Annotated in this window: 54 protein-coding genes, 4 tRNA genes and 1 rRNA gene; 7 read left to right on the top strand and 52 right to left on the bottom strand. The window is 50.4% G+C overall.

The window, feature by feature from the left end; genetic code table 11:
• Nucleotides 1–645: 645 nt before the first annotated feature.
• Genes nrfF through HC757_RS18385 form a run of 3 tightly spaced genes read right to left on the bottom strand, consistent with a single transcriptional unit; the run spans nt 646 to nt 3682 of the window.
• Nucleotides 646–1140 (bottom strand): heme lyase NrfEFG subunit NrfF, encoded by a 495-nt coding sequence (gene nrfF / locus HC757_RS18395; RefSeq protein WP_425313985.1) that lies wholly within the window; start codon nt 1138–1140, stop codon nt 646–648.
• Nucleotides 1137–1691 (bottom strand): DsbE family thiol:disulfide interchange protein, encoded by a 555-nt coding sequence (locus HC757_RS18390; protein ID WP_169565899.1) that lies wholly within the window; start codon nt 1689–1691, stop codon nt 1137–1139. Before HC757_RS18390 ends, nrfF begins: the two co-directional genes overlap by 4 nt.
• 14 nt (nt 1692–1705) lie before the next feature.
• Complete coding sequence (locus HC757_RS18385) at nt 1706–3682, bottom strand: heme lyase CcmF/NrfE family subunit (RefSeq protein ID WP_169565898.1); 1977 nt, start codon at nt 3680–3682, stop codon at nt 1706–1708.
• A 376-nt stretch (nt 3683–4058) separates the two neighbouring features.
• Here HC757_RS18385 and ccmI point away from each other — a divergent pair, with 376 nt between their 5' ends.
• Nucleotides 4059–5294 carry a c-type cytochrome biogenesis protein CcmI gene (gene ccmI / locus HC757_RS18380; protein WP_169565897.1) on the top strand — a complete coding sequence of 412 codons (1236 nt, stop codon included), beginning with the start codon at nt 4059–4061 and terminating at the stop codon, nt 5292–5294.
• 69 nt (nt 5295–5363) lie between these two features.
• Here the strand turns inward: ccmI and HC757_RS18375 are convergent, their stop codons facing one another.
• The gene (locus HC757_RS18375; RefSeq protein WP_169565896.1) at nt 5364–5657 is read right to left on the bottom strand and encodes a c-type cytochrome; all 294 of its coding nucleotides are present in this window, start codon (nt 5655–5657) and stop codon (nt 5364–5366) included.
• A gap of 299 nt (nt 5658–5956) precedes the next feature.
• Between HC757_RS18375 and ccmA the strand changes: the two genes are divergently transcribed.
• The 5 genes from ccmA to ccmE are packed head-to-tail and all read left to right on the top strand — an operon-like array spanning nt 5957 to nt 8736.
• Nucleotides 5957–6607 (top strand): cytochrome c biogenesis heme-transporting ATPase CcmA, encoded by a 651-nt coding sequence (ccmA, locus tag HC757_RS18370; protein WP_342343080.1) that lies wholly within the window; start codon nt 5957–5959, stop codon nt 6605–6607.
• Between the two features lie 9 nt (nt 6608–6616).
• The gene (ccmB, locus tag HC757_RS18365) at nt 6617–7303 is read left to right on the top strand and encodes a heme exporter protein CcmB (RefSeq protein WP_169565894.1); all 687 of its coding nucleotides are present in this window, start codon (nt 6617–6619) and stop codon (nt 7301–7303) included.
• A gap of 1 nt (nt 7304) precedes the next feature.
• Nucleotides 7305–8051, top strand: a complete 747-nt coding sequence (locus tag HC757_RS18360) for a heme ABC transporter permease (RefSeq protein ID WP_169565893.1) — start codon at nt 7305–7307, stop codon at nt 8049–8051.
• Nucleotides 8051–8251, top strand: coding sequence for a heme exporter protein CcmD (gene ccmD / locus HC757_RS18355; RefSeq protein WP_169565892.1), 201 nt, complete (start codon nt 8051–8053; stop codon nt 8249–8251). Before HC757_RS18360 ends, ccmD begins: the two co-directional genes overlap by 1 nt.
• Nucleotides 8248–8736 carry a cytochrome c maturation protein CcmE gene (gene ccmE / locus HC757_RS18350; RefSeq protein ID WP_169565891.1) on the top strand — a complete coding sequence of 163 codons (489 nt, stop codon included), beginning with the start codon at nt 8248–8250 and terminating at the stop codon, nt 8734–8736. The genes ccmD and ccmE overlap by 4 nt, the downstream gene beginning before the upstream one ends.
• A gap of 510 nt (nt 8737–9246) precedes the next feature.
• Here the strand turns inward: ccmE and rplQ are convergent.
• The 45 genes from rplQ to HC757_RS18125 form a co-directional block, all read right to left on the bottom strand.
• Nucleotides 9247–9642 (bottom strand): 50S ribosomal protein L17, encoded by a 396-nt coding sequence (gene rplQ, locus HC757_RS18345; RefSeq protein WP_169565890.1) that lies wholly within the window; start codon nt 9640–9642, stop codon nt 9247–9249.
• Between the two features lie 40 nt (nt 9643–9682).
• Nucleotides 9683–10672 carry a DNA-directed RNA polymerase subunit alpha gene (locus tag HC757_RS18340; RefSeq protein ID WP_169565889.1) on the bottom strand — a complete coding sequence of 330 codons (990 nt, stop codon included), beginning with the start codon at nt 10670–10672 and terminating at the stop codon, nt 9683–9685.
• A 24-nt stretch (nt 10673–10696) separates the two neighbouring features.
• On the bottom strand, nt 10697–11317 hold the full coding sequence (rpsD, locus tag HC757_RS18335; RefSeq protein ID WP_169565888.1) for a 30S ribosomal protein S4: 621 nt from the start codon (nt 11315–11317) through the stop codon (nt 10697–10699).
• Between the two features lie 31 nt (nt 11318–11348).
• Nucleotides 11349–11741 (bottom strand): 30S ribosomal protein S11, encoded by a 393-nt coding sequence (rpsK, locus tag HC757_RS18330; protein ID WP_140930214.1) that lies wholly within the window; start codon nt 11739–11741, stop codon nt 11349–11351.
• 15 nt (nt 11742–11756) lie between these two features.
• Entirely contained in the window at nt 11757–12113 is a 357-nt protein-coding gene (rpsM, locus tag HC757_RS18325) for a 30S ribosomal protein S13 (protein ID WP_169565887.1), read from the bottom strand.
• 117 nt (nt 12114–12230) lie between these two features.
• Entirely contained in the window at nt 12231–12344 is a 114-nt protein-coding gene (gene rpmJ, locus HC757_RS18320) for a 50S ribosomal protein L36 (protein ID WP_006083579.1), read from the bottom strand.
• 23 nt (nt 12345–12367) lie between these two features.
• Nucleotides 12368–13708, bottom strand: a complete 1341-nt coding sequence (secY, locus tag HC757_RS18315; protein ID WP_169565886.1) for a preprotein translocase subunit SecY — start codon at nt 13706–13708, stop codon at nt 12368–12370.
• Nucleotides 13709–13715: 7 nt separating this feature from the next.
• Nucleotides 13716–14150, bottom strand: coding sequence for a 50S ribosomal protein L15 (gene rplO, locus HC757_RS18310; RefSeq protein WP_169565885.1), 435 nt, complete (start codon nt 14148–14150; stop codon nt 13716–13718).
• Between the two features lie 3 nt (nt 14151–14153).
• A complete protein-coding gene (gene rpmD, locus HC757_RS18305; RefSeq protein ID WP_007644440.1) occupies nt 14154–14336 on the bottom strand; it encodes a 50S ribosomal protein L30 in 183 nt (60 codons plus the stop codon).
• A 6-nt stretch (nt 14337–14342) separates the two neighbouring features.
• Nucleotides 14343–14846: a 30S ribosomal protein S5 gene (gene rpsE / locus HC757_RS18300; RefSeq protein ID WP_169565884.1), complete on the bottom strand. Its 504-nt coding sequence runs from the start codon at nt 14844–14846 to the stop codon at nt 14343–14345.
• An 11-nt stretch (nt 14847–14857) separates the two neighbouring features.
• Nucleotides 14858–15208: a 50S ribosomal protein L18 gene (rplR, locus tag HC757_RS18295; protein ID WP_169565883.1), complete on the bottom strand. Its 351-nt coding sequence runs from the start codon at nt 15206–15208 to the stop codon at nt 14858–14860.
• Between the two features lie 10 nt (nt 15209–15218).
• Nucleotides 15219–15752: a 50S ribosomal protein L6 gene (gene rplF / locus HC757_RS18290; RefSeq protein ID WP_169565882.1), complete on the bottom strand. Its 534-nt coding sequence runs from the start codon at nt 15750–15752 to the stop codon at nt 15219–15221.
• A gap of 10 nt (nt 15753–15762) precedes the next feature.
• Nucleotides 15763–16155, bottom strand: coding sequence for a 30S ribosomal protein S8 (gene rpsH / locus HC757_RS18285; RefSeq protein ID WP_169565881.1), 393 nt, complete (start codon nt 16153–16155; stop codon nt 15763–15765).
• 24 nt (nt 16156–16179) lie between these two features.
• On the bottom strand, nt 16180–16485 hold the full coding sequence (gene rpsN, locus HC757_RS18280; RefSeq protein WP_169565880.1) for a 30S ribosomal protein S14: 306 nt from the start codon (nt 16483–16485) through the stop codon (nt 16180–16182).
• 10 nt (nt 16486–16495) lie between these two features.
• A complete protein-coding gene (gene rplE, locus HC757_RS18275; protein WP_169565879.1) occupies nt 16496–17035 on the bottom strand; it encodes a 50S ribosomal protein L5 in 540 nt (179 codons plus the stop codon).
• Between the two features lie 12 nt (nt 17036–17047).
• Nucleotides 17048–17362, bottom strand: a complete 315-nt coding sequence (rplX, locus tag HC757_RS18270; RefSeq protein WP_169565878.1) for a 50S ribosomal protein L24 — start codon at nt 17360–17362, stop codon at nt 17048–17050.
• 11 nt (nt 17363–17373) lie between these two features.
• Nucleotides 17374–17742 (bottom strand): 50S ribosomal protein L14, encoded by a 369-nt coding sequence (rplN, locus tag HC757_RS18265; protein WP_140930201.1) that lies wholly within the window; start codon nt 17740–17742, stop codon nt 17374–17376.
• 179 nt (nt 17743–17921) lie between these two features.
• Nucleotides 17922–18170 carry a 30S ribosomal protein S17 gene (gene rpsQ / locus HC757_RS18260; protein WP_169565877.1) on the bottom strand — a complete coding sequence of 83 codons (249 nt, stop codon included), beginning with the start codon at nt 18168–18170 and terminating at the stop codon, nt 17922–17924.
• Nucleotides 18170–18361, bottom strand: a complete 192-nt coding sequence (rpmC, locus tag HC757_RS18255; protein WP_025823470.1) for a 50S ribosomal protein L29 — start codon at nt 18359–18361, stop codon at nt 18170–18172. The genes rpsQ and rpmC overlap by 1 nt, the downstream gene beginning before the upstream one ends.
• On the bottom strand, nt 18361–18771 hold the full coding sequence (rplP, locus tag HC757_RS18250; RefSeq protein ID WP_169565876.1) for a 50S ribosomal protein L16: 411 nt from the start codon (nt 18769–18771) through the stop codon (nt 18361–18363). The genes rpmC and rplP overlap by 1 nt, the downstream gene beginning before the upstream one ends.
• A gap of 11 nt (nt 18772–18782) precedes the next feature.
• On the bottom strand, nt 18783–19475 hold the full coding sequence (gene rpsC, locus HC757_RS18245) for a 30S ribosomal protein S3 (protein ID WP_169565875.1): 693 nt from the start codon (nt 19473–19475) through the stop codon (nt 18783–18785).
• Nucleotides 19476–19484: 9 nt separating this feature from the next.
• Nucleotides 19485–19817: a 50S ribosomal protein L22 gene (rplV, locus tag HC757_RS18240; RefSeq protein ID WP_169565874.1), complete on the bottom strand. Its 333-nt coding sequence runs from the start codon at nt 19815–19817 to the stop codon at nt 19485–19487.
• Between the two features lie 15 nt (nt 19818–19832).
• Nucleotides 19833–20111: a 30S ribosomal protein S19 gene (gene rpsS, locus HC757_RS18235; RefSeq protein WP_006083596.1), complete on the bottom strand. Its 279-nt coding sequence runs from the start codon at nt 20109–20111 to the stop codon at nt 19833–19835.
• A 14-nt stretch (nt 20112–20125) separates the two neighbouring features.
• On the bottom strand, nt 20126–20950 hold the full coding sequence (rplB, locus tag HC757_RS18230) for a 50S ribosomal protein L2 (RefSeq protein ID WP_169565873.1): 825 nt from the start codon (nt 20948–20950) through the stop codon (nt 20126–20128).
• Nucleotides 20951–20966: 16 nt separating this feature from the next.
• Nucleotides 20967–21269, bottom strand: coding sequence for a 50S ribosomal protein L23 (gene rplW / locus HC757_RS18225; RefSeq protein ID WP_169565900.1), 303 nt, complete (start codon nt 21267–21269; stop codon nt 20967–20969).
• Nucleotides 21269–21874 carry a 50S ribosomal protein L4 gene (gene rplD / locus HC757_RS18220; protein ID WP_169565872.1) on the bottom strand — a complete coding sequence of 202 codons (606 nt, stop codon included), beginning with the start codon at nt 21872–21874 and terminating at the stop codon, nt 21269–21271. Before rplD ends, rplW begins: the two co-directional genes overlap by 1 nt.
• Before the next feature lie 17 nt (nt 21875–21891).
• Nucleotides 21892–22530, bottom strand: a complete 639-nt coding sequence (gene rplC, locus HC757_RS18215) for a 50S ribosomal protein L3 (protein ID WP_169565871.1) — start codon at nt 22528–22530, stop codon at nt 21892–21894.
• A gap of 27 nt (nt 22531–22557) precedes the next feature.
• Nucleotides 22558–22869 carry a 30S ribosomal protein S10 gene (gene rpsJ, locus HC757_RS18210; RefSeq protein WP_011635639.1) on the bottom strand — a complete coding sequence of 104 codons (312 nt, stop codon included), beginning with the start codon at nt 22867–22869 and terminating at the stop codon, nt 22558–22560.
• Between the two features lie 336 nt (nt 22870–23205).
• The gene (gene tuf, locus HC757_RS18205) at nt 23206–24390 is read right to left on the bottom strand and encodes an elongation factor Tu (RefSeq protein WP_169565870.1); all 1185 of its coding nucleotides are present in this window, start codon (nt 24388–24390) and stop codon (nt 23206–23208) included.
• Nucleotides 24391–24461: 71 nt separating this feature from the next.
• Nucleotides 24462–26558, bottom strand: coding sequence for an elongation factor G (fusA, locus tag HC757_RS18200; protein WP_169565869.1), 2097 nt, complete (start codon nt 26556–26558; stop codon nt 24462–24464).
• Between the two features lie 75 nt (nt 26559–26633).
• The gene (rpsG, locus tag HC757_RS18195) at nt 26634–27104 is read right to left on the bottom strand and encodes a 30S ribosomal protein S7 (RefSeq protein ID WP_076502219.1); all 471 of its coding nucleotides are present in this window, start codon (nt 27102–27104) and stop codon (nt 26634–26636) included.
• A gap of 81 nt (nt 27105–27185) precedes the next feature.
• Complete coding sequence (gene rpsL / locus HC757_RS18190; protein WP_169565868.1) at nt 27186–27560, bottom strand: 30S ribosomal protein S12; 375 nt, start codon at nt 27558–27560, stop codon at nt 27186–27188.
• Between the two features lie 179 nt (nt 27561–27739).
• Entirely contained in the window at nt 27740–31957 is a 4218-nt protein-coding gene (rpoC, locus tag HC757_RS18185) for a DNA-directed RNA polymerase subunit beta' (RefSeq protein ID WP_169565867.1), read from the bottom strand.
• An 84-nt stretch (nt 31958–32041) separates the two neighbouring features.
• Nucleotides 32042–36073 (bottom strand): DNA-directed RNA polymerase subunit beta, encoded by a 4032-nt coding sequence (gene rpoB / locus HC757_RS18180; RefSeq protein ID WP_169565866.1) that lies wholly within the window; start codon nt 36071–36073, stop codon nt 32042–32044.
• A gap of 237 nt (nt 36074–36310) precedes the next feature.
• A complete protein-coding gene (rplL, locus tag HC757_RS18175; RefSeq protein WP_169565865.1) occupies nt 36311–36679 on the bottom strand; it encodes a 50S ribosomal protein L7/L12 in 369 nt (122 codons plus the stop codon).
• Nucleotides 36680–36733: 54 nt separating this feature from the next.
• Entirely contained in the window at nt 36734–37234 is a 501-nt protein-coding gene (rplJ, locus tag HC757_RS18170) for a 50S ribosomal protein L10 (protein ID WP_169565864.1), read from the bottom strand.
• A gap of 267 nt (nt 37235–37501) precedes the next feature.
• Complete coding sequence (gene rplA / locus HC757_RS18165; RefSeq protein WP_169565863.1) at nt 37502–38203, bottom strand: 50S ribosomal protein L1; 702 nt, start codon at nt 38201–38203, stop codon at nt 37502–37504.
• A gap of 4 nt (nt 38204–38207) precedes the next feature.
• Nucleotides 38208–38636, bottom strand: coding sequence for a 50S ribosomal protein L11 (rplK, locus tag HC757_RS18160; RefSeq protein ID WP_169565862.1), 429 nt, complete (start codon nt 38634–38636; stop codon nt 38208–38210).
• Nucleotides 38637–38763: 127 nt separating this feature from the next.
• On the bottom strand, nt 38764–39315 hold the full coding sequence (gene nusG / locus HC757_RS18155) for a transcription termination/antitermination protein NusG (protein ID WP_169565861.1): 552 nt from the start codon (nt 39313–39315) through the stop codon (nt 38764–38766).
• Between the two features lie 9 nt (nt 39316–39324).
• The gene (gene secE / locus HC757_RS18150; RefSeq protein ID WP_169565860.1) at nt 39325–39696 is read right to left on the bottom strand and encodes a preprotein translocase subunit SecE; all 372 of its coding nucleotides are present in this window, start codon (nt 39694–39696) and stop codon (nt 39325–39327) included.
• Nucleotides 39697–39965: 269 nt separating this feature from the next.
• Nucleotides 39966–41150 (bottom strand): elongation factor Tu, encoded by a 1185-nt coding sequence (gene tuf, locus HC757_RS18145; protein WP_169565859.1) that lies wholly within the window; start codon nt 41148–41150, stop codon nt 39966–39968.
• Nucleotides 41151–41263: 113 nt separating this feature from the next.
• Nucleotides 41264–41339 (bottom strand) — tRNA-Thr (locus HC757_RS18140).
• A gap of 8 nt (nt 41340–41347) precedes the next feature.
• A tRNA-Gly gene (locus HC757_RS18135) sits at nt 41348–41421 on the bottom strand.
• A 37-nt stretch (nt 41422–41458) separates the two neighbouring features.
• Nucleotides 41459–41543 (bottom strand) — tRNA-Tyr (locus HC757_RS18130).
• 7 nt (nt 41544–41550) lie between these two features.
• Nucleotides 41551–41626, bottom strand: a tRNA-Thr gene (locus HC757_RS18125).
• A 234-nt stretch (nt 41627–41860) separates the two neighbouring features.
• On the opposite strand from HC757_RS18125, the gene coaA reads away from it, so the two are divergent.
• Nucleotides 41861–42808 (top strand): type I pantothenate kinase, encoded by a 948-nt coding sequence (gene coaA, locus HC757_RS18120; protein ID WP_169565858.1) that lies wholly within the window; start codon nt 41861–41863, stop codon nt 42806–42808.
• Between the two features lie 11 nt (nt 42809–42819).
• On the opposite strand, the gene birA is transcribed toward coaA, so the two are convergent.
• From birA to rrf, 3 genes are all read right to left on the bottom strand, one after another.
• The gene (gene birA / locus HC757_RS18115; RefSeq protein ID WP_169565857.1) at nt 42820–43779 is read right to left on the bottom strand and encodes a bifunctional biotin--[acetyl-CoA-carboxylase] ligase/biotin operon repressor BirA; all 960 of its coding nucleotides are present in this window, start codon (nt 43777–43779) and stop codon (nt 42820–42822) included.
• Nucleotides 43769–44806, bottom strand: a complete 1038-nt coding sequence (gene murB, locus HC757_RS18110) for a UDP-N-acetylmuramate dehydrogenase (RefSeq protein ID WP_169565856.1) — start codon at nt 44804–44806, stop codon at nt 43769–43771. The genes birA and murB overlap by 11 nt, the downstream gene beginning before the upstream one ends.
• A 222-nt stretch (nt 44807–45028) precedes the next feature.
• Nucleotides 45029–45115 (bottom strand): 5S ribosomal RNA (gene rrf, locus HC757_RS18105); the annotation flags it as partial.

The following is a 45115-nucleotide window of genomic DNA, read 5'->3' as shown; positions in this document are numbered from 1 at the left end:
CGTTGACCGCGTTGGGTCGGGGCTGATGCTTCATCAGCTCAGGGTCGTGCATTTTACGCATTTCCCGTTTGGCGTCAAGGAGTTTTTAAAACTTCTTTTCGCTGTCGATTTAAGTGCCATTCTCAACTGAGAGTAACAGTCTCAAATCAACCCGACTCGGTGGTTAGCTTTCGCTGTCTGCCGTGTCAGTGGATGCGCATTATAGGGAGTTTCAGCGGGGGCGCAAGGGCTTTATTACAACAAATAGATCGCTCGGCGATCTTTTGAGCAAAACGCACTGTTTAGTAGTATTTATGCTCATAAAGCCGGCATTTTTGTCTGTGAACCTGTTTTTTTGATCCCTGGCGGAGATCGAACGCAGGGAAAAGATCTATATTGTTTGGGCCTGAGTCGTATAAATGCCAGACTCAGATAGCTTGCTCTTACGCGTCTTACGCCTTTGGCCGGTTAAAACTCACCATATAGATAGTACTCATGATAGAGAGTACTAACCCCTTGCGAGACCGAGCTTAGCGGGCGACGCTCAACCGCCCGCCTGGGTGTCGCTCCCGCGTCATAGCCACTCCATGCGAAAGGCTTGATGAGATCCACCAGCAAAAAGCCCAGCTATATATAGCTGGGCTTTTATGAGTGATACCGACAAGGCTACTCGGCGTCGCGCTTTAACAATTCTGCCAATGCCTGCCTATCGGCTTCGCTCAGCTCCTGAGGTGCTGCTTGGTTGATGCGTTGCCTGCGCACGAAGAAGAAACCTATGCTCAGGGCAATCACCAGGAATCCCAGCGGCCCCAACCAGAGTATATAAGTCTTACGTTCGACTTTAGGCTTGTACAAGACAAACTCGCCATAGCGACTGGTCATGAAGTCTATGATGGCCGCATCGTCCCGGCCTGCATCAACCATCTTGTAGACTTCGAGGCGCAAATCTTTAGCGACGGGAGAATTGGAGTCGACCAGGTTCTGGTTCTGGCACTGGGGGCACCGCAGCTGATGTGCCAGGGCTAGCGCCCTTTGCTGGTTTGCGGCCGACTTGAATTCATAAGTATCTACCGGTGTCGCCGAAGCGCTGCTCATCATGACCAGCAACCAGAGTGTGGTGACTGCGGCAGCGAGGGCTTTGCATATGCCGGCACGCATCATGATGCCCCGTCCTTGGCCGCATCGGCCTGCAACTCACGGATAACGGGCAACAGGGTCTCATCCCAGACTCTTTGATCTATCGGCCCGGCGAAGCGAAAGCGGATGATGCCACGATGATCTACGATGAAACTCTCGGGGGCACCATAGACACCTAGGTCCAGCCCCAGGCGCCCTTCCTTATCGTAAATATTGATATTGTAGGGATCGCCCTTCTTACCCAGCTCGTCCACCGCCATGGCACGCTCATCACGATAGTTGATACCATAGATGGGCAGGATATTTTGTCTCGCCAGTTTCATCAGGAAGGGATGTTCGTATTTGCATGAAGGACACCAGGTCGCCCACACATTCAACATAGACACCTGACCCGTGAGATCCTGGTTGCTGATCAGCTCGTCCGGCGTCTCTACCCTTTCCAGGCTGAAGGCGGGGACGGGTTTGCCTTCCAGGGCAGAATCCAGCTTCTGTGGATTCAGGGATAATCCCTGGTATAGGAAGACCCCCATTCCGAGAAACAAGATCAAAGGCACGAACAATAACACTTTCTTCATATAATAAGCCTCGCTTATACCGCTACCGGTATGGGCTGGACCGCATCTGTCTTGATGCTGGCAGCTACCTTAACGCGATAACGTTTATCAGAAGCGGCAAAGATGCCACCTATCATCATGAATATTGCCCCAAACCAGAGCCAGCGCACGAAGGGTTTATAGTTCAAACGCACGGCAAATTCGGTCGCACTTATGGGATCCCCCATGGTGATGTACAGATCGCGGAATAGCCCCCAATCGATGCCGGCTTCCGTCATGTCCATGGTGCTGACATTGTACTGGCGACGATCCGGTTGCAGCAGAGCTATGACTTTACCTTCCTCTATGACTTCAATCTGCCCCTGTTGCGCCGTGTAGTTAGGCCCTATGATATTTTTAATCTCGATGAATTTGAAGGTATAGCCCGCCAGTTCCTGACTGATCCCCGGTCCCATACGAACGCTCTTCTCGATCGAGTAATTGGATACCATGGTGGCACCGACTATGGAGACGGCGATGCCCAGATGGGCAAGGATCATCCCTATCTGACTCCGTCCCAAACGCGACAGGCTAAATTCACCTTCCTTAGTACAGCTCATATGATAGGCGGCGCTGAGCGTGGCCAATACCACCCAAGTGGCCGCCATGATGCCGAGTGCGACCCAGAGATTAAATTCACCACCAGCGATGAAGGGAACAGCCAAACCTATGACGAGGGCAACTAAGGCCGGCCACTGGAGTTTGCGCTTCAGCTCGCCCGCCTTGGCTTTTTTCCAGCGAATAGTCGGGCCTATTCCCATGAAAGCAAATAACACCAACATCAGGGGAACGAATACCGCATTAAAGTACGGTGGCCCAACGGATATTTTACCCATGCCGAGAGCATCTATGAGCAGTGGATAGAGAGTGCCCAACAAGACGCTGCCTGCGGCGACTGTGAGTAACAAATTACAGAGCAAGAGCATAGTTTCTTTCGACTTGAACTCGAAACGCGCCGGGCTGCTCATCTCGCTGGCGCGGAACGCGAACAAGGTTAAAGAGCCACCTATGGCCACGGCCAACAGCAGCAAGATAAACAAACCACGGCTGGGATCCGTCGCAAAGGAATGGACCGAGGTTAATACCCCGGAACGCACTATGAAGGTACCAAGCAGGCTCAGGGAGAAAGCGAAGATGGACAGCAAGACGGTCCAGTTACGGAAGGCACCGCGCTTCTCGGTCACTATCAAGGAATGCACCAAGGCTGTACCCACCAACCAAGGCATGAAGGAAGCATTCTCGACCGGATCCCAGAACCACCAGCCGCCCCAGCCGAGTTCATAGTAGGCCCACCAGGAACCGAGTGCGATACCGCCGGTCAGGAAGGTCCAGGCAGCCAAGGTCCAGGGACGGCTCCAACGCGCCCAGGCCGAATCCAGGCTGCCACTCATCAGGGCGGCGATGGCGAAAGCGAAACTGACAGAGAAGCCCACATAGCCCAAATACAGCATGGGTGGGTGGAAGATAAGCCCCACATCCTGCAGCATGGGGTTCAGATCCCGTCCTTCCGCCGGCATGGGGAATAAGCGCTCGAACGGGCTGGAGGTCAACAACATGAAGAAGGTAAAACCTGCGATGATCATCGCCAATATCGCCAATACCCTGGCGGTGAACACTTCTTCCAGTTTCTTGCTGAAGATGGCTACCGCCAAGACCCAGATAGACAAGGCGAAGACCCAAAACAACAGCGAGCCTTCATGACCACCCCAGACGGCCGCTATCTTGAAAAACATGGGTAACTGCGAGTTGGAATGATGAGCCACATAGGCGACAGAGAAATCGTCGACGGCAAAACTGTAACCCAGACTCAGCATGGACAAGAAAATGAAGAGGACCATTCCGTAGGCCAGGGGCCAGGCATATCTCACCAAATATTGATCTTTGCGGGCAACACCGACGAGAGGGACGCTAGCCAATAAGAGGGCAAATGCCAGACCTACTATCAGCGAGAAGTGTCCAAGTTCTGGGATCATGGGTTTTCCTCAGTGTAAAACGAATAAACAGATCCGGAAATATTCCAAATCGGTGTGCAACAGGGATCTCCGATTGCACGAAATTGCGTCCATTTTAGTATCTGCTCCCCTTCCTGTCTGCCACTTTCGCACAAATCTGGGTCACGGGTCGCATTCCAGGGCTGCTCCCTTGGTCTCAACGCCTTCGATAGTCGCTAAATAGTGGCCGTCAGAGCCACTCCGGCTAACCCCAAGAATGTGTGAACCAGTGCCCAAGTCTCGGCATTCCACAGGTTCAGGGCCTGATACTGCTGTTCAACGATCATTCTTTCCGTATAATCTGAACCACAAATAGGTGGTATGCCACTTTTACCGAATTGAAGTGAACATAGAAACAATGACCCAATTTTGGACTTTTATTGCACTTGTCGTCTTGATCGGTCTGTTACTGATCTGGCTCCCACACTTTCGTCAACAGAAGATGTTACAGACGGAAGAGGCCGGAGTGCGCAAACAAACCAACCTTTCCTTGTTCAACGAACGCCTGGCGATCCTGGAACAGGAGCTGCAGCAAGACTTGTTGGATCAAACCGAATTTGATGCCCTCAAACGCGAGCTGGAGATCAGTCTATTACAGGATGTACAACAATCCGGAGACGAGTCGCTGGTCAATAAGCTCAAGCCCAAGGGAATCGCCTGGCCGGTGACCATGTCCATCCTATTATTGGTGATTTCCGGCTATCTTTACCAGCGCTTGGGCGCCTTCGAGGCGCTGGCCATAGTGCAGCAACCCAATCCCCGTGGGATGCTCGATGAGGCACAGTTAATGGCCCAGAGAGTACAAATGATGGAGGCACAGGTTCGAGCCGAGCCTGACAACAGCCAGGCTTGGTTTACCCTTGGCCATGCCTATATTTCGGTGAATCGTTTCGATGATGCGGTCAAGGCATTCGACACTGTCATGAAGCTGGTCGGCACCCATGCCGAACTCATAGGCCCCAAGGCGACGGCCCTCTATTATAAGGCAGGGCAACAGATGACCCCGGAGATCCAGGGGCTGATAGAGCAAGCGCTCGCACTGGATCCCCAAGATCCTTCCACCCTCTTGCTCGTCGGCATGAATGCCTTCTTCGATGCCGACTATGACCAAGCCGTCAACGCTTGGCAGGCGATACTCAACAGCGACCGCCAAGATGTGGACAGGGAAGCGCTGATCAACGCCATAGCAACGGCCAAGATGCGCCAGCAAGCAGGAGCAGGGGGTTCACCCACCCCGCCACAAGCGAATCAAACCAAGAAACTCACGATCCAGGTCTCGGTCGCGAGTGCCCTGGCGAGTCAAGTTTCGGCAACCGATACCCTGTTCGTCTTCGCCAGAACCTCGGATGGCAGTAAGATCCCCCTCGCGGCGACCAAGGTAAGTGCCGCGACCCTGCCCGTCACCGTCACTCTGGACGAGACTCAAGCTGTCGGTGGCGAAATGACTCTCGGCGAGGCCGACAACATAGAAGTCATAGCCGTGTTGTCCAAACACGACAGCGTCAGACCCCAAGCCGGGGATCTGCAGGGAAGACAATCTCAGGCACGGCTGAATGAGCGACTCGAGCTGCAGCTGGATACCCTAGTCGAGTGATCCAGGGCTGATGGATTTCAGCTACAAAAAAACCGGCTAGCAGCCGGTTTTTTTAACTCTGAAATCAGATTACTTGGCAGACATGAAGTCAATGGCGTTCTTGTAATCTTCGTCAGTACAATCGGTACACATGCCACCCGGTGGCATGGCATTCAAGCCAGACTTAACGCTGTTCAACAGGGTATCCATGCCTTTAGCCAGACGAGGCTCCCAATCGGCAGTGTGTGCCTTCGGCGCTCCGGCAACACCCATGGTGTGGCAGATCTGGCACGCTTTATCGAAAACATCTTTGCCTTCTTGAGCTAAAACACTTGTAGACAAGGTCAAGGCAGCGACTGCAGTCATTGCTAACAATTTTTTCATGTTCAATGTTCCTAATGCAAATACTTACAAGGCTCAACGCTGCCCTTTATTGATAGGCAGGCTTATTATAGCGCCGCAAGACTACTACAAAGCTGCGTAGAACTCATCTTTTTGTGAGCAGAATCCCCTGCCGGCACTGTTATACGCGACATAGCGCACAAATACGTTACTATATGCAGCGCAAGATGACGCACTAGTCTGCGCGGTTAACTGATGACAAAACACATAACCGGGAGCGACTCGCCCTGGGCTTGTGCGGCTATCCTATGGTTATAGACAAGCTTGAAATAGAGGATTCAGTGGTACAACAAACAACAGCGAACGCGCTGATCTCGGTCCATGACCTAACCTGTATTCGTGAGGAACGCATCCTCTTCGACGCCCTGGCATTTAGCGTTAATAGCGGTGATATCCTCCAAATCGAAGGACCCAATGGTGCGGGCAAGACAAGTTTGCTGCGGATACTGGCAGGATTGTCCCGTCCTTACGCCGGCCGAGTCTGTTATCTCGGCCAGGATATAGGCCGTTGTCGTGATGAATACAATCAAGATCTGCTCTATCTGGGTCACCTGCCCGGCGTGAAGAGCGAACTGACGGCCACCGAGAATCTGCATTTCAACTTGAGACTGAACGGCTATGTCGATTTCGATACCGCCGGGATATTGGGCCAGGTCAATTTAACCGGCTTCGAAGACGCACTGGCCGGTCACCTCTCGGCCGGGCAACACAGACGCACCGCCTTGGCGCGCCTCTGGCATACCCAGAGCAAAGTTTGGATCTTGGACGAGCCCTTTACTGCCATAGACAAGAAAGGCGTCGAGCAACTCGAGCGCCTGTTGCTCGCCCATGCAGACAATGGCGGCTGTGTCATTCTGACCACACACCAGGATATGAATCAGATCACCGACAGCAGATTAACCAAGATCCGCCTGGATTATCGCTTCGACTGAGGTATGACAATGTTAAGAGGCATAGGCTACACCCAAGCTTTTTTTACCTTGCTGCTGCGGGATTTAAAAATTGCCGTCCGTCATCGGGGGGATATTTTCAACCCTCTGCTCTTTTTCATCATGGTAGTGACGCTATTTCCCTTAGGCATAGGCCCTGAGCCGCAAATGTTGGCGCGCATCGCCCCTGGGGTCATCTGGGTCGCCGCCTTATTGGCCTCCATGCTGTCGCTCGAGCGTCTCTTCAAGGCCGATTTCAGCGATGGCAGCCTGGAACAGATGCTATTGAGTCCACAGCCACTGTCACTCATGGTGCTGGCGAAGGTACTGGCGCATTGGCTGCTGACCGGCGTGCCGCTGATTATCATGGCCCCCCTGCTGGGCCTATTGCTGAATCTCGAGACCCAGAGTTATGCGGCACTGATCGCCACCTTGGTCTTGGGCACGCCTGTACTGTCACTGCTGGGCGCCATAGGTGTCGCACTCACGGTCGGACTGAGAAAAGGCGGCGTACTCCTGAGTCTGTTGATACTCCCCCTGTACATTCCCGTACTGATTTTTGCGACCAGTGCCATAGATGCAGCAGGAATGAATTTACCCTATGATGGCCAACTGGCTATAATAGGCGCAATGCTGGCCGGTTCATTAACTTTGGCACCTTTTGCAATTGGTGCATCTTTGCGAGTGAGTACTAACTAATATGTGGAAATGGCTACATCCCTATGCGGACCCGCAGCGTGCGTATCGACTATCTGAACGCCTGCAGCCTTGGTTTACCCTTCTGGCACTCATGTTCATCTGCGTCGGCACCGTCTGGGGACTGGCCTTTGCCCCAAGCGACTATCAGCAGGGTGACAGCTACCGCATCATCTTCATTCATGTGCCGGCGGCCTCCATGTCGATGGCAGCCTACATGGGCATGGCGACTGCCGCCTTCGTCGGCTTGGTCTGGCAAATCAAGTTGGCCGATTGGGCCGCCGCCGCCATAGCCCCCATAGGCGCAGTGATCACTTTCATCGCCCTGTTTACCGGTGCCGCCTGGGGCAAGCCCATGTGGGGCACTTGGTGGGTATGGGATGCGCGCCTGACCTCTGAGCTGATCTTGCTCTTCCTGTACCTGGGAGTGATTTCACTCTATGCCTCCTTCGAAGACAAAGTCGTGGCCGCCCGCGCCGCCGGCATCCTGACCCTGGTCGGGGTGATCAACATCCCCATCATCAAGTACTCGGTCGAATGGTGGAGTTCATTGCATCAACCTTCGACCATACGCATCACCGAAGAATCCACCATGGCGCCGGAGATGCTGTATCCCTTGCTGATCAATATTCTGGGGTTCGGCTTCATGATTGGCGCCATCACCCTGGTGCGTTTCAAGGCCGAAATTCTCGCCAGAAATGGCATGCGTCCCTGGGTGCGAGAACTGGCCACAGCAACAGGAGCCAAATAATGCAGTTTGATTCTATGAGCGACTTCTTCCACATGGGGGGCTATGCCTTCTATGTCTGGCTCTCTTACGGAGTGACCCTGGCTTGTGTGGCCACCCTCATCGTCGGCAGTGCCCGTCAAAAGGGCCGGGTGTTGCGGGAGATAGCCCAGAAGATGCAACGTGAACAAAGATTGAAGCAAAACCGGAGTACTAAACAGTGAACCCTAGACGTAAGAAGCGCCTCACCTTGGCGGTCGCCTTGATTTTCGGCGTTGCCGCCGCCGCCTCCCTGTTATTGTATGCACTCAATAGCAACCTCAATCTCTTCTACACCCCAAGCGAGATAATCAACGGCAAACATGATACGGGTATCAAACCTGAAGTTGGCCAGCGTATCCGTATCGGCGGTATGGTGACCGAAGGCTCGCTCTCGAGGGATCCTGAGAGTCTGCATGTGGAATTCGCCGTTCATGACGGTGCCGGTGGCAGCGTCATGGTCACCTATGACGATCTCCTGCCCGATCTCTTCCGTGAAGGCCAGGGCATAGTCGCCCAGGGCATACTCATGGCCGACGGCAAGCTGCAGGCCACCGAGGTGCTCGCCAAACACGATGAGAACTACATGCCTCCGGAAGTCGCCGAGGCCATGGGAAAAGATCATCAGAAGTTAGATTACGGCGCCCAGCAAAAAGCCGGCGCCAAATAAGCTTGATGCTTGAGAACGGCCAGCCCAAGTGTTGGCCCGTTCCCCCCTTTCCCTGCCCCAGCTTTAACCTCCAGCTTTAACTTCCTGTCCCAGCCTTCAGCTCCAGTCCCAAACAGGCTCTGACCTTCCCCAGAGACTTGTCAGCCAGATGCGCTTGTCGGCGGCGCCAGGCAAGACATGAGCCTGGATTGCCGTCGATAGGCACTCTTATCCCTCATGCATTGGAGCTCACGACAGCGACGGCTTTAGCCAGTGAGCTTTCCCTGGTTAGCAGCGTAAGCGGGGATCTCACATCCGTCATGGCGTTAAATCCGGGGGAAAGATCAGCCGACCGCAACTAAGACGCTGACGGCAGGAGAGCGAATACAGCCTACTACGGCCGGAAGCGAGACAGGTACGCCAGGAAAGGCACCGCATGCAGGGGAGTTGATTCTGAATAAGTCAGCCAGGCTTGAACAACAGGCATAAAAAAACCGGGTCCAGGACCCGGTTTTTCAAGTGTAACCTTAATTACTCAGCAGCTTCAACATCAACAGCTTCAGCAGCTTCTGGACGACCTACCAGCTCGATGTAAGCCATTGGGGCTTTATCACCGGCACGCAGACCGCACTTAAGGATACGGGTATAACCACCAGGACGTTCCTGGTAGCGTGGACCCAACTCAGTAAATAACTTACCTACGACTTCAGTGTCGCGAGTACGAGCAAACGCCAAACGACGATTTGCAACGCTGTCACTCTTAGCAAGTGTTATCAGAGGTTCAACTACGCGACGCAGTTCTTTCGCTTTAGCTACGGTTGTCTTGATGATCTCATGACGAACCAGTGAGCTTGCCATGTTACGGAACATGGCTTGGCGATGACTGCTGTTACGGTTTAGTTGACGACCACTCTTACGATGGCGCATGACCTAATCCTTATAACCTAAATCTGTACAAACCTGAGACTTATAGGTCGTCTGCTAAGCTGGCTGGAGGCCAGTTTTCCAGACGCATACCTAACGACAGTCCGCGAGAAGCCAAAACGTCCTTAATTTCGGTAAGAGATTTCTTACCCAAGTTAGGTGTCTTCAGCAGCTCAACTTCAGTGCGCTGTACCAGATCTCCGATGTAATGAATCGCTTCGGCTTTCAAGCAGTTAGCCGAACGTACAGTTAGCTCTAAATCGTCGACAGGACGCAGCAGTATCGGATCGAATTCCGGTTTCTCTTCTTTCAGCTCTGGCTCGGTCACATCACGCAGTTCCACAAACGCATCCAGCTGTTCGGCCAGAATAGTTGCAGAGCGACGGATGGCTTCCTCAGGATCGATAGTACCGTTAGTGGTCATATCGATAACGAGTTTGTCCAAGTCAGTGCGTTGTTCTACACGAGCCGCTTCGACATTGTAAGCAATGCGAGCAACAGGTGAGAAAGAAGCATCAACCAGCAAGCGGCCAATTGGGCGATCATCGTCTTCGGTTTGTGCACGGGCTGATGCCGGTACATAACCACGACCACGCTCAATGCGGATACGCATGCTGATATCATTGTTGCCTGTCAGATGACAGATAACATGATCAGGATTCATGATAGTAACATCACCATCATGCGTGATATCTGCAGCGATGACAGGGCCTGCGCCGGACTTGCTCAAGGTGAGCATAGCCTCGTCTTTACCCTCGATAGTCACTGCCAACCCTTTCAGGTTTAACAATATCTCAAGGATATCTTCTTGAACGCCTTCCTTACTGCTGTATTCGTGCAGTACACCGTCAATCTCGACTTCAGTAACTGCGCAGCCGGGCATAGACGACAATAGGATGCGACGCAACGCGTTGCCTAAAGTGTGGCCGAAACCACGCTCAAGTGGTTCCAGTGTAACCTTGGCACGTGTTGAGTTAACCTGCTCGATATCAACGAGACGCGGTTTAAGAAATTCTGTAACAGAACCCTGCATTGTGTCCTCTCTTGTTTGTTAGCCTTACTTAGAGTAAAGCTCGACGATCAGCTGTTCGTTAATATCCGCAGACAAATCGCTACGTTCTGGAACGCGCTTGAAAGCACCTTCCATTTTCGCATTGTCGACTTCAACCCATGTAGGCTTCTCGCGTTGAGCTGCCACTTCCAAAGCCGCTTTGATACGAGCTTGAGTGCGTGACTTCTCGCGGATGCTCACAACATCATTCGCAGACACTTTGAATGACGGAATGTTAACAACACGACCGTTAACCATAACTGACTTATGGCTTACTAGCTGACGTGATTCTGCACGAGTCGCACCGAAGCCCATACGATAAACTACGTTATCCAGACGGGTTTCTAAAAGTTGCAGCAGGTTTTCACCTGTGTTGCCTTTAGTACGTGCAGCATCTTTGTAGTAGTTACGGAATTGTTTTTCTAACACACCGTAAATACGACGAACTTTTTGTTTCTCGCGTAACTGTAAACCGTACTCTGACAGACGTGGCTTACGAGCGCCATGTTGTCCAGGTGCAGCTTCAAGCTTACACTTCGAATCGATTGCTCTCACACCGCTTTTTAAGAAAAGGTCTGTACCTTCTCGGCGGCTGAGCTTGAGCTTGGGACCCAAGTATCTTGCCATGATCTTTCTCCAACTATCCTAGGAAACGGCGTTATACACGACGCTTTTTAGGAGGACGACAACCATTATGAGGGATCGGCGTCACATCGGTAATGTTGGTTATTTTATAACCAACAGCGTTCAGCGCACGAATGGCTGACTCACGACCTGGACCTGGACCCTTCACGAAAACTTCAAGGTTTTTAACACCGTAGTCTTGAGCAGCAGCACCTGCACGCTCAGCAGCAACCTGCGCAGCGAATGGTGTAGATTTACGTGAACCACGGAAACCTGAACCACCAGAGGTAGCCCATGACAACGCATTACCTTGACGATCTGTAATGGTGACAATTGTGTTGTTGAAAGAAGCATGGATATGAGCCATGCCATCTGCAACCTGTTTACGTACGCGCTTACGCGGAGAACGTGACGGAACTTTAGCCATTGCTTTACCTTCCCGTTACTTTCTAATAGGTTTACGTGGACCTTTACGCGTACGCGCATTGGTCTTAGTACGTTGCCCACGAAGAGGCAGGCTACGGCGATGGCGGAGACCACGATAACAACCAAGGTCCATCAGACGCTTGATGTTCATTGAAATCTCACGACGTAAGTCACCTTCTACTGAGTATTTGGCAACTTCTTCGCGTAGGATATCTATTTGAGCTTCGCTCAATTCCTTGATCTTAGCAGTTTCAGCTATTGCAGTAGCCGCGCAGATTGCTCTAGCGCGAGTACGGCCGATGCCGAAAATAGCAGTCAAAGCAATGACTGTGTGCTTTTGATCAGGAATGTTAATGCCAGCGATACGGGCCACTATGCACTCCTTAAAGTTAAAGGCCATCTGCGAAAAGCCCGAAAGGATACTCGACAGATGACAGATTTGCAAACATTATTTGGCCAGCCCATCTGCTGGGCTGACCAAATTTCTTTTTTAGCCTTGACGCTGTTTGTGTTTTGGTTCAACACAGATAACGCGTACAACGCCACTACGCTTGACGATCTTGCAATTACGGCAGATCTTCTTCACGGAAGCTCGAACTTTCATTTCATCACTCCGTAAAAGCTAGCTTATCGACCAAAGCGATCTAAGTTCGCTTTGTTCACTAGGTTAGCTTTCTTCATCACAGACTCATACTGATGTGACATCATATGGGTCTGAACCTGAGCCATGAAGTCCATGATCACGACTACCATAATAAGTAGTGAAGTACCGCCAAAATAGAACTGTACTTTCCACGCGATTAACATGAACTCCGGAATTAAGCAGATAAAGGTTATGTATAACGCACCGGCTAATGTCAGGCGTGTCATGACTTTATCAATGTAACGCGAAGTCTGTTCTCCAGGACGGATCCCAGGGATGAATGCACCACTTTTCTTCAGGTTATCTGCCGTTTCGCGCGGGTTAAACACCAACGCAGTATAGAAGAAACAGAAGAAAATGATTGCCGTCGCATACAATAATGAGTACAGCGGTTGTCCCGGTGACACAGCCAGTGAAAAATCACTCAACCATGACATGGACTCATTTTGACCAAACCACTGAGCCAGTGTGCCTGGAAACAAAATGATGCTGGACGCAAAAATTGGAGGTATTACACCCGCCATGTTTATCTTCAACGGCAAATGTGTACTCTGCGCAGCAAACACCTTCCGGCCCTGCTGACGCTTGGCATAGTTAACGACGATACGACGCTGACCACGCTCCACAAATACCACTAAATAAGTCACAGCAAATACAATGACCGCGAGCAACAACAATACCAATACATTCAAGTCACCTTGACGCGCCTGCTCGGCCGTCTGGCCGATAGCTGAGGGTAATCCGGCGACAATACCTGCGAAAATCAATATCGAGATACCGTTACCTATACCACGCTCGGTAATTTGCTCACCCAGCCACATCAGGAACATAGTTCCTGTGACCAAGCTGACAGCAGCAACAAAATAGAACCCGAATCCCAGGTTGACCACAAGGCCAGGAACCAGGTTAGGCAATCCTGTTGCAATACCGATCGCCTGTAATGTACCCAGCACTAAGGTACCCCACCTCGTATATTGACTGATTTTCTTGCGTCCCGACTCGCCTTCCTTTTTCAGTTCGGCGAGAGCAGGATGCACCACAGTCAACAGCTGCATTATGATAGATGCCGAAATGTACGGCATGATACCCAATGCAAAGATGGAGGCACGCTCAAGAGCACCACCCGAGAACATGTTAAACATGCCCAGGATGGTACCCTTCTGCTGATCAAACAGCTCTGCTAATACAGCTGCGTCAATACCAGGAATTGGCACAAACGAACCGGCTCTAAAGACGATAATCGCGCCAATCACGAACAGGAGGCGAGCTTTCAGTTCTGAGAGTCCACCTTTCGCGCTTTTTAAATCAAGTCCTGGTTTTGCCATCGACGTATTATTCCTCGATCTTACCGCCGGCAGCTTCGATAGCTGCACGTGCACCTTTGGTTACCTTCAGACCTTTAACGGTCACAGGGCGCTCAATGGTACCTGAAAGAACGATTTTCGCAAACTGGATGTTGCGAGTAATTACGTTCGCATCTTTCAGTGCGTTCAAATCGATAACATCACCGTTAACTTTTGCCAGTTCGAGTACACGAACTTCAGCTGTTACCAGAGCGCGACGCGAGGTAAAACCGAATTTAGGCAGACGTATCTTAAGTGGCATTTGACCACCTTCGAAGCCTGGGCGTACACCGCCACCGCTGCGAGATTTTTGGCCTTTATGACCACGACCCGCAGTTTTACCTAAACCAGAACCAATACCGCGGCCTACGCGCTTTGGTGCAGACTTAGCGCCTGCTGCTGGAGATAGAGTATTTAAACGCATCTATTAATCCTCCACCTTAACCATGTAGTAGACCTTGTTGATCATACCGCGAACTGAAGGAGTATCTTCCAGCTCAACAGTGTGACCAATGCGACGCAGACCGAGACCGGTTAAGGTCGCGCGATGCTTAGGCAGACGCCCGATCGCACTTTTAGTCTGAGTAACCTTTACAGTTTTAGTAGCCATGGTGCATTACCCCCGAATTTCGTCAACATTCAGGCCACGCTTAGCTGCGATTTGCGAAGGTGACTTCATGTGCACCAATGCATCGACAGTCGCGCGAACGATGTTGATCGGGTTAGTAGAACCGTATGCTTTTGACAGAACGTTATGCACGCCTGCTACTTCCAATACGGCACGCATTGCGCCACCGGCAATAATACCGGTACCCTGTGATGCTGGTTGCATATAAACTTTAGAACCAGTATGACGACCCTTAACTGGGTGATGCAGGGTGCCTGCATTCAACTCAACGGTCACCATATTACGACGGGCCTTTTCCATAGCTTTTTGAATTGCTGCTGGAACTTCACGCGCCTTACCATAGCCGTAGCCAATCTTACCGTTACCGTCACCCACTACTGTCAGTGCTGTGAAGCTAAAGATGCGACCGCCCTTAACTACTTTAGAAACACGATTAACTGCAATCAATTTCTCTTGCAGATCGTCTTTTTGCTGAGCTTCTAATTTAGCCATTTTATAACCCCTTAGAACTTCAGGCCAGCTTCACGAGCGGCATCTGCTAATGCAGCCACACGACCGTGATACTTGAAACCAGAACGATCGAACGCAACAGAAGTCACGCCTTTCTCGATCGCGCGCTCAGCAACAGCTTTACCCACTGCCTTCGCCGCGTCTACGTTACCGGTACTCTTCAGTAGCTCTTTAACCGCTTTTTCAACGGTTGAAGCAGCTGCCAACACCTGAGCTTCAGGATTGATCACCTGAGCATAAATGTGACGCGGTGTACGATGTACAACCAGACGGTTCACGCCCAGCTCTTGGATCTTCTTACGAGCGCGAGTAGCGCGACGTAAGCGAGATGTTTTCTTATCCATATCGCGTTACCTACTTCTTCTTAGCCTCTTTACGGCGTACTACTTCGTCGTCATAGCGAACACCTTTGCCTTTGTATGGCTCTGGTGGACGGTATCCGCGAATCTCAGCAGCGACTTGGCCAATTAACTGCTTATCAACACCGCGAAGGGTGATATCAGTTTGGCTTGGACACTCTGCAGTAACGCCTGCGGGCAGTTTGTGTACTAACGGATGAGAGAAACCTAGAGTCAGGTCAATATCAGAACCGACGAGCTTCGCACGGTAACCAACACCTACCAACTTTAACTTACGCTCAAAACCTTGAGATACACCAACAACCATGTTGTTTACTAACGCACGAGCCGTACCTGCCTGTGCCCAAGCGTTAACAACGCCTTCGACAGGAAGAAACTTGACTACGCCGTCTTCAATGACAACATTGACCGCATTGTTGATTACTCGAGTCAGACTACCTTTTCCGCCTTTGACGGTAAGAGTCTGTTCGTTTAAGGTCACCTCTACGCCAGCTGGGATAGCTACTGGTGCTTTTGCTACACGAGACATTCCTAGCTCCTTATGCTACGTAGCAGATAACCTCGCCACCCATGCCTGCAAGGCGGGCGGCACGATCAGTCATCAAGCCTTTAGAAGTGGACACAATTGCGACACCCAGTCCGCCCATCACCTTTGGAAGTTCGTCTTTACCTTTGTAAATACGAAGACCAGGACGACTTACGCGCTGGATAGTCTCAACGACTGGTTGGCCTTGGAAATACTTTAAAGTAACTTCCAGTTCAGGCTTGGCTTCATCTGCTACGGCGTAATCAGCGATGTAACCTTCTTCTTTAAGCAGTTTCGCGATAGCGATTTTCAGCTTAGCAGAAGGCATCTTCACAGATACTTTGTTAGCAGCTTGGCCGTTACGAATACGGGTTAACATATCCGCAATAGGATCTTGCATGCTCATATTAGCTTACTCCGTGACAAGTGCTTACCAGCTGGCCTTACGCAGGCCAGGAACTTCACCACGCATGGTTGCTTCACGTAATTTAATACGGCTAAGGCCGAATTTACGTAAGAAGCCATGTGGGCGACCAGTTTGATTACAACGATTGCGTTGACGCGCTGCGCTGGAATCACGTGGTAGAGCTTGCAGCTTAAGCACCGCATCCCAACGATCTTCGTCAGAAGATTCTGGGCTGCTGATGATAGTCTTAAGAGCCGCACGCTTTTCAGCGTACTTAGCCACGAGCTGTGCACGTTTAGCTTCACGTGCTTTCATTGATGTTTTTGCCATTACGCTACCCTTATTTCTTGAATGGGAAGTTAAAAGCGTCTAACAAAGCACGACCTTCTTCATCATTCTTCGCAGTAGTAGTGATAACGATATCCATACCACGAATTTTATCGATTTTATCGTAATCGATTTCTGGGAAGATGATCTGCTCACGCACGCCCATTGCGTAGTTACCACGGCCGTCGAACGCTTTAGCGCTCAGACCACGGAAGTCACGAATACGTGGGATTGCGATATCGACTAAACGCTCTAAGAATTCCCACATACGCTCACCGCGCAGGGTCACTTTACAGCCAATAGGGTAGCCTTCACGGATTTTAAAACCAGCAACTGACTTACGAGCTACAGTCACTACTGGTTTCTGGCCGGCAATTGCAGTCATGTCACGGAGCGCATGCTCCATCACTTTCTTGTCTGCAACAGCTTCGCCAACACCCATATTCAGGGTGATCTTTTCAATCCGAGGGACTTGCATGACACTGCTATAACCGAACTTTTTAGCAAGTTCAGCGACAACAGTCTCTTGGTATTTATCATGCAGTTTCGCCATCGTTTACTCCAATTACTTAACGAGTTCACTGTTCGATTTGAAGAAACGAACTTTTTTGCCGTCTTCGAATCGGAAACCAACGCGATCAGCTTTGCCAGTGGCAGAGTTGAAAATCGCTACATTTGATGCTTGTATCGGCGCTTCTTTCTCAACAATACCGCCAGCGACACCCAGTTGTGGGTTTGGCTTTTGGTGCTTCTTGACCAGATTGATGCCTTCAACAATTAACTTACCAGTAGGTAAAACCTGAGCAACAGTACCGCGTTTACCCTTGTCTTTACCGGCCAGTATGATTACTTCGTCTTGACGACGGATTTTAGCTGCCATTTTGAAGCTCCTTACAGTACTTCTGGTGCCAGCGAGACAATCTTCATGAACTGCTCATTACGCAATTCACGTGTCACTGGTCCAAAGATACGAGTACCAATCGGTGCAAGGTTTGCGTTAAGCAATACCGCTGCATTCCGATCGAAGCGAATGACAGAACCGTCTGGACGACGTACGCCTTTCTTAGTACGGACTACCACCGCGTTATACACATCACCTTTCTTCGCTTTAGCGCGAGGAATGGCTTCTTTAACAGAAACCTTGATGATGTCGCCGATACCGGCATAACGACGATGAGAGCCACCCAAGACCTTAATACACTGAACTCTACGTGCGCCACTATTACATGCGACGTCGAGAGTCGATTGCATTTGGATCATTTTAAGTGCTCCGCTATCGTTACTACAAAATTCCCACTATGGGACTATATAAACGCCAATTTTCGCTAATAAATTAGTCAAAAATGGCGCGCAAGTATAACACCATAATTTTGGAAAACATAGTATAAAAAAACAAACGGCCCCAACACCTGGGGCCGTTTACCTAAACCTAAGAAAACTTAGGCCTTTGTCACTACTTCAACCAGGGTCCAAGACTTAGTCTTAGACAAAGGACGACATTCGCGAATCGCTACTAAATCGCCTTCATTGCACTGATTCGTTTCGTCATGTGCATGGATCTTAGTCGTACGCTTGATGTATTTCCCATAGATTGGGTGTTTCACTTGGCGTTCGATAGCAACAGTGATGGACTTGTCCATCTTGTTGCTAGTTACACGACCCTGCAAAGTACGGATTTTATCAGACATTATGCACCCGCCTTAGAAGTAATAATGGTCTTAACGCGCGCAATGTTACGGCGCACTGTCTTCAGTTGATGAGTCTGAGTCAACTGACCAGTGGCGTGTTGCATACGCAGGTTGAACTGCTCACGCAGCAGACCAAGTAGTTCAGCGTTCAGTTCTTCAACGCTCTTTTCTCTTAGTTCGCTCGCTTTCATTACATCACCGTCTTAGTTACGAAGGTAGTCTTGATAGGAAGCTTGGCAGCAGCCAGAGTAAACGCTTCACGCGCTATCTCTTCTGACACACCATTCATCTCATAAAGAACCTTACCAGGTTGAATCTGACATACCCAGTATTCAACGTTACCTTTACCTTTACCCATACGCACTTCGAGAGGCTTAGAGGTAATTGGCTTGTCCGGGAAAACTCGAATCCAAATTTGTCCCTGACGCTTAATGTGACGTGTCATGGCACGACGTGCAGATTCGATCTGACGTGCAGTTAAACGACCACGGCCGACTGCTTTCAGACCAAAAGTACCAAAGCTAACTTCGGTACCGTTCGCCAGACCGCGGTTGCGGCCTTTGAACATCTTGCGAAACTTCATACGTTTAGGTTGCAGCATTGCCGGCTCTCCTATTTACCACGAGGCTTGCGCTTAGGTTGCTGCTGCTTCGGCTCTTCGATCTGTGGCAGCATACCGTCCAGAACTTCACCTTTGAAGATCCAAACTTTAATGCCGATCACACCGTATTGGGTGTGACTTTCCGCAGTAGAATAGTCGATATCAGCACGCAAGGTATGTAGAGGCACACGGCCTTCACGATACCACTCGGAGCGCGCGATTTCAGCGCCGCCTAAACGGCCGCTCACTTCAACTTTGATACCTTGAGCACCGATACGCATAGCGTTCTGTACCGCACGCTTCATAGCGCGACGGAACATAACACGGCGCTCTAACTGCTGAGCAATAGAGTCAGCAACGAGCTTAGCGTCTAATTCGGGCTTGCGGATCTCAGCGATGTTAATCTGAGCAGGAGTGCCAGTTAACTTAGCAACTTCAGCACGCAATACTTCAACGTCTTCACCCTTCTTACCAATCACAACGCCTGGACGGGCAGTGTGGATAGTAACGCGGATGCTTTTCGCTGGGCGTTCGATAACAATCTTAGATACTGACGCGGCTTTCAGTTTCTCTACGAGAAACTGGCGCACTTCCCAGTCGCTGTGCAGGTTATTTGCATAATCTGCTTTATCGGCGTACCAGGTCGAGATCCAAGGCTTGGTGATACCCAGACGGATACCATTAGGATGTACTTTCTGTCCCATTGCTCTCTCCTAGCGATCTGATACAACCACAGTGATGTGGCTGGTACGCTTCATGATACGATCAGCGCGGCCTTTAGCACGTGGCATGATACGCTTCATAGTTGGACCTTCGTCAACGAAGACTTTACCAACTTTAAGCTCATCGATGTCAGCGCCTTCGTTGTGTTCGGCGTTTGCGATAGCTGAGTCAAGTACTTTCTTTACCAGTACGGCGGCTTTCTTGGGGCTGAAAGTCAAAATTTCGAGGGCCTTAGCAACAGGCAAACCACGAATTTGATCAGCAACCAGACGGGCCTTCTGCGCAGACGTACGGGCAAAACGATGTTTAGCTAAAACTTCCATCTTATTCCTCCCGTATTAACGCTTCTTCGCTTTCTTATCAGCAGCATGGCCGCGATAAGTGCGAGTTGGTGAGAATTCACCAAGTTTGTGGCCGATCATTTCGTCAGTTACGAACACAGGAACGTGCTGACGACCATTATGGACAGCGATGGTCAAACCAATCATATTTGGAATGATCATAGAGCGACGTGACCAAGTCTTAATAGGCTTCTTGTCACCCGCTTCCATCGCTTTCTCTACCTTCTTCAGCAAGTGCAGGTCAATGAAGGGACCTTTCTTGAGAGAACGTGGCATGGCGAATCCTCTTACTATTTATTACGACGACGTACGATGTACTTGTCAGTGCGCTTGTTACTACGAGTCTTATAACCCTTAGTTGGCACACCCCATGGAGTCACTGGGTGACGACCACCAGAAGTACGGCCTTCACCACCACCATGTGGGTGATCTACCGGGTTCATTGCAACACCACGCACTGTTGGGCGTACGCCTCTCCAGCGCTTAGCACCTGCTTTACCTAACTGGCGCAGCATGTGTTCGGCATTACCAACTTCACCAAATGTCGCGCGGCAATCTACTGGCACTTTACGCATTTCGCCAGAGCGAAGACGCAGAGTGGCATAAGCGCCATCACGAGCAACAACTTGTACGTAAGCACCCGCAGAACGCGCGATCTGAGCACCTTTACCAGGCTTCATTTCGACGGCGTGAACAACACTACCTACAGGTATGTTGCGCAGTGGCATAGCGTTACCAGTTTTGATGTCGGCATCTACGCCAGACTGGATCTTGTCGCCAGCTTGCATGCCTTTGGCAGCAAGGATGTAACGACGCTCACCATCTGCGTACAGTACCAGCGCGATGTGCGCAGTACGGTTTGGATCATATTCCAGACGCTCGATTTTTGCTGGGATACCATCTTTATCGCGTTTGAAGTCGATCAGACGGTAATGTTGCTTATGTCCACCACCTACGTGGCGTACAGTGATACGGCCAGTATTGTTACGGCCACCACTTTTAGATTTTTTCGCCAACAGGCCAGCAAAAGGTTTACCCTTGTGCAGGTCAGTGTTCACCACTTTAACTACGTGGCGACGACCTGGAGAGGTTGGCTTACACTTAATAACTGCCATGATAATTCTCCTTTGCTTACTCAGCGCCGCCGACGAAATCGATGTCAGCACCAGCAGCCAGAGTCACATAAGCTTTTTTCCAATCGCTACGACGACCGGTACGGCCACCTGTGCGCTTGGTTTTGCCTTTGTTAACCAGAGTGCGAACTGAATCAACTTCAACTTCAAATAGCTTGGCAACAGCAGCTTTAATTTCAGCTTTAGTTGCATCGATAGCTACGCGGAAAACTACAGTGTTGGTCTTCTCAGCGTTCACAGTGCTCTTTTCAGAGATATGTGGTGCCAGAATCACTTTTAGCAAACGTTCTTCGCGGATCATCATGCTAGCATCTCCTCGATTTGCTTCACTGCGTCAGCAGTAACAAGGACAGTGTTGAACGCAATCAGACTAACTGGGTCAAGACCCGCTACGTCACGAACGTCAACCTTGTACAGGTTGCGAGCTGCTAAGAATAAATTCTCGTCAACTTCTGAAGTCACAATCAGAACATCTTCCAGGTTCATTGCTTTCAGTTTGGCTTTCAGCTCTTTAGTTTTAGGAGCTTCAACACCGAATGATTCAACAACCACCAGACGCTCTTGACGTACCAATTCAGACAGAATGCTTTTCAGCGCGCCGCGGTACATCTTTTTGTTAACTTTTTGGCTGTGATCTTGAGTTTTAGCAGCGAAAGTTACGCCACCGCCACGCCAGATTGGGCCTTTAACACTACCGGCACGAGCACGGCCAGTGCCTTTCTGGCGCCAAGGCTTTTTGCCTGAGCCAGTTACTTCCGCACGTGTCTTTTGGCCACGAGTGCCTTGACGCGCGTTTGCAGCGTAAGCTACAACTACCTGATGAACCAGTGCCTCGTTAAAGTCACGGCCGAAGGTAGTTTCGGAAACTTCAAGAGCGCTTTGCGCGTCTTTCAATACCAATTCCATTACTATCTCCTCAGACCTTAAGCTTTAACTGCAGGCTTGATGATCAGGTCGCCATTAGTTGCGCCCGGAACAGCACCTTTAACCAGTAGCAGGTTACGTTCAACATCTACACGTACAACGTCCAGATTTTGAGTAGTAACACGCTCGGCACCCATGTGGCCTGACATTTTCTTGCCTTTGAATACGCGACCTGGCGTTTGGTTCTGACCGATAGAACCATTCGAGCGGTGCGCCAATGAGTTACCGTGAGTCATGTCTTGAGTACGGAAGTTCCAACGCTTAACGCCGCCTTGGAAGCCCTTACCTTTAGACTGACCAGTAACATCAACTTTCGCTACATCAGCGAAGATATCAACATTCAGCTCAGCACCAACTTCAATGCCCTCGCCTTCACCGTCTACCAAACGCATTTCCCACAAACCACGACCGGCTTCTACGCCGCCCTTGGCAAAGTGACCTGCTTCTGGCTTAGTGATGCGATTGGCTTTTTTGGTACCAGTAGTAACTTGAAGTGCGCGGTAGCCGTCAGTTTCCAAAGTTTTCACTTGGGTAACACGGTTGCCAGCAACTTCAATTACTGTTACAGGTATTGAAACACCATCTTCAGTGAAGATGCGAGTCATACCAACTTTACGACCAATAAGACCGATAGCCATCTCTCAAACCTCTTCTAAGGATCTCAATTAACCCAAGCTAATCTGTACGTCGACACCAGCCGCAAGATCTAAACGCATCAGAGCGTCTACAGTCTTTTCAGTTGGCTCTACGATGTCAACCAGGCGCTTGTGAGTACGAATTTCGTACTGGTCACGAGCATCTTTATTAACGTGCGGAGAGATCAAAACGGTATAACGCTCTTTGCGCGTAGGCAGTGGAATTGGACCACGTACCTGAGCGCCTGTACGCTTAGCAGTTTCAACGATTTCCGCAGTAGACTGATCAATCAAACGATGATCAAATCCTTTTAAGCGGATACGGATTCTTTGGTTCTGCATTGACCAGAGCTCCTAAAATGGACACATAAAAAATCACCCTCTAGCTTCTTCCCTATTGGAAAAGCAGAGCGAGATGATTTAACCGTTCGACTCCCAATCGGAGTCGCTGTGATAATGATTAACTTAAGCGACTAATCATTTATATTCGTCAACCTAGGTCGACGAGGGGGCCATTATACAGATCTCTAGCGCGAGATCAAGCCCACTGAGTAAATAGTCAGCAAAGTGACTGGTTACCTAAAGTGGCCAGCATTCTACAGATATTTGCCTGCCACGCCAAGCCCAAAATAAAAAAAGGAAGCCGAGGCTTCCTTTTTCAATCACTCAATCTGACGATTAAGCTACGATGTTTGCTACTACACCAGCACCAACTGTACGGCCACCTTCACGGATGGCGAAGCGTAAACCTTCGTCCATCGCGATTGGGCAGATCAGGGTAACAACCATCTTGATGTTGTCGCCTGGCATTACCATCTCTACGCCTTCTGGCAGTTCGATAGTACCTGTTACGTCAGTTGTACGGAAGTAGAACTGTGGACGGTAGCCTTTGAAGAATGGCGTATGACGGCCACCTTCTTCTTTTGACAGAACGTAAACTTCTGATTCAAAAGTGGTGTGTGGGTTGATTGAACCTGGCTTGGCCAGTACTTGACCACGTTCTACGTCATCACGCTTAGTACCACGCAACAGAACACCACAGTTCTCACCGGCACGACCTTCGTCAAGCAGCTTACGGAACATTTCTACGCCGGTACAAGTTGTCTTGGTGGTATCACGAATACCAACGATTTCAACTTCGTCACCTACTTTAACGATACCGCGCTCAACACGACCGGTCACTACTGTACCACGGCCTGAAATTGAGAATACGTCTTCGATTGGCAGCAGGAATGGCTTATCGATGTCACGCTCTGGCTCTGGGATATAAGTATCCAGGGCTTCTGCCAGTTCGATGATCTTAGCTTCCCACTCTGGCTCGCCTTCCAGCGCTTTCAGAGCAGAACCTTGGATGACTGGTAAGTCATCACCTGGGAAATCGTACTCTGACAGAAGTTCACGAACTTCCATTTCAACCAGTTCCAGCAGCTCTTCGTCATCAACCATGTCACACTTGTTCATGAACACGATGATGAAAGGTACACCAACCTGACGAGAAAGCAGGATGTGCTCACGAGTCTGTGGCATTGGGCCGTCTGTAGAAGCAACAACCAGGATTGCGCCGTCCATCTGGGCAGCACCGGTGATCATGTTTTTAACATAGTCAGCATGGCCTGGGCAGTCTACGTGGGCGTAGTGACGTGAAGGTGTATCATATTCGATGTGAGAGGTATTGATGGTAATACCGCGCTCACGCTCTTCTGGAGCGTTATCGATTTGAGCAAAGTTTTTCACTTCGCCACCATAAGTCTTAGCCAGAACTGCAGAGATAGCAGCAGTCAGAGTGGTTTTACCATGGTCAACGTGACCGATGGTGCCCACGTTTACGTGAGGCTTATTACGTTCAAATTTAGCTTTTGCCACGATATATTCCTTTCTTTTCAGAAGAGTCCGACCGAAATCGGACTATATAACATTTATGCCGTAACTGGAAATTAGCTACGAGATTCAATAATCGCTTTCGCAATGTTTTGCGGTGCATCAGAGTACTTCAAAAACTCCATGGAGTATGAAGCACGCCCCTGGGTTGCAGAACGCAAATCAGTTGCATAACCAAACATTTCAGACAGGGGCACTACCGCATGGACCAGCTTGATACCACCGATGCCATCATCCATACCTTCTATCAGACCACGACGACGGTTCAAATCACCAACCACGTCACCCATATAGTCTTCAGGGGTAGTTACCTCTACTTTCATGCAAGGTTCGAGCAACGCAGGGTTAGCGAGTAACGCACCCTTTTTGAAGCCCATAGAACCTGCAATTTTGAACGCCATTTCATTCGAGTCCACATCATGATATGAACCATCGAACAGAGTGACCTTCACGTCCAGCACAGGGAAACCGGCGAGCACGCCGTTTTTCATCTGTTCCTGGATACCTTTGTCAACCGCCGGGATGTATTCGCGAGGAACGACACCGCCAACGATTTCATTGACAAATTCGTAACCGGCGCCCTCTTCGCGAGGCTCCAGTTTTAACCAAACATGACCGAATTGTCCACGGCCACCGGATTGGCGAACGAACTTACCTTCAACTTCCACAGATTCACGTATGGTTTCACGGTAGGCTACCTGAGGTTTACCTACGTTACACTCGACACTAAATTCGCGACGCATACGGTCGACGATAATGTCTAAGTGTAGTTCACCCATACCGGAAATCAGTGTCTGACCCGATTCTTCGTCGGTCTCAACCCGGAAAGAAGGATCTTCTGCAGCAAGTTTCTGCAGGGCAATCCCCATCTTATCCTGATCGGCTTTCGACTTAGGCTCGACGGCAATGGTAATCACTGGTTCAGGGAACTCCATCCGCTCCAAGATCACTCGGTGATCATTGTCGCAAAGAGTGTCACCCGTAGTTACATCTTTCAGACCGATAGCGGCGGCAATATCTCCGGCACGCACCTCTTTCAGTTCGGTTCTGTCATTAGCGTGCATCTGCACGATACGACCGATACGTTCACGCTTCTGTTTAACAGAGTTGTAAACCCCTGAACCTGACTCAAGTACGCCCGAATAGACGCGGATAAAGGTCAGAGTACCGACGAATGGGTCGGTTGCAATCTTAAATGCCAATGCCGCAAACGGCTCATTGTCATCTGCGTGACATTCGACTTCCTGCTCATTCTCATCGATACCCTTAATCGCGGGCACGTCGATAGGAGCGGGCAAGTATTCAATCACAGCATCGAGAACCGCCTGCACACCCTTGTTCTTGAATGCAGAACCACAGGTTGCCAGCACGATTTCGTTATTTATGGTACGTTGACGCAGCGCCTTCTTGATCTCTTCTTCCGACAGAGTACCTTCTTCAAGGTATTTATCCATCAGCTCTTCGGAGGCCTCGGCGGCAGCTTCAAGCAGATACTCATGCATCTCGGCGGCTTTGTCCGCTAAATCTGCAGGAATCTCTTCATAAGTGAAGGTCATCCCCTGGTCCGCTTCGGTCCAGTTGATGGCTTTCATCTTAATCAAATCGACCACGCCTCTGAAGTGTTCTTCTGCCCCGATATTCAATTGAATAGGTACACAAGTCGCTCCCAGGCGGGTACGGATCTGGTTCACTACGCGTTCAAAGTCTGCACCTGCGCGGTCCATCTTGTTGACGAATACCATGCGTGGAACGTGGTATTTGTCAGCTTGGCGCCATACCGTTTCAGATTGGGGTTCAACACCGGATGAACCACAAAAAACGACTACCGCACCATCGAGCACACGCAAAGAACGTTCGACTTCAATAGTGAAGTCAACGTGACCAGGGGTATCGATGATATTGATCCTGTGTTGCGCAAACTGGGCATCCATACCATGCCAGAAGGTAGTTACTGCAGCCGAGGTGATAGTAATACCACGCTCTTGCTCCTGTACCATCCAGTCGGTAGTAGCGGCGCCGTCATGCACTTCACCGATTTTATGAGACAGACCGGTATAGAACAGAACACGTTCCGTTGTTGTGGTTTTGCCTGCGTCAACATGAGCACAGATACCGATATTACGATAACGCTCAATTGGGGTTGTACGAGCCACGATTATACCCTCTCGACTAAGACGGGAGTCTTAGCAATATCAACAATGGTGTGGGCCTAAACCCACACCATCAAATTACCAGCGGTAATGAGCAAAGGCTTTGTTAGCTTCAGCCATGCGATGCACGTCTTCACGCTTCTTAACAGCAGTACCTTTGTTTTCAGACGCATCCAGCATTTCACCTGCCAGACGTAAAGCCATAGATTTTTCACCACGCTTACGAGCAGCTTCAACCAACCAGCGCATCGCCAGTGCGTTACGACGCACAGGACGAACTTCACATGGTACCTGGTACGTAGAACCACCAACGCGACGAGACTTAACCTCGACTGATGGGCGAACGTTGTCCAGGGCTGCTTCAAGGATAGTCAGATGTGCTTCGCTTTTCTTTTCAGCGACAACATCTAATGCCTTGTAGATAATTTTTTCTGCAGTCGACTTTTTGCCGTCCTGCATAATGACGTTGATGAACTTAGCCAGCAACTCACTGTGAAACTTTGGATCAGGTAGGATTTTACGTTGTCCTACAACGCGACGTCTTGGCATAACAATTCTCCGTATGCTTCAGGGACTTCCAAAACTGGAATTCTCAAAATAAAACTAGCTTGGCCTTACTTAACGGATACGTTAAGACTTAGGACGCTTAGCACCGTACTTAGAACGACCTTGGCGACGTGTAGTCACGCCGGCACAGTCCAGTGCGCCACGAACAGTGTGATAACGCACACCTGGTAAGTCTTTAACACGACCACCACGGATGAGGATTACACTGTGTTCCTGCAGGTTGTGACCTTCACCGCCGATGTACGAAGTTACTTCGAAACCGTTGGTCAGGCGCACACGAGCTACTTTACGTAGTGCAGAGTTAGGTTTTTTAGGGGTAGTTGTGTACACACGTGTACAAACACCACGCTTTTGCGGGCACGCATTCAACGCTGGCACATTAGTCTTTTCGACTTTTGGCGAGCGTGGCTTACGTACCAACTGGTTTACAGTTGCCATGTATAGCTCCGAGTCAGTTGAATCAAACTCAACGATAAGGTGTGAAAAATCTATATCCCACAAGGGTGGGACGCGGAATTTTAGAAAGGTAAAGGCCGACTGTCAAGAAATAGCCAACTTTTGCCGCGTTTTACAATAAAAAAGGCGCCATGGGCGCCTTTTTATAACAAACCTATGACTTATTCCTGGCTTCCCGCGAGGTTTAAGAGATCGGCCAGATTCTGCTCGGCTTCGCTGGCAGTAATCTTAGGTGTTTCCACAGGCGTAGCGGCTTGGGCGCGCGCTTCGTTGCGGGTCTTGTGATAAGCGTAACCTGTACCGGCTGGGATCAGACGGCCAACGATAACGTTCTCTTTCAGACCACGTAACTGGTCGCTCTTACCACCTACGGCGGCTTCGGTCAGTACGCGCGTAGTTTCCTGGAACGAGGCGGCTGAGATGAAGGACTCTGTCGCCAGAGATGCCTTGGTAATACCCAGCAGTTCACGTTCGAAGGTCGCAGGGACCTTGCCTTGGGCCTCGAGTTCGCGGTTAGCGATCTTGACGCGTGACACTTCGACCTGCTCGCCTTCGAGGAACTCGGTATCACCGGCAGAGGTGATCAGGCACTTACGCAGCATCTGACGGATGATCACTTCGATATGCTTATCGTTGATCTTCACGCCCTGCAGACGGTATACGTCCTGTACTTCATTCACTATGTAGTTGGCTACGTTATGAATGCCGCGCAGACGCAGGATGTCATGTGCCGCTTCCGGACCGTCGGCAATAACTTCACCACGTTCGACTTTTTCACCTTCGAACACGTTCAGGTTACGCCACTTAGGGATCATCTCTTCGTAGTGCTCACCGCCTTCGGCAGGAGTGATCACCAGACGACGCTTGCCCTTGGTCTCTTTACCAAAGGAGATGGTACCCGAGATCTCGGCCAGAATGGCAGGCTCTTTCGGCTTACGCGCTTCGAACAAGTCGGCTACCCGTGGCAGACCACCCGTGATGTCGCGTGTCTTGGAAGATTCCTGCGGGATACGAGCCAACGCATCACCGACGCTGATTTGCGCGTTATCTTCCAGGTTGACGATCGCACTGCCAGGCAGGAAGTACTGTGCCGGTACATCGGTACCAGGGATCATCAGATCAGAACCATCGGCGCCAAGCAGACGTATCATTGGGCGCATTTCTTTACCCGCTGAACCACGCTGACCTACGTCGAGGATCACGATAGATGACAGGCCCGTCAGTTCGTCTGTTTGACGTGTCATGGTGACACCGTCAATCATGTCAACGAACTTGATACTACCCGCCACTTCAGAAATGATTGGGTGAGTATGGGGATCCCAGTTAGCTATGATATCGCCGGCTTCGAGTCCTGTGTCTTCCAGCTTCTCGAGCACGGTACCGTAAGGCACCTTATAACGCTCTTTCTCACGACCCAGCTCATCTATGATGGCCAGCTCAGAAGAACGAGAAACGATAACCAGCTTACCGTCGCTGTTGGTAACATGCTTGGCGTTGTGCAGCTTCAAGGTACCGGCGTTTTTCACCTGAACGTTGTTTTCTGCAGACGCACGTGATGCCGCACCACCGATGTGGAAGGTACGCATCGTCAGCTGTGTTCCTGGCTCACCGATTGACTGGGCAGCAACAACACCTATGGCTTCACCGTGATTGATGATGTGGCCACGGGCCAAGTCACGACCGTAACAGGCGGCACAGACACCGAAATCGGTATCACAACTGATCACCGAGCGAACTATGACTTCGTCGATCGAGTGCTCTTCCAACTTGTCACACCAGGCTTCATCGAGCAGAGTATTGCGCGGCGCCAGGATCTCTTCACTACCTGGGTAGTAGACATCCAGGGCAACCACACGACCCAGTACACGCTCGCGCAGCGGCTCAACAACATCACCACCTTCGATCAGCGGTTTCATTGTCAGGCCTTCGAAGGTGCCACAATCGTCTTCGATAACAACCAAATCTTGTGCAACGTCAACCAGACGACGCGTCAGGTAACCCGAGTTCGCTGTCTTCAATGCGGTATCGGCCAGACCTTTACGCGCACCGTGAGTAGAGATGAAGTACTGGAGTACGTTCAGACCTTCACGGAAGTTCGCCACGATGGGGGTTTCGATGATGGAACCATCGGGTTTCGCCATCAGACCACGCATACCCGCCAACTGACGTATCTGAGCGGCACTACCACGAGCGCCCGAGTCGGCCATCATGTAGATGCTGTTAAACGAGGCTTGCTTCTCTTCGACACCATCACGGTTAATCACTGTCTCGGTTGACAGGTTTTCCATCATGGCCTTAGAGACTTTCTCGTTGGCACTGGCCCAGATATCGATGACCTTGTTGTAACGCTCACCTGCGGTAACCAGACCCGATTGGAACTGTTCCTGGATTTCCAGTACTTCAGCTTCGGCGTCGGCAACCAAGGTGTACTTCTCATCCGGGATCACCATGTCGTCAATACCGACAGAGGCACCTGAGATAGTCGCGAAACGGAAACCCGTGTACATCAGTTGGTCGGCGAAGATAACGGTATCTTTCAGACCCAATTGACGATAGCAGGTGTTCAACAGCTTGGAGATCTGCTTCTTGCCCATGTTCTGGTTAACCAGATCGTAGGACAAACCGGCCGGCAGAATTTGCGACAGCAGTGCACGGCCGACTGTGGTATCTACGATACGACGGGCTTCGCTGCGATCACCATTGTCTGCAATGATGGTTTCGGTAATACGTACCTTAACGCGGGCATGCAGTTCGGCGGCGCCGGTTGCATAGGCTTTCTCGACTTCGGCAACCGACATGAATGACATGCCTTCACCGCGGCCGTTGATGCGCTCACGACTGGTGTAGTACAGACCCAATACCACGTCTTGAGACGGGGTGATGACGGGCTCGCCGTTGGCGGGTGACAGGATGTTGTTGGTAGACATCATCAGGGCACGGGCTTCGAGCTGGGCTTCCAGGGTCAAAGGTACGTGTACCGCCATTTGGTCGCCGTCGAAGTCGGCGTTGTAGGCCGCACACACCAGTGGGTGTAATTGGATCGCTTTACCTTCGATCAGGACCGGCTCGAACGCCTGGATACCCAGTCTGTGCAGTGTTGGTGCACGGTTGAGCATCACTGGATGTTCGCGGATCACTTCATCCAGTACGTCCCATACTTCCGCCACTTCACGCTCGACCATCTTCTTGGCCGCTTTGATGGTAGTGGCTAAACCACGACCTTCCAGCTTGCCATAGATGAAGGGCTTGAACAGCTCGAGTGCCATCTTCTTGGGCAGACCACATTGATGCAGACGCAGTGTCGGACCTACGGTAATCACCGAACGGCCAGAGTAGTCAACACGCTTACCGAGCAAGTTCTGACGGAAACGACCTTGCTTACCTTTGATCATATCGGCCAAAGATTTCAGCGGACGTTTGTTGGAGCCTGTGATGGCACGACCGCGACGACCGTTGTCCAGCAGAGCATCGACCGACTCTTGCAGCATACGCTTTTCGTTGCGTACGATAATGTCAGGCGCGGCCAGATCCAGCAGGCGCTTCAAACGGTTGTTACGGTTGATCACCCGGCGATACAGATCGTTCAGATCTGAGGTCGCGAAACGGCCACCGTCCAGCGGTACCAGCGGACGCAAGTCAGGTGGCAGCACGGGCAGCACTTTGAGGATCATCCACTCCGGCTTGTTGCCGGAAGTATAGAAGGCTTCCATCAGCTTGAGACGCTTGGTCACTTTCTTGCGACGTGTCTCTGAGTTGATCGATGGCAGCTCTTCACGCATCTGCTCGATTTCTTTTTCGAGATCTATGGCGCGCAGCAATTCGAGCACCGCTTCGGCACCCATCTTGGCTTCGAACTCATCACCATACTCTTCCAGCGCATCCAGATAGGTTTCTTCTGTCAGCATCTGGCCGCGTTCCAGGCTGGTCATGCCAGCTTCGATCACGACGAAAGATTCGAAATAGAGTACGCGTTCTATGTCACGCAGCGTCATATCCAGCATCAAACCGATACGGGACGGCAGTGATTTCAAGAACCAGATGTGGGCAACTGGGCTCGCCAGTTCGATATGACCCATACGCTCACGGCGCACCTTGGTCTGGGTGACTTCGACGCCACACTTCTCACAGATCACACCGCGGTGCTTCAGACGCTTGTACTTACCGCACAAACATTCGTAATCTTTGACCGGGCCAAAGATGCGCGCACAGAACAGACCTTCGCGCTCGGGCTTGAAGGTACGGTAGTTGATGGTTTCTGGCTTCTTAACTTCACCAAATGACCAAGAACGAATGAGATCAGGTGACGCCAGGCCAATCTTGATACCATTGAATTCTTCAGTCTTGCTTTGCTGTTTCAGAAACTTTAATAAGTCTTTCACGTTTCTCTCCTGAAGGAGTTGAACCTGGTGCCCCGCTCTCGCGGAGCACCAATTCGTTAACCACACATTGCCATAAGGCTAAGCTTATTCTTGATCCAACTCGATATTAATACCGAGTGAACGGATCTCCTTCAGCAATACGTTGAAGGACTCTGGCATGCCTGGTTGCATCTGATGGTTACCGTCGACGATGTTCTTATACATCTGAGTACGACCGTTAACGTCATCCGACTTCACAGTGAGCATTTCTTGAAGCGTATAAGCGGCACCATAAGCTTCCAGTGCCCACACTTCCATCTCACCGAAACGCTGACCACCGAACTGAGCTTTACCGCCCAGAGGCTGCTGAGTAACCAAGCTGTACGAACCGGTAGAACGGGCGTGCATCTTGTCATCAACCAAGTGGTTCAGTTTGAGCATGTACATGTAACCAACAGTTACCTGACGCTCAAATTCGTTACCGGTACGACCATCAAACAGCTTCAACTGGCCAGAAACTGGCAAGCCTGCAAGTTCAAGCATCTGCTTGATCTCTTTCTCTTTGGCACCATCGAAGGCCGGGGTTGCAATCGGGATACCGCCTTTCAGGTTAGTCGCAAGACGCATCACTTCATCATCGGTGAATGAATCTATGTCGACGCGCTGCTGCACTTCGTCACCCAGTTCATACACTTGCTTGATGTAACCACGCAGTTCGGCCAGTTCGCGTTGCTCTTCCAGCATGGCGGTAATCTTGTTACCTATGCCTTTAGCCGCTGCGCCCATATGGACTTCGAGAACCTGACCTATGTTCATACGTGATGGTACGCCGAGTGGGTTCAATACGATATCCACTGGGTTACCCTGCTCGTCGTATGGCATGTCTTCGATTGGGCAAATCTTGGAGATAACACCCTTGTTACCGTGACGACCCGCCATCTTGTCACCAGGTTGGATGGTACGCTTAACCGCCAGGTAAACCTTGACGATCTTGAGTACGCCCGGCGCCAAGTCATCACCCTGAGTGATCTTGCGGCGTTTGATCTCAAACTTCTTGTCGAAGTCGGCTTTCAGCTCTTCGTGCTGTTCGGCCAACTGCTCGAGTTCAGTCTGCTTGGTTTCGTCATCGATAACCTGAACCAGTACGTCTTTACGTGGCAGATCAGCAATTTGTGCTTCACTGTAGCCGGCGCTCAGCAGCAGGTTACGGGCACGTCCCAAGACACCTTCTTCAAGGATCTTGAACTCTTCGCCCAAGTCTTTACGAGCCTGGGCTATGTGCATCTCTTCGATTTCAACGGCACGCTTGTCTTTCTCAACGCCGTCACGGGTAAATACCTGGACGTCGATGATGGTACCTTTAACAGAGTTAGGTACCCGCAGTGAGCTGTCTTTAACGTCAGACGCTTTTTCACCGAAGATGGCTCGCAACAACTTCTCTTCCGGTGTCAGCTGAGTTTCACCCTTAGGTGTTACCTTACCGACCAGAATGTCGCCGCCTTTGACTTCGGCACCTATGTAAACGATACCTGACTCGTCGAGTTTCGACAGCGCAGACTCACCTACGTTGGGAATGTCGGCGGTGATTTCTTCGCTACCCAACTTGGTATCACGAGCGATACAAGACAGCTCCTGAATGTGGATAGTAGTAAATCTGTCTTCCTGAGCGACACGCTCGGAAATCAAGATCGAATCTTCGAAGTTGTAACCGTTCCAAGGCATGAACGCGATACGCATGTTCTGCCCAAGGGCCAAGTCACCCAAGTCGGTTGAAGGACCGTCGGCCAACACGTCACCGCGTACCACAGGATCACCAACGGAACAGCAAGGACGTTGGTTGATACAGGTGTTCTGGTTCGAACGTGTGTACTTGGTCAGGTTGTAAATGTCGATACCGGCTTCGCCTGGACGCAGCTCATCTTCATTGACTTTAACCACGATACGGCTGGCATCGACATAATCGACAAAACCACCACGTTTGGCAGCCACAACCACACCGGAATCCACAGCCAGAGTACGCTCAATACCTGTACCTACCAGCGGCTTCTCTGAGCGCAATGTCGGTACGGCCTGACGTTGCATGTTCGCACCCATCAAGGCGCGGTTAGCATCGTCGTGCTCGAGGAAGGGGATCAGCGACGCAGCAACAGAAATGATCTGTTGTGGCGAAACGTCCATGTATTGAATGTCGGCGGCGCGCATAAAGGTAGATTCACCCTTATGACGACAGGCGATCTGTTCTTCAACCATGCGGCCATTGGCATCGACTTCGATGTTTGCCTGGGCGATCACATAACGACCTTCTTCGATCGCCGACAGATATTCAACCTCGTCGGTGATGACGCCATCCACTACCTTGCGGTAAGGGGTTTCCAGGAAGCCGTATGAGTTGGTGCGGGCAAAGCTTGCCAGCGAGTTGATCAGACCAATGTTTGGACCTTCAGGAGTCTCGATTGGACACAGACGACCATAGTGAGTTGGGTGTACGTCGCGGACTTCGAAGCCGGCGCGCTCACGGGTCAAACCACCTGGGCCAAGCGCAGAAATACGACGCTTGTGGGTCACTTCCGACAGCGGGTTGTTCTGATCCATAAACTGTGACAGCTGAGAAGAACCGAAGAACTCTTTCACCGCGGCAGAAATTGGCTTGGCGTTGATCAGGTCTTGTGGCATCAGCTCGTTCAGATCGCCCAAAGACAGACGCTCACGCACGGCGCGTTCAACACGCACCAGACCGACGCGGAATTGGTTCTCGGCCATTTCACCGACGCTACGAATACGACGGTTGCCCAAGTGATCTATGTCATCGACTTCGTCGAAACCATTACGGATATGAATGATGTTCTTCATTACCGCAACTATGTCTTCTTTAGACAACACGCCTGTGCCGACTTCATCATCTATGCTCAGACGACGATTGAACTTCATACGACCCACTTTAGACAGGTCATAACGCTCTTCGCTGAAGAACAAGTTCTGGAACAGGGCTTCGGCCGCATCTTTGGTTGGTGGCTCGCCAGGACGCATCATGCGATAAATTTCAACCAGCGCTTCCAAGCGGTTGGTGGTTGAATCTATGCGCAGGGTGTCAGAGATATAGGCACCGTGATCCAGCTCGTTGATGTATAGAGTGCCGATGTCCTTAATGCCGGCCAGTGACAGTTTAGCCAGGTCTTCCAGGCTGATTTCACTGTTGGCAGAAACCAGGACTTCGCCGGTATCCGGATCTATATAATCCTGAGCCGCATATTTACCAACGATGTACTCAACCGGGACTTCCAGTTCAGTGGTGTTGGTTTTTTCCAGCTGACGGATATGACGTGCAGTGATACGACGACCGGCTTCGACCAGCAGAGTACCTTCGGCATCCTTGATGTCATAGCTGGCGGTTTCGCCACGCAGACGATCGGGCGTCAGCGCCATCACCAGGGTGTCTTTCTTGATCTTGAATTCAACGCGTTCGAAGAACAGATCCAGAATTTCTTGAGTCGAATACTCTAAGGCACGCAATATGATGGTCGCAGGCAACTTACGGCGACGGTCGATACGTACGAATAAGGCATCTTTCGGGTCGAATTCGAAATCCAACCATGAACCACGGTAAGGAATGATACGTGCGTTATACAGCACCTTACCTGAAGAGTGGGTCTTACCACGGTCGTGATCGAAGAATACACCGGGAGAACGGTGTAACTGGGACACGATAACACGCTCGGTACCATTGATAACGAAGGTACCGTTGTCAGTCATCAGAGGGATATCCCCCATATAGACTTCTTGTTCTTTAATGTCTTTAACTGTGCCAGCTGCAGCTTCACGGTCAAAGAGCACCATGCGTAATTTTACGCGCAATGGTGCCGAATAAGTAACACCACGAATTTGGCACTCTTTCACATCAAATACTGGCTCGCCTAGTTTGTAGCTGACATATTGCAGCTCAGAGTAACCAGAAAAGCTCTTGATGGGAAAAACGCTACGGAAAGCGGCCTCTAGGCCACGCTCACCGGTAGGATCTTGATCGGTGAACTTCTTAAAAGAGTCTAACTGAATAGACAATAGATAAGGAATGTCCAATACCTTTGGACGCTTACCAAAGTCTTTGCGAATACGCTTCTTTTCAGAATAGGAGTAAACCATGGGTTTCCTCTGCTTACGAGATGTGACCAAGACTGAACCAACATTGAATGTTAACTCAGCACGTTTGCCCATCACCGTTGATGGCAAGAACCTAACCAGTAATCTCTGCTAGGGACTGCAAAATCTGGCGATAAACGGTGAAAAAAAATCGCCTGCGCATATAGCGCAAAAAAGGCCGACGGTTAAAAAACCGCCAGCCTTCACCCAATTACTTGAGTGAGCAAGCTAAAATATAGCTTACTTGATTTCTACTGTAGCACCAGCTTCAGTCAGTTCTTTAGCAGCAGATTCGGCTTCATCTTTAGAAACGCCTTCTTTAACTGCTACTGGAGCAGCTTCTGCCATAGCTTTAGCTTCTTTCAGGCCTAAACCTGTTAAACCGCGAACGGCTTTAATTACAGCAACTTTGTTGTCGCCGTGAGAAGTCATAACTACGTCGAACTCTGTTTTCTCTTCAGCAGCAGCAGCGCCTTCGCCACCACCAGAAACAACAGCAGCAGCGGCAGAAACGCCGAACTTCTCTTCCATTGCTTCGATCAGTTCAACAACTTCCATTACAGACATAGCTGCAAAGGCTTCTAAGATTTGGTCTTTAGTGATAGACATAACAAATGTTTCCTATTGTTCTGAATTCAATTTTATTAAGCAGCCAGCTTGAAATTAAGCGGCTTCTTGTTTTTGATCGCGCAGGGCGGCCAGTGTACGAACGAACTTGCCAGCAGATGCTTCTTTCATAGTCATCATCAACTGTGCCAGTGCTTCTTCGTATGTTGGCAGTTTCGCCAAACGATCAATTTCAGCTGCAGGGATGAAATTCCCTTCAAAGGCTGCGCCTTTAACTTCGAACGCGGCTTGCTCTTTAGCAAAGTCTTTTAACAGACGTGCTGCAGCACCTGGGTGCTCTTGAGAGAAAGCAATCAAAGTTGGGCCAGTGAACGTTTCTGCTAGGCACTCAAAAGCTGTACCTTCAACAGCACGACGAGCCAGTGTGTTACGTACTACACGTACATAAACACCATTCTCGCGCGCTTTCTTACGCAGACCGGTCATAGCACCTACAGTCACACCGCGTGAATCAGCGGCAACTGCAGATAGCGCACCTTTGGCAGCTTCGTTGACTTCAGCAACAATCGCTTTTTTGTCTTCGAGTCTTAATGCCATTGGCTTTACTCCTGGATTCTACCTAGGGTATTCCCTAGTATTTACCATACTAAATACTTATGTATTTAGTGACTTACGGTGCAGATTATCCAGTAAAAAAATTTAGCTGGGGCCTGACACCGTCTACGCAGGAAATTAAGTAAACCGTTAGGAAAACACCTGCGGTCTTGGACGGAAGCCTGTCTTCTATCGCACTATTGCGCTCTAAAAGCAGGCTTCAACCCACAAAGTGCGCGCATTATAGACTAATACGCGTGCCTTGTAAAATTAGTTAGCTGCATCCAGAGTAGCCTGGTCGATAGCAACACCTGCACCCATAGTGGTAGAGATGCTGACTTTCTTAACGTAAATGCCTTTAGCAACTGCAGGCTTGGCCTTTTTCAGTGCTGACACCAACGCTTCCAGGTTTTCTTTCAGCTGAACTGGTGTGAAATCCACTTTACCGATAGTAGTGTGGATAATACCGTTCTTGTCGTTGCGGTAACGAACTTGACCAGCCTTGGCATTCTTGACTGCTTCGGCAACGTTTGGCGTCACAGTACCAGTCTTAGGGTTAGGCATTAAACCACGTGGGCCCAAGATTTGACCTAACATACCAACAACGCGCATTGCATCTGGAGATGCGATAACTACGTCGAAGTTCATTTCACCGGCTTTAACTTGCTCAGCCAGATCTTCCATACCTACCAGTTCAGCGCCTGCAGCTTTAGCAGCTTCGGCGTTGGCACCTTGGGTAAAGACGGCAACGCGTACGTCACGACCTGTACCGTGTGGCAATACAGTTGCGCCACGAACGTTTTGGTCTGATTTACGTGGGTCGATGCCCAGGTTTACCGCGACGTCAACACTTTCAACGAACTTGGCAGTAGCCAGCTCTTTCAACAAAGCAACGGCTTCGTTGATGTCATAGCTCTTAGTACCGTCAACTTTTTCGCGAATTACGCGCATGCGTTTAGTTAGCTTTGCCATTATATTAATCCTCTACAACCAAACCCATTGAACGCGCAGTACCTTCGATTGAGCGAGTCATCGCTTCAATGTCAGCACCAGTCATATCGGTCGCTTTCAGTTCAGCAATTTCCTGAACCTTGCTACGAGCGATAGTGCCTACTTTCTGAGTGTTAGGACGAGCTGAACCTGATTTCAGGCCTGCAGCAGTCTTCAGTAAGTAAGAAGCCGGTGGCGTCTTGGTTTCGAAAGTGAATGAACGGTCACTGTATACAGTGATCACGACTGGAATAGGCATGCCTTTTTCCATTTTTTCTGTACGGGCGTTAAACGCTTTACAGAATTCCATGATGTTCACACCTTTCTGACCCAGAGCTGGACCAACTGGTGGTGAAGGGTTCGCAGAACCGGATTTTACTTGCAGCTTAATATAAGCATCAATCTTCTTTGCCATCTGACATTTCCTCAGTTTGGGTTCAAACGCGTATCAACGACATGTCGATATGCTCCCCCGAAAACAACGGGTGCGGATTATATAAAAATCCACACCCGTTGCCAAACGGATTTTGTAGTTTATTTAATCAGCCCTTTTCGACCTGACTAAAGTCCAGCTCAACCGGTGTGGAGCGACCGAAGATCATCACAGACACCTTCACGCGGCTCTTGTCATAATCCACTTCTTCAACGGTACCGTTGAAGTCGGCGAACGGACCATCACACACACGTACCACTTCGCCCGGCTCGAACATGGTTCTGTGAGTCGGTGACTCGACAGTCTCTTGCAGACGACGCAAAATAGCATCGGCTTCTTTGTCTGAAATCGGCGCTGGACGATCCGAGGTGCCACCGATAAAGCCCATCACGCGAGGGATGCTCTTTACCAAGTGCCAGCTGTCGTCATTCATTTCCATCTGGACTAGCACATAGCCAGGAAAGAATTTGCGCTCACTCTTGCGACGTTGACCGGCACGCATTTCAACGACTTCTTCGGTCGGAACCAGGATCTCACCGAAGTGCTCTTCCATACCGTGCATCTTGATATGTTCGATCAGGGACTTACATACCCGGCCTTCATAGCCTGAGAATGCTTGAACCACATACCATCTTTTTTTCGCTTCTTTAGCTTCAGTCATTCGAGGTGCCTATACGCCAGTAATAAAATTGACAATTCGCACTAACACAGCATCCATACCCCAAAGGATCAGGGCCAGAATACCGGTTGCGGCAAGGACAATAAAAGTGGTGTTAAGCGCTTCTTGGCGTGTTGGCCATACAACTTTACGCACTTCAATGTGTGACTCACGGGCGAAAGCCAACGCCTTCTTACCCTTTTCAGTCTGCAGAGCAATAAATCCAGCGATAGCGAATGCAACAATAACGCCAATAGCACGTACCAAAACGCTAGCTTCGCTATAAAGTTGATTGCCAATAACAGCAGCGGCCAGCAGTATGATCGCTATGCCCCACTTCACCATATCCAGAGAACTACCCTGGTTTTCAGTATTTGTTGTCATCGGTTGATTCCGTTACTCAATACGACCTGAGCTTAGAGCTTGGTGCCATTCCAGTATAAGATACCGGAAAGACTATTTCTCCAAACCTGCATTTCCGAACTCACCCTCGAAACGCATAAGCCCAGGGTCAAAAATCGGCCATAGATTGTATTCTGATTCAGCTTTGTAAGCAAGAACACCGGTGGATTCGGGCCGAGATCCACGATAAAAATCCGCCTCAAACAAAAAAGGAAGCCGAAGCTTCCTTTTTCAATCACTCAATCTGACGATTAAGCTACGATGTTTGCTACTACACCAGCACCAACTGTACGGCCACCTTCACGGATGGCGAAGCGTAAACCTTCGTCCATCGCGATTGGGCAGATCAGGGTAACAACCATCTTGATGTTGTCGCCTGGCATTACCATCTCTACGCCTTCTGGCAGTTCGATAGTACCTGTTACGTCAGTTGTACGGAAGTAGAACTGTGGACGGTAGCCTTTGAAGAATGGCGTGTGACGGCCACCTTCTTCTTTTGACAGAACGTAAACTTCTGATTCAAAAGTGGTGTGTGGGTTGATTGAACCAGGCTTGGCCAGTACTTGACCACGTTCTACGTCATCACGCTTAGTACCACGCAACAGAACACCACAGTTCTCACCGGCACGACCTTCGTCAAGCAGCTTACGGAACATTTCTACGCCGGTACAAGTTGTCTTGCTGGTATCACGGATACCAACGATTTCAACTTCGTCACCTACTTTAACGATACCGCGCTCAACACGACCGGTCACTACTGTACCACGGCCTGAAATTGAGAATACGTCTTCGATTGGCAGCAGGAATGGCTTATCGATGTCACGCTCTGGCTCAGGGATATAAGTATCCAGGGCTTCTGCCAGTTCAAGGATCTTAGCTTCCCACTCTGGCTCGCCTTCCAGCGCTTTCAGAGCAGAACCTTGGATGACTGGTAAGTCATCACCTGGGAAGTCGTACTCAGACAGAAGTTCACGAACTTCCATTTCAACCAGTTCCAGCAGCTCTTCGTCATCAACCATGTCACACTTGTTCATGAACACGATGATGAAAGGTACACCAACCTGACGAGAAAGCAGGATGTGCTCACGAGTCTGTGGCATTGGGCCGTCTGTAGAAGCAACAACCAGGATTGCGCCGTCCATCTGGGCAGCACCGGTGATCATGTTTTTAACATAGTCAGCATGGCCTGGGCAGTCTACGTGGGCGTAGTGACGTGAAGGTGTATCGTATTCGATGTGAGAGGTATTGATGGTAATACCGCGCTCACGCTCTTCTGGAGCGTTATCGATTTGAGCAAAGTTTTTCACTTCGCCACCATAAGTCTTAGCCAGAACTGCAGAGATAGCCGCAGTCAGAGTGGTTTTACCATGGTCAACGTGACCGATGGTGCCCACGTTTACGTGGGGTTTGTTACGTTCAAATTTAGCTTTTGCCATGGTAGTGCCTCAATCCAAGAGTCTTGGTGATGAAAACCTGCATATAGAAAAAATCCGATGCATAAAATGTCATCGAACCGATTAAATTAGGCGTAGGTGCTTTTAAGAAAGGCTGGTGCTGATAGGCAGATTCGAACTGCCGACCTCACCCTTACCAAGGGTGTGCTCTACCAACTGAGCCATATCAGCAACAAATTTGGAGCGGGCAGCGGGAATCGAACCCGCGTTATCAGCTTGGAAGGCTGGAGTAATACCATTATACGATGCCCGCGCAACCTAACTAAGGCTACCTAACTACCTAGAAAAAATGGTGGAGGGAGAAGGATTCGAACCTTCGAAGGCTGAGCCGTCAGATTTACAGTCTGATCCCTTTGGCCACTCGGGAACCCCTCCAGAAAAATGGTGCCGGCACCAAGAGTCGAACTCGGGACCTACTGATTACAAGTCAGTTGCTCTACCAACTGAGCTATGCCGGCGCATCATTTCGGAACGGGATATTAGGTAAATGTGACCATGAGTGCAAGCTAAAAACTATAAATTAGCTAAAAAAAGTCTCAAACGGTGATTTTTTATCCTCAAAGACCCTGAGCCAGAGCCAAACCTCGCGCCAAAACGCAATCGACGGCGTTAAGCAACTGCCTAAACTGTATTTACTATTGTTCACGATAATTTCATAGTGTACTGTGCCTTCCCCAAGGTGAGGAAAGCCAATGACATCTTATAACTCAATCCAGAAAGCCCTCTATTTAGCTTTTCAACGCCAGGAATGGGCACAGTTGAGGGAAGCGGTGCCTTTGACTTTGAGTGAAGCCGATCTGGCGAACCTCAGGGGGATCAACGAAAAAATCTCGCTGGCAGAAGTCACGGATATTTACCTGCCGCTTAGCAGATTGTTGAACCTGATCGTCGGTACCAAGCAGCAGCGCGGCTTGGTGTTGGATGAATTTCTGGGTCAGAAGCCCTCAAACAGCCCCTATATCATCAGCATCGCCGGCAGTGTTGCCGTCGGCAAGAGCACCACGGCCCGTATCCTCCAAGCGCTGCTGAGTCATTGGCCGGAGCATCCCAAGGTTGACCTGGTCACCACAGATGGGTTTCTGTACCCTCTGGCGGATCTCAAGCGGAAAGGCTTGCTGCAGCGCAAAGGGTTTCCCGAAAGTTACGATATGAAGTTACTGGTGGAATTTATCTCGGCGGTGAAAGCGGGAAAGTCTCGGGTAGCGGCACCGCTCTACTCCCATGTGACCTATGACAGACTCGAAGAGCAACAGCTGGTCTGTCAGCCCGACATCCTCATTCTCGAAGGCTTGAATGTATTGCAAACCGGACTGGATACCCCCGTCGATATCCGCAGCCCCTTCGTGTCTGACTTTGTCGATTTCTCCATCTATGTCGATGCCGATGAGCCTCTGTTGAAGCAGTGGTATATCGACAGGTTCCTGCAATTCAGGCAAGGGACGTTCAGTGATAAGTCCTCATATTTCCACCATTATGCGACCCTGACGGACGAGGAAGCCAAGCAGATAGCCGCCAATATCTGGGATACTATCAATGGGCCTAACTTGCAGTTGAACATCCAACCCACGCGAGAGCGGGCCCACCTGATCCTGCAAAAAGGCCAGGACCATTTGATGGATCAGGTGCTATTGCGCAAATAGGCGCATGGGCTTCAATTTGGCCTTAGGCTAATTTCCCCGCCGACATAAGCTTGCAGTCCGGCATCGGTTTCCAGCAATAATGACCCCTGCTCATCGACACCGCGGCAAATACCTTGGATCTCATTGCTTCCCATCAATAACCTCACCGGCTGGCCGTCGAACAGATCGACCGCCTGCCAGCGAGGCATGAAGGCCGGCAAGCCTTCGCGCTCAAACAACTGCAAGTCACGTTTCAGCTGTTGCTGTAATTTGATAGCCAGCTCAGTCTTATCCGGCATTGACGCTAAGTGGGACAGGTCGTTCCAGGGTTGCTCTATGGCTTGCGCCTGATTATCCGACATCGCCATATTCAGGCCTATGCCGATGATCAGCTGGCATTCGCTGTCGGCCTGGCCGCTCATTTCTATCAATACCCCGGCCAGCTTCTTATGGTCCAGGTAGATATCGTTGGGCCATTTGACCCCCAGATCCGGTACCCCAAGCTCTTGCAGCACCTTCACCAAGGAACAGGCCACTACCAGGCTCAGGCCCATGGCCTGTGCCATCCCCTGGGAAAAGCCCCAAAACAGCGAGCAATAGAGGTGATTGCCATAGGGTGATACCCAAGTTCGGCCACGGCGACCACGTCCGGCCGACTGATATTCGGCGATACAAATATCACCACTCTTCAATTCCTTGGCATGACTCAGGAGGAAGGCATTGGTACTGCTGGTTTCATCGAAATAGAAACAGCGATTGTCTATGGCTTGCAGTAGTCGAGGCTCATCGATCAGAAACACAGGGGTGGCCAACTTATACCCCTTGCCCTTGACGCTATAGATCTCGACGCCATAGGTCTCCAGCGTATCTATGTGCTTGCTAATCGCCGCCCGGGAGATCCCCAGGGCATCGGCCAATGCCTCACCCGAGACGAAGTCACCTGCATTCAGCAGGCTCAAGATGGCTCTCTTTCTATTCCAGTTATCCGACATGAGTCAGCATCCTCTCACCGTGACGTCCCATAATTCTCGGTTCAGGTTCCAATAACAAACCGAACTCTGTTCGCACCCGCGCTATCACATCCAAAGCTAACTGACAGATATCATTCCCATTGGCGCCGCCTAAGTTAACCAGCACCAAGGCTTGTTTATCGTGCACCGCCGCCGCGCCACGTCTATAACCCTTGAGTCCTGCGGCCTCGATCAACCAGCCGGCAGCCAGCTTTACCCGGCCATCATCCTGGGCATAGGCCACTATCCGGCAATGAGTCTGTGCCAGAGCATGGTAAGTCGCGGCACTGATTATCGGATTCTTGAAAAAACTACCGACATTCCCCAACGCTGCAGGATCAGGCAGCTTCTCACGCCTCACCTCGCATACACGCTCAAATATCTGTTGCGGCGTGACACGCTCGCAATCAAATTCCTGCAGGGGGCCATAACTTAACCTAGGCTGCCAATCCTTAGACAAACGCAAGCCGACCGAGGTAATGGCGGCCTTGTCTCTTAAACGTCCCTTGAATACCGAGTCTCGATAGCCGAACTCGCAGTCGTCTGCAGTAAGACGCTTAATCTGCCCATCGCTGAAATCCAGGTATTCGACCCAGTCGCATATGTCACACAACTCCAGGCCATAGGCACCAATGTTCTGGATAGGCGCCGCCCCGACGGTCCCAGGGATCAAGGCTAAATTTTCCAGGCCAGCTATGCCTTGCTGCAGCGAGTAAGACACAAGTTCATGCCAGCTCTCCCCCGCCTGCACCCGGAGGAAATAATGCTCCGCATCCTGAGTCACTTCTATGCCTTTGGACAACACCTGCACCACGGCACCATCGAAGTCCTCGGTGAACACCAGATTACTGCCGCCGCCCAGAATCAAGAATGGCAACCCCCGCTCGAGTAACGATAAACAAGTTGCGGTTAACTCGGCGGTAGAATGCACAGGATGAAGCTCGGCACAGGACTGAGCCAGTCCGAGCGTATTTAACGAGAGCAAGGAATGAGAAGAATTTAACGGCATGGGCACAAAAAATAGTCAGAAAGCGCTATTGTAACCGCTTAACGGCAGGAATGCAGCTATTGCACGGGATGACGGCTACTAATTCAGGGAAAGGTCAGCCTTGCTGAGTTCGGACTCTTTATAATCCCCATGCTCGAGCCGAGATTTCGAAAGGTGATAAACGAAAAAATCCCCAACACTGAGTGCTGGGGATTTATCGCTTCTCTTTCGAGAAAATTAGGCGCCTGGAAATGACCTACTCTCACATGGGGAGACCCCACACTACCATCGGCGCGATTGCGTTTCACTTCTGAGTTCGGGATGGGATCA

The sequence above is a fragment of the Shewanella salipaludis genome, assembly GCF_012911865.1.
Taxonomy (GTDB): domain Bacteria; phylum Pseudomonadota; class Gammaproteobacteria; order Enterobacterales; family Shewanellaceae; genus Shewanella; species Shewanella salipaludis.
Note: the sequence above shows the minus strand (reverse complement) of the source record. Positions and strands in the feature narration are given on the sequence as shown.

Bases quoted from the DNA above. Each gene is read 5' to 3' on its own strand.
- rpsE (WP_169565884.1), bottom strand. From the start codon at position 14,846: ATGGCTAAATTAGAAGCTCAGCAAAAAGACGATCTGCAAGAGAAATTG.
- rplC (WP_169565871.1), bottom strand. From the start codon at position 22,530: ATGGCTATCGGTCTTATTGGTCGTAAAGTTGGTATGACTCGCATCTTC.
- secE (WP_169565860.1), bottom strand. From the start codon at position 39,696: ATGACAACAAATACTGAAAACCAGGGTAGTTCTCTGGATATGGTGAAG.
- rpsD (WP_169565888.1), bottom strand. From the start codon at position 11,317: ATGGCAAGATACTTGGGTCCCAAGCTCAAGCTCAGCCGCCGAGAAGGT.
- murB (WP_169565856.1), bottom strand. From the start codon at position 44,806: ATGCCGTTAAATTCTTCTCATTCCTTGCTCTCGTTAAATACGCTCGGA.
- secY (WP_169565886.1), bottom strand. From the start codon at position 13,708: ATGGCAAAACCAGGACTTGATTTAAAAAGCGCGAAAGGTGGACTCTCA.
- HC757_RS18390 (WP_169565899.1), bottom strand. From the start codon at position 1,691: ATGAAGAAAGTGTTATTGTTCGTGCCTTTGATCTTGTTTCTCGGAATG.
- coaA (WP_169565858.1), top strand. From the start codon at position 41,861: ATGACATCTTATAACTCAATCCAGAAAGCCCTCTATTTAGCTTTTCAA.
- tuf (WP_169565859.1), bottom strand. From the start codon at position 41,150: ATGGCAAAAGCTAAATTTGAACGTAACAAACCCCACGTAAACGTGGGC.
- HC757_RS18385 (WP_169565898.1), bottom strand. From the start codon at position 3,682: ATGATCCCAGAACTTGGACACTTCTCGCTGATAGTAGGTCTGGCATTT.
- birA (WP_169565857.1), bottom strand. From the start codon at position 43,779: ATGTCGGATAACTGGAATAGAAAGAGAGCCATCTTGAGCCTGCTGAAT.
- rplX (WP_169565878.1), bottom strand. From the start codon at position 17,362: ATGGCAGCTAAAATCCGTCGTCAAGACGAAGTAATCATACTGGCCGGT.
- rpsC (WP_169565875.1), bottom strand. From the start codon at position 19,475: ATGGGACAGAAAGTACATCCTAATGGTATCCGTCTGGGTATCACCAAG.
- rpsK (WP_140930214.1), bottom strand. From the start codon at position 11,741: ATGGCTAAAGTTCCGTCACGTTCTCCGCGTAAGCGCGTACGTAAACAG.
- rpoB (WP_169565866.1), bottom strand. From the start codon at position 36,073: ATGGTTTACTCCTATTCTGAAAAGAAGCGTATTCGCAAAGACTTTGGT.
- HC757_RS18360 (WP_169565893.1), top strand. From the start codon at position 7,305: ATGTGGAAATGGCTACATCCCTATGCGGACCCGCAGCGTGCGTATCGA.
- ccmI (WP_169565897.1), top strand. From the start codon at position 4,059: ATGACCCAATTTTGGACTTTTATTGCACTTGTCGTCTTGATCGGTCTG.
- ccmB (WP_169565894.1), top strand. From the start codon at position 6,617: ATGTTAAGAGGCATAGGCTACACCCAAGCTTTTTTTACCTTGCTGCTG.
- rplE (WP_169565879.1), bottom strand. From the start codon at position 17,035: ATGGCGAAACTGCATGATAAATACCAAGAGACTGTTGTCGCTGAACTT.
- rplB (WP_169565873.1), bottom strand. From the start codon at position 20,950: ATGGCAGTTATTAAGTGTAAGCCAACCTCTCCAGGTCGTCGCCACGTA.
- rplV (WP_169565874.1), bottom strand. From the start codon at position 19,817: ATGGAAGTTTTAGCTAAACATCGTTTTGCCCGTACGTCTGCGCAGAAG.
- rplW (WP_169565900.1), bottom strand. From the start codon at position 21,269: ATGATCCGCGAAGAACGTTTGCTAAAAGTGATTCTGGCACCACATATC.
- ccmD (WP_169565892.1), top strand. From the start codon at position 8,051: ATGCAGTTTGATTCTATGAGCGACTTCTTCCACATGGGGGGCTATGCC.
- rplN (WP_140930201.1), bottom strand. From the start codon at position 17,742: ATGATCCAAATGCAATCGACTCTCGACGTCGCATGTAATAGTGGCGCA.
- rpsL (WP_169565868.1), bottom strand. From the start codon at position 27,560: ATGGCAACTGTAAACCAGTTGGTACGTAAGCCACGCTCGCCAAAAGTC.
- HC757_RS18375 (WP_169565896.1), bottom strand. From the start codon at position 5,657: ATGAAAAAATTGTTAGCAATGACTGCAGTCGCTGCCTTGACCTTGTCT.
- rplD (WP_169565872.1), bottom strand. From the start codon at position 21,874: ATGGAATTGGTATTGAAAGACGCGCAAAGCGCTCTTGAAGTTTCCGAA.
- rpsQ (WP_169565877.1), bottom strand. From the start codon at position 18,170: ATGTCTGATAAAATCCGTACTTTGCAGGGTCGTGTAACTAGCAACAAG.
- rplF (WP_169565882.1), bottom strand. From the start codon at position 15,752: ATGTCTCGTGTAGCAAAAGCACCAGTAGCTATCCCAGCTGGCGTAGAG.
- nusG (WP_169565861.1), bottom strand. From the start codon at position 39,315: ATGACTGAAGCTAAAGAAGCGAAAAAAAGATGGTATGTGGTTCAAGCA.
- rplL (WP_169565865.1), bottom strand. From the start codon at position 36,679: ATGTCTATCACTAAAGACCAAATCTTAGAAGCCTTTGCAGCTATGTCT.
- rpsJ (WP_011635639.1), bottom strand. From the start codon at position 22,869: ATGCAGAACCAAAGAATCCGTATCCGCTTAAAAGGATTTGATCATCGT.
- rplA (WP_169565863.1), bottom strand. From the start codon at position 38,203: ATGGCAAAGCTAACTAAACGCATGCGCGTAATTCGCGAAAAAGTTGAC.
- rpsN (WP_169565880.1), bottom strand. From the start codon at position 16,485: ATGGCAAAAACATCAATGAAAGCACGTGAAGCTAAACGTGCACAGCTC.
- rplO (WP_169565885.1), bottom strand. From the start codon at position 14,150: ATGCGTTTAAATACTCTATCTCCAGCAGCAGGCGCTAAGTCTGCACCA.
- rpsH (WP_169565881.1), bottom strand. From the start codon at position 16,155: ATGAGCATGCAAGATCCTATTGCGGATATGTTAACCCGTATTCGTAAC.
- rplP (WP_169565876.1), bottom strand. From the start codon at position 18,771: ATGCTGCAACCTAAACGTATGAAGTTTCGCAAGATGTTCAAAGGCCGC.
- rplQ (WP_169565890.1), bottom strand. From the start codon at position 9,642: ATGCGCCATCGTAAGAGTGGTCGTCAACTAAACCGTAACAGCAGTCAT.
- rpmC (WP_025823470.1), bottom strand. From the start codon at position 18,361: ATGAAAGCGAGCGAACTAAGAGAAAAGAGCGTTGAAGAACTGAACGCT.
- rpsS (WP_006083596.1), bottom strand. From the start codon at position 20,111: ATGCCACGTTCTCTCAAGAAAGGTCCCTTCATTGACCTGCACTTGCTG.
- rpmJ (WP_006083579.1), bottom strand. From the start codon at position 12,344: ATGAAAGTTCGAGCTTCCGTGAAGAAGATCTGCCGTAATTGCAAGATC.
- rplJ (WP_169565864.1), bottom strand. From the start codon at position 37,234: ATGGCATTAAGACTCGAAGACAAAAAAGCGATTGTTGCTGAAGTCAAC.
- HC757_RS18340 (WP_169565889.1), bottom strand. From the start codon at position 10,672: ATGCAGGGTTCTGTTACAGAATTTCTTAAACCGCGTCTCGTTGATATC.
- rpmD (WP_007644440.1), bottom strand. From the start codon at position 14,336: ATGGCTACTAAAACTGTAAAGGTTACTCAGACTAAAAGTGCGATCGGG.
- nrfF (WP_425313985.1), bottom strand. From the start codon at position 1,140: ATGATGCGTGCCGGCATATGCAAAGCCCTCGCTGCCGCAGTCACCACA.
- rplK (WP_169565862.1), bottom strand. From the start codon at position 38,636: ATGGCAAAGAAGATTGATGCTTATATTAAGCTGCAAGTAAAATCCGGT.
- rpsG (WP_076502219.1), bottom strand. From the start codon at position 27,104: ATGCCAAGACGTCGCGTTGTAGGACAACGTAAAATCCTACCTGATCCA.
- rplR (WP_169565883.1), bottom strand. From the start codon at position 15,208: ATGGATAAGAAAACATCTCGCTTACGTCGCGCTACTCGCGCTCGTAAG.